At 68.2% G+C, this 54,254-nt stretch carries 60 protein-coding genes and 1 pseudogene; 25 read left to right on the top strand and 36 right to left on the bottom strand.

Translation table 11 applies throughout. The features are described from left to right. The first annotated feature begins 161 nt into the window (after positions 1-161). The gene (locus tag R6U01_RS06365) at positions 162-761 is read left to right on the top strand and encodes an NUDIX hydrolase (RefSeq protein WP_410285623.1); all 600 of its coding nucleotides are present in this window, start codon (positions 162-164) and stop codon (positions 759-761) included. Positions 762-870: 109 nt separating this feature from the next. Here the strand turns inward: R6U01_RS06365 and R6U01_RS06360 are convergent, their stop codons facing one another. The 4 genes from R6U01_RS06360 to R6U01_RS06345 form a co-directional block, all read right to left on the bottom strand. Continuing rightward, positions 871-1,401, bottom strand: a complete 531-nt coding sequence (locus tag R6U01_RS06360; RefSeq protein WP_410285622.1) for a DUF371 domain-containing protein — start codon at positions 1,399-1,401, stop codon at positions 871-873. A gap of 39 nt (positions 1,402-1,440) precedes the next feature. Continuing rightward, complete coding sequence (locus R6U01_RS06355; protein WP_410285621.1) at positions 1,441-2,271, bottom strand: amidohydrolase family protein; 831 nt, start codon at positions 2,269-2,271, stop codon at positions 1,441-1,443. A gap of 86 nt (positions 2,272-2,357) precedes the next feature. After that, positions 2,358-3,545, bottom strand: coding sequence for a redox-regulated ATPase YchF (locus R6U01_RS06350; protein WP_410285620.1), 1,188 nt, complete (start codon positions 3,543-3,545; stop codon positions 2,358-2,360). A gap of 94 nt (positions 3,546-3,639) precedes the next feature. Continuing rightward, positions 3,640-4,230: a hypothetical protein gene (locus R6U01_RS06345; protein ID WP_410285619.1), complete on the bottom strand. Its 591-nt coding sequence runs from the start codon at positions 4,228-4,230 to the stop codon at positions 3,640-3,642. Positions 4,231-4,379: 149 nt separating this feature from the next. Between R6U01_RS06345 and R6U01_RS06340 the strand changes: the two genes are divergently transcribed. After that, a complete protein-coding gene (locus R6U01_RS06340) occupies positions 4,380-4,919 on the top strand; it encodes a halocyanin domain-containing protein (protein WP_410285618.1) in 540 nt (179 codons plus the stop codon). A gap of 91 nt (positions 4,920-5,010) precedes the next feature. Here R6U01_RS06340 and R6U01_RS06335 read toward each other — a convergent pair whose 3' ends face one another. Beyond that, positions 5,011-5,529: a hypothetical protein gene (locus R6U01_RS06335; RefSeq protein ID WP_410285617.1), complete on the bottom strand. Its 519-nt coding sequence runs from the start codon at positions 5,527-5,529 to the stop codon at positions 5,011-5,013. Positions 5,530-5,671: 142 nt separating this feature from the next. Between R6U01_RS06335 and R6U01_RS06330 the strand changes: the two genes are divergently transcribed. Together R6U01_RS06330 and R6U01_RS06325 are read left to right on the top strand one after the other, a co-directional pair. Then, the gene (locus R6U01_RS06330; protein WP_410285616.1) at positions 5,672-5,947 is read left to right on the top strand and encodes a cytochrome C oxidase subunit IV family protein; all 276 of its coding nucleotides are present in this window, start codon (positions 5,672-5,674) and stop codon (positions 5,945-5,947) included. Between the two features lie 235 nt (positions 5,948-6,182). After that, positions 6,183-6,932: a GNAT family N-acetyltransferase gene (locus R6U01_RS06325; protein WP_410285615.1), complete on the top strand. Its 750-nt coding sequence runs from the start codon at positions 6,183-6,185 to the stop codon at positions 6,930-6,932. Positions 6,933-6,971: 39 nt separating this feature from the next. On the opposite strand, the gene R6U01_RS06320 is transcribed toward R6U01_RS06325, so the two are convergent. Both R6U01_RS06320 and R6U01_RS06315 read right to left on the bottom strand, forming a co-directional pair. Then, positions 6,972-7,964, bottom strand: a complete 993-nt coding sequence (locus R6U01_RS06320; protein WP_410285614.1) for an NAD-dependent epimerase/dehydratase family protein — start codon at positions 7,962-7,964, stop codon at positions 6,972-6,974. A 68-nt stretch (positions 7,965-8,032) separates the two neighbouring features. Next, positions 8,033-8,179, bottom strand: coding sequence for a hypothetical protein (locus R6U01_RS06315; RefSeq protein ID WP_410285613.1), 147 nt, complete (start codon positions 8,177-8,179; stop codon positions 8,033-8,035). A 79-nt stretch (positions 8,180-8,258) separates the two neighbouring features. On the opposite strand from R6U01_RS06315, the gene R6U01_RS06310 reads away from it, so the two are divergent. Beyond that, entirely contained in the window at positions 8,259-8,732 is a 474-nt protein-coding gene (locus tag R6U01_RS06310; protein WP_410285612.1) for a zinc ribbon domain-containing protein, read from the top strand. A 128-nt stretch (positions 8,733-8,860) separates the two neighbouring features. Here the strand turns inward: R6U01_RS06310 and R6U01_RS06305 are convergent, their stop codons facing one another. Together R6U01_RS06305 and coxB are read right to left on the bottom strand one after the other, a co-directional pair. Next, entirely contained in the window at positions 8,861-11,359 is a 2,499-nt protein-coding gene (locus tag R6U01_RS06305) for a cbb3-type cytochrome c oxidase subunit I (protein ID WP_410285611.1), read from the bottom strand. After that, positions 11,356-12,132: a cytochrome c oxidase subunit II gene (gene coxB / locus R6U01_RS06300; RefSeq protein WP_410285610.1), complete on the bottom strand. Its 777-nt coding sequence runs from the start codon at positions 12,130-12,132 to the stop codon at positions 11,356-11,358. The genes R6U01_RS06305 and coxB overlap by 4 nt, the downstream gene beginning before the upstream one ends. A 231-nt stretch (positions 12,133-12,363) precedes the next feature. Between coxB and R6U01_RS06295 the strand changes: the two genes are divergently transcribed. Continuing rightward, complete coding sequence (locus R6U01_RS06295; protein ID WP_410285609.1) at positions 12,364-12,819, top strand: hypothetical protein; 456 nt, start codon at positions 12,364-12,366, stop codon at positions 12,817-12,819. 167 nt (positions 12,820-12,986) lie between these two features. Here R6U01_RS06295 and R6U01_RS06290 read toward each other — a convergent pair whose 3' ends face one another. Further along, positions 12,987-13,187, bottom strand: a complete 201-nt coding sequence (locus R6U01_RS06290) for a hypothetical protein (RefSeq protein ID WP_410285608.1) — start codon at positions 13,185-13,187, stop codon at positions 12,987-12,989. Between the two features lie 151 nt (positions 13,188-13,338). Here R6U01_RS06290 and R6U01_RS06285 point away from each other — a divergent pair, with 151 nt between their 5' ends. Continuing rightward, positions 13,339-14,448 carry an OBG GTPase family GTP-binding protein gene (locus R6U01_RS06285; protein WP_410285607.1) on the top strand — a complete coding sequence of 370 codons (1,110 nt, stop codon included), beginning with the start codon at positions 13,339-13,341 and terminating at the stop codon, positions 14,446-14,448. Between the two features lie 37 nt (positions 14,449-14,485). Here the strand turns inward: R6U01_RS06285 and R6U01_RS06280 are convergent, their stop codons facing one another. Continuing rightward, positions 14,486-15,634: an acyl-CoA dehydrogenase family protein gene (locus tag R6U01_RS06280; protein ID WP_410285606.1), complete on the bottom strand. Its 1,149-nt coding sequence runs from the start codon at positions 15,632-15,634 to the stop codon at positions 14,486-14,488. Positions 15,635-15,787: 153 nt separating this feature from the next. On the opposite strand from R6U01_RS06280, the gene R6U01_RS06275 reads away from it, so the two are divergent. Further along, positions 15,788-16,585 (top strand): RIO1 family regulatory kinase/ATPase, encoded by a 798-nt coding sequence (locus R6U01_RS06275; protein ID WP_410285605.1) that lies wholly within the window; start codon positions 15,788-15,790, stop codon positions 16,583-16,585. Between the two features lie 9 nt (positions 16,586-16,594). Here R6U01_RS06275 and R6U01_RS06270 read toward each other — a convergent pair whose 3' ends face one another. The 6 genes from R6U01_RS06270 to R6U01_RS06245 form a co-directional block, all read right to left on the bottom strand. After that, positions 16,595-17,515: a DMT family transporter gene (locus R6U01_RS06270; protein ID WP_410285630.1), complete on the bottom strand. Its 921-nt coding sequence runs from the start codon at positions 17,513-17,515 to the stop codon at positions 16,595-16,597. 106 nt (positions 17,516-17,621) lie between these two features. Then, the gene (locus R6U01_RS06265; RefSeq protein ID WP_410285604.1) at positions 17,622-18,374 is read right to left on the bottom strand and encodes an ABC transporter ATP-binding protein; all 753 of its coding nucleotides are present in this window, start codon (positions 18,372-18,374) and stop codon (positions 17,622-17,624) included. Then, positions 18,371-19,159 (bottom strand): ABC transporter ATP-binding protein, encoded by a 789-nt coding sequence (locus R6U01_RS06260; protein WP_410285603.1) that lies wholly within the window; start codon positions 19,157-19,159, stop codon positions 18,371-18,373. Before R6U01_RS06260 ends, R6U01_RS06265 begins: the two co-directional genes overlap by 4 nt. After that, positions 19,152-20,333, bottom strand: coding sequence for a branched-chain amino acid ABC transporter permease (locus tag R6U01_RS06255; protein WP_410285602.1), 1,182 nt, complete (start codon positions 20,331-20,333; stop codon positions 19,152-19,154). The genes R6U01_RS06260 and R6U01_RS06255 overlap by 8 nt, the downstream gene beginning before the upstream one ends. Further along, a complete protein-coding gene (locus R6U01_RS06250; RefSeq protein WP_410285601.1) occupies positions 20,330-21,289 on the bottom strand; it encodes a branched-chain amino acid ABC transporter permease in 960 nt (319 codons plus the stop codon). The genes R6U01_RS06255 and R6U01_RS06250 overlap by 4 nt, the downstream gene beginning before the upstream one ends. Positions 21,290-21,298: 9 nt before the next feature. After that, positions 21,299-22,633, bottom strand: a complete 1,335-nt coding sequence (locus tag R6U01_RS06245) for an ABC transporter substrate-binding protein (RefSeq protein WP_410285600.1) — start codon at positions 22,631-22,633, stop codon at positions 21,299-21,301. Between the two features lie 183 nt (positions 22,634-22,816). Here R6U01_RS06245 and R6U01_RS06240 point away from each other — a divergent pair, with 183 nt between their 5' ends. Continuing rightward, complete coding sequence (locus R6U01_RS06240; RefSeq protein WP_410285599.1) at positions 22,817-23,683, top strand: proline dehydrogenase family protein; 867 nt, start codon at positions 22,817-22,819, stop codon at positions 23,681-23,683. A 13-nt stretch (positions 23,684-23,696) separates the two neighbouring features. Here R6U01_RS06240 and R6U01_RS06235 read toward each other — a convergent pair whose 3' ends face one another. After that, positions 23,697-24,434, bottom strand: coding sequence for a helix-turn-helix domain-containing protein (locus tag R6U01_RS06235; protein WP_410285598.1), 738 nt, complete (start codon positions 24,432-24,434; stop codon positions 23,697-23,699). 89 nt (positions 24,435-24,523) lie between these two features. Here R6U01_RS06235 and R6U01_RS06230 point away from each other — a divergent pair, with 89 nt between their 5' ends. Next, positions 24,524-26,044 carry an aldehyde dehydrogenase family protein gene (locus R6U01_RS06230; protein ID WP_410285597.1) on the top strand — a complete coding sequence of 507 codons (1,521 nt, stop codon included), beginning with the start codon at positions 24,524-24,526 and terminating at the stop codon, positions 26,042-26,044. A gap of 36 nt (positions 26,045-26,080) precedes the next feature. Here R6U01_RS06230 and R6U01_RS06225 read toward each other — a convergent pair whose 3' ends face one another. Together R6U01_RS06225 and R6U01_RS06220 are read right to left on the bottom strand one after the other, a co-directional pair. Then, positions 26,081-27,082 carry a DUF5821 family protein gene (locus tag R6U01_RS06225; RefSeq protein WP_410285596.1) on the bottom strand — a complete coding sequence of 334 codons (1,002 nt, stop codon included), beginning with the start codon at positions 27,080-27,082 and terminating at the stop codon, positions 26,081-26,083. Between the two features lie 136 nt (positions 27,083-27,218). Then, a pseudogene (locus R6U01_RS06220) lies at positions 27,219-27,401 on the bottom strand (CGCGG family rSAM-modified RiPP protein); the annotation flags it as partial. A 33-nt stretch (positions 27,402-27,434) separates the two neighbouring features. On the opposite strand from R6U01_RS06220, the gene R6U01_RS06215 reads away from it, so the two are divergent. Then, positions 27,435-28,232, top strand: a complete 798-nt coding sequence (locus R6U01_RS06215; protein WP_410285629.1) for an aldo/keto reductase — start codon at positions 27,435-27,437, stop codon at positions 28,230-28,232. 78 nt (positions 28,233-28,310) lie between these two features. Here the strand turns inward: R6U01_RS06215 and R6U01_RS06210 are convergent, their stop codons facing one another. Further along, positions 28,311-29,363, bottom strand: a complete 1,053-nt coding sequence (locus R6U01_RS06210) for a phosphotransferase family protein (RefSeq protein ID WP_410285595.1) — start codon at positions 29,361-29,363, stop codon at positions 28,311-28,313. Between the two features lie 162 nt (positions 29,364-29,525). Between R6U01_RS06210 and R6U01_RS06205 the strand changes: the two genes are divergently transcribed. Beyond that, positions 29,526-31,616 carry a hypothetical protein gene (locus R6U01_RS06205; RefSeq protein WP_410285594.1) on the top strand — a complete coding sequence of 697 codons (2,091 nt, stop codon included), beginning with the start codon at positions 29,526-29,528 and terminating at the stop codon, positions 31,614-31,616. Positions 31,617-31,792: 176 nt separating this feature from the next. On the opposite strand, the gene R6U01_RS06200 is transcribed toward R6U01_RS06205, so the two are convergent. From R6U01_RS06200 to R6U01_RS06190, 3 genes are all read right to left on the bottom strand, one after another. After that, a complete protein-coding gene (locus tag R6U01_RS06200; RefSeq protein WP_410285593.1) occupies positions 31,793-32,698 on the bottom strand; it encodes a glycosyltransferase family 2 protein in 906 nt (301 codons plus the stop codon). 72 nt (positions 32,699-32,770) lie between these two features. After that, positions 32,771-33,628, bottom strand: a complete 858-nt coding sequence (locus R6U01_RS06195; RefSeq protein WP_410285592.1) for a hypothetical protein — start codon at positions 33,626-33,628, stop codon at positions 32,771-32,773. After that, positions 33,625-34,545, bottom strand: a complete 921-nt coding sequence (locus R6U01_RS06190; RefSeq protein WP_410285591.1) for a hypothetical protein — start codon at positions 34,543-34,545, stop codon at positions 33,625-33,627. Before R6U01_RS06190 ends, R6U01_RS06195 begins: the two co-directional genes overlap by 4 nt. A 273-nt stretch (positions 34,546-34,818) precedes the next feature. Between R6U01_RS06190 and R6U01_RS06185 the strand changes: the two genes are divergently transcribed. From R6U01_RS06185 to R6U01_RS06175, 3 genes are all read left to right on the top strand, one after another. Next, on the top strand, positions 34,819-36,645 hold the full coding sequence (locus R6U01_RS06185; RefSeq protein ID WP_410285590.1) for an ABC transporter ATP-binding protein: 1,827 nt from the start codon (positions 34,819-34,821) through the stop codon (positions 36,643-36,645). Between the two features lie 396 nt (positions 36,646-37,041). Then, positions 37,042-37,236 (top strand): hypothetical protein, encoded by a 195-nt coding sequence (locus R6U01_RS06180; RefSeq protein ID WP_410285589.1) that lies wholly within the window; start codon positions 37,042-37,044, stop codon positions 37,234-37,236. Between the two features lie 17 nt (positions 37,237-37,253). Next, positions 37,254-37,403: a hypothetical protein gene (locus tag R6U01_RS06175; protein WP_410285588.1), complete on the top strand. Its 150-nt coding sequence runs from the start codon at positions 37,254-37,256 to the stop codon at positions 37,401-37,403. A 33-nt stretch (positions 37,404-37,436) separates the two neighbouring features. Here the strand turns inward: R6U01_RS06175 and R6U01_RS06170 are convergent, their stop codons facing one another. Beyond that, positions 37,437-37,889 carry a DUF5799 family protein gene (locus R6U01_RS06170; RefSeq protein ID WP_410285587.1) on the bottom strand — a complete coding sequence of 151 codons (453 nt, stop codon included), beginning with the start codon at positions 37,887-37,889 and terminating at the stop codon, positions 37,437-37,439. Between the two features lie 109 nt (positions 37,890-37,998). On the opposite strand from R6U01_RS06170, the gene R6U01_RS06165 reads away from it, so the two are divergent. Then, positions 37,999-38,409, top strand: coding sequence for a halocyanin domain-containing protein (locus R6U01_RS06165; protein ID WP_410285586.1), 411 nt, complete (start codon positions 37,999-38,001; stop codon positions 38,407-38,409). Between the two features lie 23 nt (positions 38,410-38,432). Here R6U01_RS06165 and R6U01_RS06160 read toward each other — a convergent pair whose 3' ends face one another. Both R6U01_RS06160 and R6U01_RS06155 read right to left on the bottom strand, forming a co-directional pair. Next, on the bottom strand, positions 38,433-39,560 hold the full coding sequence (locus R6U01_RS06160) for a mandelate racemase/muconate lactonizing enzyme family protein (RefSeq protein WP_410285585.1): 1,128 nt from the start codon (positions 39,558-39,560) through the stop codon (positions 38,433-38,435). 2 nt (positions 39,561-39,562) lie between these two features. Next, positions 39,563-40,492 (bottom strand): 1,4-dihydroxy-2-naphthoate polyprenyltransferase, encoded by a 930-nt coding sequence (locus R6U01_RS06155; protein WP_410285584.1) that lies wholly within the window; start codon positions 40,490-40,492, stop codon positions 39,563-39,565. Positions 40,493-40,598: 106 nt separating this feature from the next. Here R6U01_RS06155 and R6U01_RS06150 point away from each other — a divergent pair, with 106 nt between their 5' ends. Together R6U01_RS06150 and R6U01_RS06145 are read left to right on the top strand one after the other, a co-directional pair. Beyond that, positions 40,599-41,141 carry a carboxymuconolactone decarboxylase family protein gene (locus tag R6U01_RS06150; protein WP_410285583.1) on the top strand — a complete coding sequence of 181 codons (543 nt, stop codon included), beginning with the start codon at positions 40,599-40,601 and terminating at the stop codon, positions 41,139-41,141. Between the two features lie 85 nt (positions 41,142-41,226). Further along, positions 41,227-41,535: a hypothetical protein gene (locus R6U01_RS06145; protein WP_410285582.1), complete on the top strand. Its 309-nt coding sequence runs from the start codon at positions 41,227-41,229 to the stop codon at positions 41,533-41,535. Between the two features lie 470 nt (positions 41,536-42,005). Here R6U01_RS06145 and R6U01_RS06140 read toward each other — a convergent pair whose 3' ends face one another. Beyond that, entirely contained in the window at positions 42,006-42,512 is a 507-nt protein-coding gene (locus tag R6U01_RS06140) for a DUF5797 family protein (RefSeq protein ID WP_410285581.1), read from the bottom strand. 81 nt (positions 42,513-42,593) lie between these two features. Beyond that, complete coding sequence (locus tag R6U01_RS06135) at positions 42,594-43,334, bottom strand: hypothetical protein (protein ID WP_410285580.1); 741 nt, start codon at positions 43,332-43,334, stop codon at positions 42,594-42,596. 136 nt (positions 43,335-43,470) lie between these two features. Here R6U01_RS06135 and R6U01_RS06130 point away from each other — a divergent pair, with 136 nt between their 5' ends. Next, entirely contained in the window at positions 43,471-44,721 is a 1,251-nt protein-coding gene (locus R6U01_RS06130) for an RNA-guided endonuclease InsQ/TnpB family protein (RefSeq protein ID WP_410285579.1), read from the top strand. Positions 44,722-44,827: 106 nt separating this feature from the next. Here the strand turns inward: R6U01_RS06130 and gatA are convergent, their stop codons facing one another. The 7 genes from gatA to msrA all read right to left on the bottom strand — a co-directional run bounded on the left by gatA (position 44,828) and on the right by msrA (position 50,714). Continuing rightward, positions 44,828-46,135: an Asp-tRNA(Asn)/Glu-tRNA(Gln) amidotransferase subunit GatA gene (gene gatA, locus R6U01_RS06125; protein WP_410285578.1), complete on the bottom strand. Its 1,308-nt coding sequence runs from the start codon at positions 46,133-46,135 to the stop codon at positions 44,828-44,830. Further along, a complete protein-coding gene (gatC, locus tag R6U01_RS06120) occupies positions 46,135-46,485 on the bottom strand; it encodes an Asp-tRNA(Asn)/Glu-tRNA(Gln) amidotransferase subunit GatC (RefSeq protein WP_410285577.1) in 351 nt (116 codons plus the stop codon). Before gatC ends, gatA begins: the two co-directional genes overlap by 1 nt. An 87-nt stretch (positions 46,486-46,572) precedes the next feature. Then, positions 46,573-47,049, bottom strand: coding sequence for a universal stress protein (locus R6U01_RS06115; RefSeq protein ID WP_410285576.1), 477 nt, complete (start codon positions 47,047-47,049; stop codon positions 46,573-46,575). Positions 47,050-47,249: 200 nt separating this feature from the next. Continuing rightward, the gene (locus tag R6U01_RS06110) at positions 47,250-47,762 is read right to left on the bottom strand and encodes a universal stress protein (protein WP_410285575.1); all 513 of its coding nucleotides are present in this window, start codon (positions 47,760-47,762) and stop codon (positions 47,250-47,252) included. A gap of 169 nt (positions 47,763-47,931) precedes the next feature. Continuing rightward, positions 47,932-49,131: a pyridoxal phosphate-dependent aminotransferase gene (locus tag R6U01_RS06105; RefSeq protein ID WP_410285574.1), complete on the bottom strand. Its 1,200-nt coding sequence runs from the start codon at positions 49,129-49,131 to the stop codon at positions 47,932-47,934. Positions 49,132-49,162: 31 nt separating this feature from the next. Next, positions 49,163-49,567, bottom strand: a complete 405-nt coding sequence (ribH, locus tag R6U01_RS06100) for a 6,7-dimethyl-8-ribityllumazine synthase (RefSeq protein WP_410285573.1) — start codon at positions 49,565-49,567, stop codon at positions 49,163-49,165. Positions 49,568-50,177: 610 nt separating this feature from the next. Then, positions 50,178-50,714, bottom strand: coding sequence for a peptide-methionine (S)-S-oxide reductase MsrA (gene msrA, locus R6U01_RS06095; protein WP_410285572.1), 537 nt, complete (start codon positions 50,712-50,714; stop codon positions 50,178-50,180). 422 nt (positions 50,715-51,136) lie between these two features. On the opposite strand from msrA, the gene R6U01_RS06090 reads away from it, so the two are divergent. The 6 genes from R6U01_RS06090 to pfdA form a co-directional block, all read left to right on the top strand. After that, the gene (locus R6U01_RS06090) at positions 51,137-52,252 is read left to right on the top strand and encodes a M20 family metallopeptidase (RefSeq protein WP_410285571.1); all 1,116 of its coding nucleotides are present in this window, start codon (positions 51,137-51,139) and stop codon (positions 52,250-52,252) included. 92 nt (positions 52,253-52,344) lie between these two features. Beyond that, positions 52,345-52,497 carry a 50S ribosomal protein L39e gene (locus R6U01_RS06085; protein WP_023498294.1) on the top strand — a complete coding sequence of 51 codons (153 nt, stop codon included), beginning with the start codon at positions 52,345-52,347 and terminating at the stop codon, positions 52,495-52,497. Further along, entirely contained in the window at positions 52,498-52,776 is a 279-nt protein-coding gene (locus R6U01_RS06080) for a 50S ribosomal protein L31e (RefSeq protein WP_410285570.1), read from the top strand. Between the two features lies 1 nt (position 52,777). Next, positions 52,778-53,443 carry a translation initiation factor IF-6 gene (locus R6U01_RS06075; RefSeq protein WP_410285569.1) on the top strand — a complete coding sequence of 222 codons (666 nt, stop codon included), beginning with the start codon at positions 52,778-52,780 and terminating at the stop codon, positions 53,441-53,443. Positions 53,444-53,725: 282 nt separating this feature from the next. After that, the gene (rpl18a, locus tag R6U01_RS06070) at positions 53,726-53,902 is read left to right on the top strand and encodes a 50S ribosomal protein L18Ae (protein ID WP_410285568.1); all 177 of its coding nucleotides are present in this window, start codon (positions 53,726-53,728) and stop codon (positions 53,900-53,902) included. Further along, the coding region (gene pfdA, locus R6U01_RS06065; RefSeq protein ID WP_410285567.1) for a prefoldin subunit alpha at positions 53,902-54,254 on the top strand (353 nt) is incomplete at its 3' end. The genes rpl18a and pfdA, both read left to right, overlap by 1 nt.

The following is a 54,254-nucleotide window of genomic DNA, read 5'->3' as shown; positions in this document are numbered from 1 at the left end:
GGTCGCGGGCTTAAAACGTCCGAAGCCGTACGAGTCGTTCAGCGGAGTTCGCCCGGTGTCCGAGGCCGGACGCGGTCCGCATCCGATGGGCGACGCCGCGCTCGTTTCAGATCGCCGGAACGCGGAGAAACGTTAACCCCCTCCGGCCGCCTACGGCCGATATGGACCTGTCGGGGCTGCGTCGGCACACGCCCGCGGAGGTGACACGGGCGCGCCGCGAGGCGGCGGTGCTCGCGCCCGTCCTCGAACGCGGCGGCGAGGCCCACCTGCTGTTCACGAAGCGCGCGTCCCACCTCGGGAAACACCCCGGGCAGATGAGCTTCCCGGGGGGCGGCCGCGAGCCGGAGGACCGCACGCTGACCGACACCGCGCTGCGCGAGGCGTGGGAGGAGGTCGGGATGCGCTCCGAGGAGGTGGACGTCCTCGGGCGGCTCGACGACACTCGGACGTCGAGCGACTACCGGATCCGGCCGTTCGTCGGCGTCGCGCCCGACCGCGAGTACGTGCCCGACGAGTCGGAGGTCGCGGAGGTCGCGATCCTCCCGGTGAGCGGGCTGACCGATCCGGCGAATTACGAGTCAGAGCGGCGCGACCACCCGACCTACGGCCTCCACCGGATCCACTTCTTCCACGTCGACGGTTACACCGTCTGGGGCGCGACCGGCCGCATGGTCGTCCAGCTGCTGGAGCGGACGACCGACTGGCGCGCGCCCGAGGAGGTCGACCGCGTGGTGGAGGCGGACGCCGAGCTCCCGGTCTAAATACGACCGCACCGCAGTCGTCGTGGGACATCCGCCTGCGATCACGAGCGGCCGTCACTGCCGGTGAGGGGGGATACATTACAGGCGACGCGCTCGTGGAGCCCCGTTTTCACGCCGTCGTATCGACGTCCAGCCGGAGGGCCACCGGTGCGCCGGCCGCGAGCGCGTCCACGAGGTCGCGGCTTAGGTCGGCGGCCGCTCCGTCGGCGTCAACGAAGATCGTGCGCTCGTCGTCGGTGTAGTCGCTCGTCCGTCCGACCATCGAGCGGTCGTCGAGGAGGGTGAGAGCCGGGTCGCCCCGACCGACTATCCGGTCGACGTGGGCCGGGTCCGCGAGGTCGACCGCCTCGCCGTCCGGCTCCCCGACCGCGATAGTCGCCGTGATCGTCGCCGCCGCGTCTCGACACGCCTCCCGGAACGCCGCCGAGAAATCGCGGGGCGTCCGGTCGGCCTCGACGCCGATGATACAGTCGCCGGCGGGGGTGAGCCAGTCGTCGGTCGTGAGTTCGAACGTGCTCGCGTGCTCGGCGGTGACGTGTTCGTGGCCGGTCGCCCGGACGATCTCGACGAGGTCGTCGCCACCGGCGTCGGTATCGGGCGCGGCCTCGTCTCCGTCCGGGTCGACCTCGGCGTCGCTCATACGTCCCGGTCGGCGGCGCCGCGACAAGTCGGCGTCGGTTCAGGCGTCCGCGCCCTCGGCGAGCGCGGGGATCAGTCGAACCGGGTTCTTCGCGAAGACGCGGCGCATCAGGTCCTCGGAGACGTCGAGCGTGAGCACCTCCATCACGCCGACGTTCGGGTGGACGTCCGGCGCGCCGGAGCCGAAGAGGACGCGGTCGGGGTGTTCCAGGACGCCGCGTTCGAGGATTTCACGGTAGCGCACGGCGCTCGTGTCGACGTAGAGCCGGTCGTGCTCGTCGAGCAGGTCGAGCGTCTCGTTCATCAGGTCGGCGTCGAGGGGGTACCCGCCGAAGCTCGCGAGCACGAGCGGGAGGTCGTACTCGAGCAGTTCGCGCTCGACCGCCGCGGGCGGGAACTCCCTGCCGGCGTGGACGACGAGGGGGAGGTCGGCCGCCTCCAGTCGGGCGAGCACGTCCTCGTTCGGGAGCCCGTCGACGTGCGGGGCGAGCGTGAACCCGTGGAAGCGGTCGTCGTAGGAGTACTGCTCGACGTCGTCCGGCCGCGCGTGGTGGTCGTCGCGCTCGGCGCGCAGGTTCCGCACCGCCGACAGGGGTCCGTCCCCCGCGTCGCGCGGGCCGTTGAGTCGCGCGAACGCGACGAACGGGCGGTCGATCGAGAGCCGCGCGACCGCGTTGTTCGCGCGGAGGTAGCTCCGTCCGGGAGCGCGTCGACCCGGACTCGCGACCGCGCGCACCACGCCCGCCTGCAGCATCTCGCGTTCCAGCCGCTCGGGGGAGATGTCCCGGCCGTGCGTGACGACCGAGGACTCGTCGGGGTCCAGCGTCGCGCGGGTGTCGACGATCCGGAAGTCGTGTTCCAGCCCGAGCATCTACCGGCTCGTCTCGGGGGACCCGCATGTGCCTGTCGGTCGCACACACCTCGCCGGCGGAACTCCGGTCGGGGTCGCCCCGCCGCTCACGGCCCCGCAGTCGAGACGATCTTCACCACGTCGCCCTCGCTCAGCTCGTGGCTCTCGCCGATCCGACGCGATGAGCGCGCGTCGACCGCGTGGAGGTACCCCTCGCCGATGTCGGTGTGGACCGCGTACGCCAGGTCCGGCGGCGTCGCCCCCGACGGGAGGAGGAACGCGTCCGGGAGGACGTTCCCCGTCCCGTCCGTCCACTTGGAGGCGTCCTGCACCGGGTAGACGGTGATGCGGTCGAGCAGGTCGTAGACGGCGGCGTTCAACGCGGTCTGAACGCCCGTTCCGCCGTGTTCCCGCATGACGCCGCGGATCGCGTCGAGCCCCATGCGCTGGCCGTCCGAGACCTCGCCGACGATCTCGAAGTCGCCGTCCCCGGGGTCGTAGTCGACGACGCCCGCCTCCGCCGCGCGTCGGAGGCCGAGTTCGCCGTCGGCCGTCGCCGGGACCACCGGCTTGTCCGTGCCGTCGCGGATCCGGTCGAGCGCGCCGTCGGGCGCGGCGTCGACCTTGTTCGCGACGACGACGATCGGCTTGGTGCGCCGGCGGATCGCCCGCGCGAGCGCCTCGCGGTCGTCGCCGGTCCACGCCTTCGGGTCGTCGGGGTACTCCAGCCCGCGGAGGACCGCGGTCACGTCGTGCTCGGTCGCGCCGAACCCGGTGAGCAGGTCCCTGATCGAGGCCTCGAGGTCGAAGTCGGGCGACCGGGACTTCCGCTCGACGCCCTCCCAGTTCCGGTCGACGATCCCCGCGAGCCACAGGTCCATCTCCTCCTCGACGAAGTCCACGTCGTCGAGGGGGTCGTGCGAGCCGACCGCGACCGGCTCGCCCTCCGCGTTCGTCGCCCCGGAGGCGTCGACGACGTTGAGTACGACGTCGGCGTTCGTCAGCTCGTCGAGGAACTGGTTGCCGAGCCCCTTCCCCTCGTGGGCGCCGGGGACGAGCCCGGCCACGTCGAGGAGCTCGACGGGGACGTACCGCTTCCCGTCGCGACAGTTCTCGTTGCCGCACCGCTCTTCGCGGTCGAGACAGGGGCACTCCGTCCGGACGTGCGTGACCCCCCGGTTCGCGTCGATGGTCGTGAACGGGTAGTTCGCGACGTCGACGTCGGCCATCGTCGCGGCCGTGTACAACGTGGACTTCCCGGCGTTCGGCTTCCCCGCCAACGCGACCGTGATCATGGTCGTGGGTGGCGGCGCGGCGAAAAGCGCCTTTCGGTCGCCCGCGCCGGGATCGGCGTTCGCCGTGGTCTCCGTCGTCCGCCGCCGGGACTCGTCACGGGAACTCGACCAGATCGTCGTCGACGCCGCGGAGGCTCTCCGCGAGTCGAGAGTCGGGCGGCACCGCATCGAGGAACGCCTCGGAGCCGAATCGGGCGTCGGCGTTGACCGAGAGCATCCCGAGATCCGCCGGGTCGCCGTCGAGCCCGGTGAGGAACGCGACCGTGCGGACCGCCGGGACGTCGTCGACGCGGGCCGCGACGTCGACCGAGCCGTACAGCGACCGGTGCGTGGCGACGTGGTGGACGCAGGTCGGCGTGGGCGCGAAAAGCAGCAGGAATCGCGCGCCGGGCTCCGTCCGCCCCAGCTTCGGCCGGATCGCGTGGCGCTCGTCGGCGTGGAAGTACCGCTCCATGCGCCGGTACTGCCGCAGGACCTCGTTCGCGCCGGTCGCGCGGCGCACGGCGGCGTCTCCCTTGAGCTCGATCACGTGGTCGACGCGCTCCGGCGTCCGCAGCCGGACGTAGACGTCGACGACGCCGCGTCGTCCCTCGGCGTCGTACGGCTCCTCCAGCCGGACTTCCGGGTCGTCGTGGACGGCCGCGTAGTGATCGACGACTGCAGTCGCCAGCTCGTCCTCCCGCATACGTCCGGGTCACCGCGCCGCCAGGGAATAAACCCGCCGACGCCGCGGTCGCGATCGGCGCCCCTGGGGAGCCACTTAACCCCTCCGGCCGTTGCGTTGGCCTGGGGAGTATCAAGAGGTTTGTAAGGCTCGAACGACTATCGAATATGATGTCTGATAAGCTGAGTAGACGGCGGTACGTCGCTGGAACTGGAGCCGCACTTACCATCGGGGCGCTCGCCGGCTGTTCGGGCGGTGGGGACGGCGATGACGGCTCCGACGGCGATGACGGCTCCGACGGCGATGACGGCTCCGACGGCGGAGGCGGAGAGCCCAGCGACGACGTTCCCAGCGAGATCGACGAGTACCTCACGGACGCCCGGATGTACGAAGGCACGATCGCCGATTACACCGGACAGGACGAGGTCACGGTCGCCGTCGGCGCCGGCGACGTCGGATTCGCGTTCGACCCCGCCGCGATCCGGATCGACGCCGGGACGACCGTCGTCTGGGAGTGGACCGGCGAGGGCGGCGCCCACAACGTCGCCTCCGTGGACGGCTCGGAGTCCGAGTTCGACAGCGGCGAGGCCGTCGACGGGGAGGGAGAGACCTTCGAGCAGTCCTTCGAGAACGCCGGCATCCAGCTCTACGTGTGTACCCCTCACCAGGGGAACGGGATGCTCGGCGCCATCGAAGTCGTCGAGAGCTAACGCCGGACGCCGCTTCCGAGGGGGACTCGCTTTTTCGAACGTCCGAGCCGTCGCGTCACAGACCTCACGAGCGGCGGCACCGAGGGGCGGCTCACGGGAGGAACGACCAGCGCACGTCGACGATGCGGTCGTGTTCGCTCGTCACGGTCGGCCGGGCGAGGTGGTCGTTCGCGTTGACGCCTACGGCCGCAAGCCCCTCGAGCGCCGCCTCCAGCGACCGGTCCGAGCGCTCGACCGCCGAGTCCCGCTCGTACGGGGCGTCGATCGGCTCCTCGGGCGCGTTCGCGACGTCGACCTCGTCCGCGAGGTCACCGCCGATGGCGCGCGGTGGCTGGTGGAAGTGCCAGTCGCCGACCGTGAGGAACAGCCAGACGTCGCCGTTGATGGCGTGGTACTCGCCGGTGACCGCCGAGTCCTCGTGAGCGACGATCCGCGACAGGACCGCCGATTTCGTTCGGTAGAGAGCGTCTTTGCGAGCGGACCGGACGTTACTCTCGGTGATGTCGCCGCGGTCGTAGGCGGCGGTCGCCTCGTCTGCGAACTGCTTTGCGACCTTGTTGACGACGTACAGCGACTCGAGCAGGTCGTCTGTCGGTTTGAGCGGATCCACGGTGATGCCTCGGCGGTGTACTCTGCGAGAGTTCGGCACGTCGGCGGGATAGGCGTTTCGGGCGCTCGGGCCGCGATCGGCCGGTCGAACGGGGGTCGGATGGTTAATTCTTTAAGCACACGGACGAAGAGGAACGCAAGCAATGTCGGACGACTCGCTCAAACTATACACGGCCATCTACGTCGCGCTTCTGGTCGCGGCGGCGATGAACTTCGTCCTCTTCGAAGCCGAATTCCTCAACTTCACGTACGCGCAGGCGTTCGGTGGGACGATGGTGATCGCGGCGGTCAAGACGGTTCTCATCGTCGCGTATTTCCAGCACCTCCGGTGGGAGAACCGCTCGCTGACCTACGTGATGGCGCTCGCGCTCGCGCTCACGATGCTGCTGATGGCCGCGGCGACGTACTCCATCTCGTAACGTCGCCGGTATTCTGGCGGGTCTTCTCCCGCTCCGATCCCTCGCTTCTCCCGCTCCGATCCCTCGCTTCTCCCGCTCCGATCCCTCTCCTCGTCCGTTCCAGTCCCTCACCTCGACCGTTCTACTCCCCCCACTCACCGCCCCTCCGATCGGTTCTGGAGAGTCCGACGAACCGAGTGCGGCAGTTCTGATACGTTCGATCGTGTTTTTTGTAGTCGTGGGCGAAGGGTAGCGTATGCAACTCCGCGACGCTACCGAAGACGACGTCGACGCGATCCGAGCAGTCGCCCGCGAGTCGCTGCTCGCGTCCTACGGCCACGCGGTCGACGAGTCGCTGCTCGCCGAGGCGGTCGACGAGTGGTACGACCCCGACGACCTCATCGCGGACATCGACGACGAGCGGACGGTCTGTCCCGTCGCCGTCGTCGACGACGACGTGGTCGGGTTCGCTGAGAGCTACGTGGTCGGACGCCGCGAGCGGATCGGCGAGATCGACTGGCTCCACGTCCACCCGGACCACCGCGAGTCCGGGATCGGCTCTGCCCTCCTCGAGCGCCTCGAGGAGGAGCTTCGGGACGCAGAGGTCGATCGCATCGAGGCGCGCGTCCTCGTCGCCAACGAGGCCGGGACCGCCTTCTACGAGAGCGAGGGGTACGAGCTGGTCGACGACCGACGCGTCGAGATCGGCGAGGAGACGTTCGAGGAGCGGGAGTACCGGAAGCAGGTCAGTCGGCTCACAGGCATCTCCGAGGGCACCGTCGAGACGGCCGCCGGCGACACGGTCTACGTCGCGTTCGACGAGAACGAGCGCGGTTCGTTAGGCCCCTTCTACGTCGCGTACGCCGACCCCGACCGCGAGCAGCGGTACGGCTACTTCTGCGGGAACTGCGAGGGGACCGACATCGCCATCGACACGATGGACCGCATGGAGTGCGGCGACTGCGGCAACCGCCGGAGACCGTCGCGCTGGGACGCGGCCTACTGAGTCGCGCCGTCCTCGATTCGACGCACGCCCTCCTCCGACCTACAGCGTTTCCTTCACGCCCAGCACGCGCTCCTCGGCCTCCCGCCCGGGGTCCCACTCGCTCCCGTCGCGCTCGGAGTCCCGGTGGTCGGCGACGCTCCGGGCCATCGCCTCGTCGACGGGCGTCGACTCCCAGCCGAGGTCGGCGAGCGCGCACGTGTCGAGCAGGTGCGGGTACTCCCGGTAGAGGACGAAGTCGTCCGGTTCGAGCCCGCCGGCCGCCAGCGCGTCGGCGCTCGCCGGGACGACCTCGCAGTCGACGCCCGCGGCCTCGGCGATCGTCTCCAGCGTCTCCTCGAGGGTGAGCGCCCGGCGGTCACCGACGTTGTAGGCGGCGCCGGGGTCGCCGCGCTCGGCGGCGATCCGCAGCGCGCTCGCCACGTCCTCGACGTACGCGCGGTGCCAGAGGTTCTGGCCGTCGCCCGGGACGACGACGCGGTCGTGCGAGAGCACGCGGTCGATCCAGTAGTCGAGCCGCTCCGTGTAATCGTACGGCCCGTAGACGATGCAGGGTCGCACCGCGGTCGCGTTGACCCCGTCCTCCGCGGCGTCGAACACGACCCGGTCCCCCTCGGCCTTCCGGTTTCCGTACGTCTCCATGCTCTCGTCGGTCGCCTGTTCGGGCGAACACGGGCGCAGCGGCGTCTCCCCCTCTCGCTTGGGAATCTCCTCGGCCGCGTAGCTGGACCCAGACGAGACGTACACGTAGCCGTCGACGTCGGCGAACACGTCGACCGCGGTCTCCACGTCGTCGGGGTGGTAGGCGACGCAGTCGATCACGATATCGGGCTCCGCGGAGAGCTTCGCCGCTCGGAGGTCGCGCTCGTTCGTCCGGTCGCCCTCGACGTGCGTCACGCGGTCGTCGGCGGCGAAGGGGTTCTCGTGGTTCCCGCGGTTCAGCATCGCCACCTCGTACCCGTTTTCGAGGAGATCCGAGACGGTGTGTCGGCCGATGAACCGCGTGCCGCCGATGACGAGCGCCGTGTCTGTCATACCGCTCTTCGGGCCAGCGTCCTCAAAAGCGTGACCGAACCGGAACGGGACGGGCCGGCCGTTCGGTTTCAGTCGTCCTGCTTCGCGCGCGGCCCGTCGCCGCGCCAGCGCCGGTAGAGCAGGTACGCGATCCCGAGCCCGAGGAACCACGTACCGACTCCGATCACCGCGTATCCGACCCCGATCAGGAACTCTCCGGCGGGGAGTCCGAGCATAGATATCGTCGGCGTCTCGACCACATAAACGCTCCGAGCGAGGGCCAGTTACAGGGGCTTCGGGTTCGTACCCCGCGCTATGCCAGACCACAGTCGCCGTCGACCGTGGCTCGCCGTCCTGTTGGCGCTCGTCGTCTCGGGACTCGGACACGCCTACCTCCGGCGCTGGGGGCGCGCGTTCGGCTGGTACGTCGCGGTGACTGCGACCCTCGTGTTCATCGTCCCCGACGCCGCGGTGGACGGGATCGTCGCCGGCGATCCGCCGCCCGTCGCCGACGTCGCGCCGGCCCTCGTCGTCGTCGCCGCCAGCGTGATCGACGCGTACGTCCTCGCGGTCCGGAACAACCGGGAGCTCGAACGCGAGGAACGGACGGCGTCGGAGAGGGCAGCGCCCGGAGCCCCAACGGAACAGACGGCCCCCGCGACGCAGACGGACGGAACGAGCCTCGAGAGCGAGGCCCGCCCGGACCGGGTGTCGTGTCCGCACTGCGGCCGCCAGACCGACCCGTCGTTCGACTTCTGTCAGTGGTGTGCCGAGCCGGTCTCCGAGTGAGCTCGGCCCGGAAACGACACGCGGGCCGTCGGATCACAGCCGGATTCAAAAGGGGAAACGACGGAGGGATTCAAAAGGGGAAACGACGGCGGCAGCGAGCGAAACGAACCGCGGCGGCGAACGCCGCCTCAGAAGAGGTAGAACAGCGGGAAGATGAACACCCAGACGATGTCGACGAAGTGCCAGTAGAGGCCGAAGTATTCGATCGGCCGCTCGTCGTCCATGTAGTGGCCCTGATACGCCCTGTAGAACAGGAAGCAGGCGATGAGCAGCCCGCCCACGACGTGAATCCCGTGGAGGCCCGTCGTGACGTAGTAGATCGACGCCTGGATCGGGTCGCCGTGCGCGTTCTGCGACAGCGTGACGCCGCGGTCGAAGATCTCGTGCTCCCACTCCCACATCTTGATCGCCAGGAAGGTGAACCCGAGCAGGATCGTCGCGCCGAGCGAGGCCAACAGCCCCTGCCGGCTCTTCCGGTGGGCGGCGACGAGCGCGAGTATCACCGTGAACGAGGAGGTGATGAGCACGAACGTGTTGATGAGGCCCGGCAGCGCCTCCGCCAGCGGCTCCCACGTGCGCCACCCGGCGTTGTACCGGATGAAGATGGCCGCGGAGAGGAACGCGCCGAAGACGATCACGTCGGACGCCAGGAAGAACCACATTCCCAGCTTCACCTTCTCGACGCCGTTGAACGGCCACCGCTCGGCGAACTCACTCGGCGGGGCGTGGAAGTCCTCGAGCCCCCACTTCACGCCCGAGGCGACGAGCCCGACGAGCCCGACGACCACGAGGATCGGGTACAGCGGGTTCGCGACGGTGACGGTCGTCGTGGCGAGGCTCTCACCGATGCCGAACTCGACGGCCTCGTTAAATCCGGAGAGCCCGAACAGGAAGACCCCGGTCATCAGCGAGAGCGTGAGCGGCCAGATGCTGGCGTGGCTCGGGTGCTTGTCCCAGTACGGGTACTTCTTGATGTGATCGGAGTGGCTGTCCCCGCCGTCGGTGGCGACGTTGCCGTCGTCGTCGGTCTTGACTGCCGGTCCGCCGTCGGGCACGTAGTCTTTCACGAACTGGAGCTTGCCGGACGCGTAGGACGGCCGGTTCGGCCAGTTCTCAAGCGGCGGTGGCGAGGAGACCGCCCACTCGGCGGTCCGCGAGTAGTCCCACGGGTTGTCGCCCGCATCCGGCCCTGAGACGAACGATTTTGCCAGATTGTAGAACATAATAAAGAACGAGAGTCCGAGCGCGAACGCTCCGATCGTCCCGATCTGGTGGTAAATCTGGAACGCGGGGTTGTACTCGAACACCCGACGCGGGGTCTCCCACGCGAGGAACATCGAGAAGTACACCGCGTTGAAACCGAGGAAGAACACGACGAAGTGTACCTTCCCGAGGAACTCGTCGTACATCTTTCCGGTCATCTTCGGGAACCAGTAGTACACGCCGCCGATCAGCGCCGTTGCGCCGCCGAACATGACGTAGTGGAAGTGCGCGACGACCCAGTACGTGCCGCGGAACTCGTAGTCCAGCACGATGGCCCCGAGGAACACCCCGGTGATACCGCCGAGGATGAACAGGAGCAGCGCGCCGAACGCGAAGAGGAACGGCGTCGTGAACTGGATGCGCCCCTTGATCAGCGTGTAGATCAGCGAGAACACGAGGAGGTCGAACGGGAGGGAGATTCCGATGGTCGTCGCCATCATCAGCGTCTTGATCTCCAGGTTGATCGTCGTCAGGAACATGTGGTGCATCCACACGAGGAACGACTGCACAGCGATGAGACAGATGGCGATGATCACCCACTTCCGGCCGACGAGCCGGCGGCCGGAGAACGTCTGGAACAGCTCCAGCATGACCCCGAGCGCCGGGAAGAAGACGATGTACACCTCCGGGTGACCGAAGAACCACCAGAGGTGACCCCACAGCAGCGATCCGCCCTCAGTCGCGGAGAAGTACACCGATCCGAGGACGCGGTCGGCGCCGAGGATCATCATCGCGGCGAGCAGCGCCGCGAACGCGAACAGCATCATCCACACGGTCGCCAGGATGGACCAAGTGAACAACGGCATGTCCATGATTCCCATCCCTTCGGCGCGCGAGTGGTGGATCGAGGTGAGGAAGTTCACCGTCGAGGCGGTCACCCCGACGGTGAACATAATAAGTGCGAGGATGGCGCCCGTCGACCCGATGCTCGGCGTGTACATCGGCACGTTGAGCGGCGCGTACATCGTCCAACCCGCGCTCAGCGTGCCGCCCTGGAAGAAGCTCGCTCCGAGTAGGACGCCCGAGAACAGGTACATCCAGTACGAGAGCGCGTTCAACCGCGGGAACGCGAGGTCGTCGGCCCCTATCTGGAGGGGAACGAAGTAGTTCGCGAACGCAAAGGCGAACGGCGAGAGGAACCAGAACACCATGATGAGCCCGTGGGCGGTGACCGCCTCGTTGTACGCGAGCCCGGAGAGGATCTGGCTCGTCGGATCCCACAGCTGTACCCGGATCAGCAGCGCCATCACGCCGCCGAACAGCAGGAAGAACAGCGCCGTGATCAGGTACAGGATCCCGATGTCCTTGTGATTCGTCGTCACGAGCCAGCGCTTGACCGACGTCGTCGGCGGGAGTTCGCTCATGCCGGGACACCCCCGTCGGCGGCGCCACCGATACTGGCCGTGTCGTCGATGCTGGCGGATTCGTCACCCTCAGTCTCTTCGTACCACTCCTCCCACTCGTCCTGCGGGATGACGGTTATCTCGCCCTTCATCGCCGAGTGTCCGGACCCGCACAGCTCGAAGCACTCGACCGTGTACGTCGCCTCGCCGCCCTGCGCTTCGACCTCTTCGGAACTCACGGAGAACCAGTTACTGCTGTTCTCGCCGGGGATGGCGTCGGATTTTATCCGAAGCTCCGAGGAGCCGAAGTTGTGCCACACGTCGCTTGAGGTCACTTCGATGTCGATCCGCTGGTCGGCGGGCACGACCATCTCGTTCGTCTCGGTGTGACCGTTCGGGTACTCGTACTCCCAACCGAACTGGTACCCCTCGACGAGGATCTCGATGTCGCCCTCCTCGTCCGTGTCGGGGCCCTCCTCGACGTAGAGGAGGAGTCCGTACGAGTACACGACGAGACTGATCACGACGATCGCGCTCAGCCCGAACGAGAGGAAGAGCTTCTTCGCTTTCGGACCGCCCTGTCCCGTCGGGAGCTCGCCGACCACCGGCGCGTCGAAGTCCTCTTTCGGTTCGCCCCCGTCGTCGCGGTACTTGTACACGTTCCATAGCGTGTACGCGACGACGATCGTACCGACGAGCGTACCGAGCGCGAGAAAGACGAAGAAGATCTCGTCAAAGACCTCCGCCTGTGCGCGCCAGTCGCTCCCCTGTTGCAGGATAATTAAGTCTTTCATGTTCGTCTCTCTGCTCTTGTATCACACTTGGCGATGGCACACTTAGCTCTTGTGTAGCGAAGTCGGCCGTCCCGCGTCTCGAATGCCGCAGAGGTGGTCCGGGGAGGTCGTGACGCCCGCGAGGCGGGAGACGGCACTCGTGACGCTCGGGAGGTGGGGGGTGGCACTCACGGACGTGTATACGAAGGCTATTTGTACGCGCGAACGGACCGGCTAATAACGAAACCCATCATGGTCTCACTCACGCTCTTGAGCACGGCACTAATGGGGCTGCTCGCCGCGGCCACGTTCCTCGCCGTCGCGAAGATCGGTGCGAAGCGAACGGCGCCAGACGCGGACGGGTCGGGTGACAGATACACCGTGGTCGTCGACGCGTTCCGGGACGTCATCCAGAAACCGGTCGTCTGGGCAGTCGCGTTCGTGGTGATCGCCGTCGGCGTCGGCGGCGTCGCCCTGCTCGCCGTGGGCGACTTCGGGATTTCCGAGGGGCTCTCCGGCAGCCTCCTCGGGGTCGCTTACGCGGCCGTCGGGCTCCTGGTGACCGGCTTCGTCTTCCTCGGCGCCTACTTCGGCGCTCGGGAACGCGGACTCGGCAACGCGCACGGCGTCGCGGCCGGTTCGTTCGCCGCCGGACTCGTGTTCCTCGTTCTCGTCGCCGTCCAGCTCCTCGTCGGCGTCGTCGGGTAGGCGTCCTCCTCTCTGCGGACCCCCTCGTTTCGTTCTCGAATCGCCCTCCACGGTGACGTCGCTCGCCGGTGAACGAAGTGGACCGCGTCTCGCGCGCGGCGAACGAGGAAATATGGACCGTGTCTCGCGAGGGGCGCCCGACGCGCGTCACCTGGTGCGCCCGATGCTTACGCGACTGCGACGCCGTTACGGGCCAGGAAGTCACTCGCCGCCTTGATCTCCACGGGACTCCCGATGATCCGGTAGTAGCCGTCGTCCTCGACGATCGTCACGGTGAACCGCTCTCGAAACCGGTCTCCGAGGCCGTCCAGAGCGTGACACGGGAGGATGATCTGCGTGCTGTCACGGAGGCTCGACGGATCGGGCATTCGACGTACGGATCGATCACGACTCGCAAATATAACCGTGTCGAAGTATCGACACGAGCGTGGACCGTTCGCACGGCGCTCGATCGCCGGTCACGTGCTCCGGCGGACCGAAGGAACACCTTTAACGACGCGAACGGCCGACTGTACGCCAATGGGACTGGAAGAGGAGATCGAGGACCTCCGCGAGGAGATCGCCGACACGCCCTACAACAAGGCCACCGAGGCCCACATCGGGCGGCTGAAGGCGAAGCTCGCGGAAAAAAAGGAGAAGCTGGAGAACCAGTCCTCCGCCGGCGGCGGGCACGGCTACGCCGTCGAGAAGCACGGCGACGCCACGGTCGCGCTCGTCGGGTTCCCGAGCGTCGGGAAGTCCACGCTCATCAACGCCCTCACCAACGCCGACAGCGAGGTCGGCTCCTACGAGTTCACCACGCTCGACGTCAATCCCGGAATGTTACAGTACCGCGGGGCGAACATCCAGATCCTCGACGTGCCGGGGCTGATCGAGGGCGCCGCGGGCGGGCGCGGCGGCGGGAAGGAAGTCCTCTCGGTCGTCCGGACCGCCGACCTCGTGGTGTTCATGCTCTCCGTCTTCGAGATCGAGCAGTACGACCGCCTCCGCGAGGAGCTGTACAACACCAACATCCGACTCGACACGGAACCGCCCAACATCAACGTCCGGAAGACCCACAAAGACGGGATCGGAGTGACGATGAGCGACGACGTGAGCCTGGACGAGGAGACCGTCAAACAGGTGCTCCGCGAGTACGGCTACGTCAACGCCAAGGTGACGATCCCCCACGACCTCACGATCGACGAGCTCGTCGACGCGGTCATGGACAACCGGGTGTACCTCCCGTCGATGGTCACGGTGAACAAGGCCGACCTCATCGACAAGAGCTACCTCCCGACAGTCAAAACGGAGCTCCGAGAGCGCGACCTCGACCCCGACGACGTGCTCTTCATCTCGGCCGAGGAGGAGCTCGGCCTCGACGGGCTCAGAGAGCGGCTCTGGGAGGAGCTCGGGCTGATCCGCATCTACATGGACAAGCCCGGTCGCGGCGTCGACTACGAGGAGCCGTTGATCCTGTTCGAGGGCGACACGGTCGGCGACGCCTGCCAGAAGATCGGCGGCGAGTTCGAGGAGCGGTTCAAGTTCGCCCGCGTGTCCGGCCAGAGCGCGAAACACGACGACCAGCAGGTCGGGAAGGGCCACGAGTTAGCGGACGAGGACGTGCTCCGGATCGTCGCGCGGAAGTGACCCGGCGGCTCGGCCGATCGCTCCCGACGCGGGCGACCTACAGCCCGAGTTCGCGGCCGAGCACGACGTGTTGGATCTCGCTCGTCCCCTCGCCGATCTCCATCAGCTTCGCGTCGCGGTAGAACCGCTGGGGCGCGAAATCCGTGGTGTAGCCGTACCCGCCGAGCGTCTGGACCGCCTCCTCGGCGACCTCGCGGGCCGCCTCGCTGGCGTCGAGCTTCGCCAGCGCCGACTCCCGCGTGACCGGCTCGCCGGCGTCGTACCGCGCGGCGGCCTTGTGCGTGAGCAGCCGCGCGCGCTCGGTCTGTCGGTGCATATGGACCACCTTGTCGCGGATCGCGTCGAACTTCGCGATCGGCTTCCCGAACTGCTCGCGCTCGCCCGCGTACTCCTTGGCGGCCTCGTAGGCCCCCTGCGCGAGCCCGACCGAGAGCGCCGCGATGGAGATCCGGCCGCCGTCGAGCGTCTTCATCGTCTGCGTCCACCCGTCGCCCTCCGCGCCGAGCAGCCGGTCCTCAGGGAGACGAACGTCGTCCAACCGGATCTCGCAGGTCGGCGAGGAGTTGAGCCCCATCTTGTCCCAGACGGTCGTGATCTCGAACCCGTCGTCGTTCTCGGGGTCGACGATGAACGTCGAGATGCCGTCGTAGCCGGCGTCGGGGTCGGTGACGGCCTTCACCAGCACGCTGTTGGCGACGTTGGCGTTCGTGATGAACTGCTTCGTCCCGTTCAGCACGTACTCGCCGGCGTCGGCGTCGTGTTCGGCGGTCGTGTCCATGCCCGAGGCGTCGGAGCCGCTCCCGGGCTCGGTGAGCGCCCACGCGCCGATCTCGCCGCCCTCGGCGAGCGGGCGGAGCCACTCCTCCTTCTGTTCGGGCGTCCCGAACAGCTCGATCGGCTTCGCGCCGAGCGAGGTGTGGGCGGCGTACGACAGCCCGATCCCGCCGGAGACGCGGCCCAGCTCCTCGGTGACGAGGGCGTACATGAGCTGGTCGCCGCCGAGCCCGCCGTACTCCTCGCTCACCGGCACGCCCATCACGTCGAGGTCGTTCAGGTCGGCGAACACCTCGTCGGGGAAGCGGTGCTCGTCCTCGATCTCCTGAGCGATCGGACGGATCTCCTCCTCGCAGAACTCTCGGACGGTGTCGCGTATCATCCGGTGTTCCGCGGGTAGCTCGAAGTCCATGGGCAAGAATTGCGACGCGCCGGCATAAACGATGCGAACGTCCGTGACGGATTCGGCGCGCTCCGGCTTCCTCGCCGCCCGTATCGTCCTCCAGGCTCCCGGGCTATCGGCGGAGGACGCCATTTATGAGTCGTCACCGCGTTCGGTCCCGATATGGAGCTCCGCCGGCTCGTGCGCGGTCGCGTGGACTGGCCCGACATCGAGCGGGTCGTCCGGGAGCTGGCGGACCGGTACGACCGCGACGCGATGCGGGTGCGCTTCCTCGACGCCGACAACTGGCTGTCGACGCCCATGGTCGTCGACGACGACCTGTTCGTGAAGGTGATCACCCGGCAGAACACGCTCGTCCACACGCTGTTCACCACCGGCCGGAACCTCGGCGCCGTCTCCGCGGGCACCGAGGGCTTCTTCGAGCGCTACGAGACCCCCTACGAGATGGCCCGCCACGAGCTGGAGGCGACCCGGCGGGTGCGGGAGCTCGGCGTCAACGCCCCCGAGCCGGTCGAGGCGCTCGAGGTCGGGGACCTCGGCGTCGTCGTCTTGGAGTACCTGCCCGAGTTCCGGACGCTCGACGAACTCGACCGCGCCGCGGTCGCCGAGCTGGCGCCGGCGCTGTTCGACATCCTCCGGACCGTCCACGACGCCGGGCTCGCCCACGGCGACCTCCGGGCGGAGAACGTCCTCGTGCGGGACGGGGACCTGTACGTCATCGACGCGACCAGCGTGAGCGACGATGGCCGCGAGTCGGCGCGGTCGTACGACCTCGCGAGCGCGCTCGCCGCGCTGGAACCCCTGATCGGCGCGGCGGACACAGTCGACGCCGCCCTGTCGAGCTACGCGGCCGACGAGTTGCTCGCCGCCCGGCAGTTCCTCGACTTCGTCGCGATCCGGCCGGACCACGACTTCGAGGCCGCGGAGCTGAAAGGGGAGCTGGAGAAGCGCACCACCTAGGACGCGGTCTCACCCGGTCGGGTCGGGCGCGTCCGCGCGCTCGACGCTGACGATCCAGATCCCGGCAGCCATCAGCGCGCCGCCGACGAGGAAGCCCGGACCGAGCGCCTCCCCGAGCAGCCCCGCGCCGAGCGCCGCCCCGACGGCGGGCTGTGCGAAAAAGAACGCGGCGACGGTGCCCGCGGGGACGTACTCCAACCCCTTATACCAGAGGTACCAGGCGGCCGCCGTCGCCGCGAGTCCGAGGTACAGCACGGCGCTCACCGACTCGACGGTCAGCGGGAGCTCGGCCGGCGACCGGCCGAGGTACCACAGCTCGCCGACGGCGAGCGCGCCCAACATCGGGACGCTCGCCAGCGAGGAGTACGTCGCCGCGCGGAGCGCCCCGTACCGCCTGACGGCGCGGAGTCCCCAGACGGTGTAGGCCGCCCACGCCGCGCTGCCGACGAGCAGCAGCGTCACGCCGAGCAGGTTACCGCCGGCGACCGACGCGAGGTCGTACTGGCCGGCGAGAACGACAGCGGTGCCGACGCCGGCGACGGCCATCCCGGCGGCCTTCGTCGCGGTGACGCGCTCGCCGAGCACGAGCGCGCCGAGCGCGACGGTGAACACCGGCGTCAACACGGTCAGGAGCGACCCCTGACTGGCGTTCGTCAGCCCGGTACCGACGAACTGGGTCGCGACCGTCAGCGTCACCCAGCCGCCGAGCGCCACGAACGTCGGCCACTCCGCGCGCGTCGGTGCCGCGCCGCCGCGGCCGGCGACGACGAGCCAGAGCGCCGCCGCCCCGAGCGCGACCCGGAGAAATCCGAGCGTCACCGGCGGGATCAGCGCGAACCCCCACTTGCTGACGACGTACATCCCGCCCCACAGCGCCGCGGCTGCGAGCGGGGCGAGCGCGAAGACGTAGCGGTCAAGGCCGGTCGACATGACGTGGCGGAACGGCTTCACTGCGGTCGACACACCGGAGGTGAGTTCACGAGCGGTCTGGGACGCGAGTCGGAGTCGACACCGCGGGCCGAAGCTGACGGAAGCGTCAGCCGCCCAGGTACAGCTGCGAGACCTCCTCGTCGTTCAGCAGCTCCTCGGGCGTCCCCTCGAAGCGGACGGTCCCCTGGTCGAGGACGTAGCCGCGGTCGGAGATGCCGAGCCCCTTCGTCACGTTCTGCTCGACCATGAGGATCGCCGTGTCCATGTCGTTGACCTCCTGTACGTCCTCGAACACGTCGTCGGCGGTGTTCGGCGCGAGCCCCGCGGAGGGCTCGTCGATGAGAAGCACGTCGGGCTCCATCACCAGGGCCCGGGCGAACGCCAGCACCTGTCGCTGGCCGCCGGAGAGCGTCCGCGCCTTCGCGGTGCGCTTCCGGTCGATGATCGGGAACCGGTCGTACAGCGTCTGGATCACCTCTTCGAGGCCGCCGTCGCGGGCGACGCCGCCCATCCGGAGGTTCTCGTCGATGGTGAGCGAGCCGAACACGTTGTCGGTCTGCGGGACGTAGCCGATCCCCTCGCGAACGATCTCCTCGGGCGCCATCCCGCCGATGTCGCGCCCGTGGTACTCGACGGTCCCCGTCCACGGGGTCAACATCCCGAACGCCGTCTTGAGCACCGTCGACTTACCGGCCCCGTTCGGACCGACCAGACAGACGATCTCGCCAGGATCGAGCCGGATCGAGCAGTCGTCGAGCACCTGCACTTCGCCGTACCCGCTGTCGACCCCCGACAGCGAGAGCACGGGCTCGGTTCCGCCGTGACCCCCGTCCGCGGGGCCGGTGGTGTCGTCGCTCATGTGCCGCCTCCGAGGTACGCCTCGATGACGCGGTCGTCGCCGCGGACCCCATCCGGCGTCCCCTCGGTCAGGACGTGTCCCTGATCGAGGACGACGATCGGGTCCGCCAAGTCCATCACGAACTCCATGTCGTGCTCGATGAGCAGGAACGTCGTCCCCTGCTCGTTGAGCCGCCGGATCTGGTCTTTGAGCTTCTTCGCCAGCGTCGGGTTCACCCCCGCCACCGGCTCGTCGAGCAGTAGGACCTCCGGCTCGGCGAGCATCGCTCGCGCGAGCTCGACGAGCTTCATCTGGCCGCCGGAGATGTCGGTCGCCGGCTGCGTCGCGAGGTGGTCGATCTCGAACTCCTCCAGTATCCGCTCCGCCTCGGCCAGGTTCGCGGACTCGCTCTCGTCGACGGCCCCGGGAGAAGTGAACAGCGTGATAAAGGACTCGCCGGGCTGTTTCCGGGGCCCGACGAGCATCGCCTCGCGGACAGTCATCCCCTCCAGCTTCCGCGGGGTCTGGAACGTCCGGATGAGCCCGTGGTCGGCGACCTGGTACGGCTCCATGCCGGTCACGTCGGTCCCGTTCACTTCCACGGTGCCGCCGTCCGGCTCGTAGAAGCCGGAGATGAGGTTGAACAGCGTCGACTTCCCGGCGCCGTTCGGGCCGATGAGCCCCGTGATCGTGCCCCGCTCGACCGCGAAAGTCGCGTGGTCGGTCGCCGCGAGCCCGCCGAACGACTTCTGGAGGTCGTCGACGCGGAGGACGACGTCGTCTTTCGGGAGCGCGCCCTCACTCACCGTCACCACCCCCCTTCTGATCGCGGACGCCGCTGTCCGGCGTCTCGGGCGTTCCGCCCCCGTCGACGGCGCTCGGCCAGATCAGCTCCCGCTGCGGCGGGAGGACCCCCTGCGGCCGGTAGCGCATGACGGCGACGATCACGATCCCGATCAACAGCAGCCGCAGCGGTGCGGGGTCGATCGGGATCGCCACGTCGTTCAGGAAGCGGGTTCCCTCGCGGATCGTGACGATGACGATCCCGCCGAACAGCGCCCCGCGGTTGGAGCCGCTGCCGCCCAGGATCACCGCGACCCAGGCGTAGAACGTCGTGATCGGGTCGAGATCGCCCGGCCCGACGTAGAGGTTCAGGTGCGTGTAGAACACGCCGGCGAGCGCCATGATCAGGCTGCCGAGGATGAACGACTGCATCTTGTACGAGTAGGTGTTCTTCCCCAGCGCCCGCGCGAGGTCCTCGTCCGACCGGATCGTGCGCAGCACCCGGCCCCATGGGGACTGGTGTGCCCGCCGCAGGACGAAGAACGTCGCGCCGGCGAACGCGAGCACGAGCAGGACGTTCAGCAGCGACTGCCAGAACGACGTCCCGAGGATGATCGGCGAGCCGGGGATCACCACCAGCCGGAGTCCCGGCATCGCCTCCGGGAAGGTCGAGAGCACCGGCCACCCCTTGAAGAAGCTCGGAATCCCCCGCACGCCCGCGCTCCCGTTCGTCAGCCAGCGCTCGTTGAGCACGACCAGCCGGACGACCTCCGCCAGCCCCAGCGAGGCGATGGCGAGGTAGTCGGCCCGGAGCCGGAGCGTCGGGATGCCGATAAGCAGCGCTAGCACGAGCGCGACGACGAGCGCGACGACGAGCCCGACGAGCGGGTTGAACCCGCCCGCGATCGGCGAGCTCTCGGCGGTCATCAGCGCGGTGCCGTACGCCCCGATGCCGAAGAACGCGGCGACGCTGAAGTTGATCAGTCCCGTGAACCCCCACTGGGCGTTCAGCCCGAAGGACAACAGCGCGTACATCCCCGCCAGTCCGACGAGGAACAGGAAGTACGTCGGGCCGAGCGCCCCGGTGAGCATCGCGACGAGGAGGAACAGCACGAACGCGACGCTGACGCCGAGTACCCACGCCTCGGGGCGGCTCAGGTCCGTGAACGCGGCCTTCGGATCGGAGAGCAGGCTCATGTGGCCCCCTCCCCGGCGATCCCGTTGGGACGGATCAACAGCACGACGACCATGATCACGAACGCGATCGCGTTCGCGTACTCGATGGTTATCAGATTCTCGAGCAGGGTCGCAAGCCACCCCGGCCCGATCGGTAGCGCCTCGACCACGTTGGAGAAGAACGGCGTTAACTGGGTTATCATGCCGATGAGGAAGCCGCCCGCCATCGCGCCGTAGACGGACCCGATCCCGCCGAGGATCACCGCCGCGAAAATGACCAGCAGGAGGTTGAATCCCATCCGCGGCGAGAGCTGGTTGAACAGCCCGAGGAACACGCCGCCGGCGCCGGCGAGCCCGGCGCCGATGACCCACGTCCACAGCTTGACCCGTTTCGTTCGGATCCCGCTGACTCGCGCGAGGTCCGGGTTGTCGGCCATCGCGCGCATCTTCCGGCCGAGGTCGGTGTACTGCAACAGGACGTGCAGTCCGGCGACGAGGACGACCGCCGAGGCGACGATCGCCACGTCGTGGAGCGTCACTCGGACACCGTACGGGACGAGCGCCTCGATCGGGCGCAGCGACTGGATCCCGAACCGGGTGAAGTCGGAGCCGAACCGGATCTGGATCACCGCGCGGTAAATGAACGCGATCCCGATCGACGTGATCAACAGGCCGATCGAGTCGACGTCGAGCGGCTCGTAAATGAGCTTCTCGGTGCCGATCGCGACGACCGCCGCGACGGCGATCCCCACGATCAAGGCGAGGAAGAAGCCGTACGGCAGCCCCAACACTGCGCCGCCGAGCCCGCCGACGGCGCCGAACGTCACGAGCGCCGTGTACGCGCCGATGGTCATCGTGTCGCCGTGGGCGAAGTTCGCGAAGTCGGCGATGCTGTACACGAGCGACAGCCCGATGCTGCCGAGGACGATGATGCTACTGAAGACGAGCCCGTTCGCGAGGTATCCGAGGACGCTCATCTGTCGGGATCAGCCTTCGATGAAGTCGATGCCTTCGTAGTCGTGATCTTGGACCTCTTGTACCTGAAGGAACCCGATCGGGTCCCCGTTCTCGTCGAAGTCGATGGGACCGCTGACGCCCTGGTAGTCGACGTCGTCCGGGCCGCCGCCGTCCGCGAGGATCTCGCTGGCGGCCTCGAAGGAGGTCACCTCCTCGCCGTCGGGACCGGAGACGCGCCGTACGGTGTCTTGGAGCGCCTCGCCGGTGAACTCGTCTGCCGCCTGAATCGCGAGCGCGGCGTTGACGACACAGTCGTAGGCGTACGCCGCCCACGAGGTCGGCGTCCGGTCGTACTCCTCCTCGAAGGCGTCCGCGAACGACTGGTAGTTCTCCTCCTCGACCGGCGCGGACGGCACGACGATCTTCATGCCGTCCATGCTCCCCTCGGGGGTGTTCTCGAGGACGTCGTCGCCCGAGACGGAGTCCGCGCCGTAGAACTGCGCCTCGTACCCGGACGAGTACACCTCGTTGACCATCGTCGCGAACTCCGCCTGGTAGGTGATGAACAGCCACGCCTCCGCGTCGGAGCTGTCCATCTCCGAGATGACGCCGGAGTACGACGACTGGTCCCCGTCGTGTGAGTTCTCGTACGCGAGTTCGCCGTCCCACGCGTCGATGAACGCGTCCGCGAGGCTCTGGCCGTAGTCGTTGTTGACGTAGGTCAGCGCCACCTCGTCGTAGCCGTCGTCGGCGATGAGGTCCGCGAGCGCGTTCGCCTGGCTGAGCCCGGACGGCGACATCCGGAGCAGTCCCGGGAACTCCGTGAGCTCGAGCCCCGTGGAGTTCTGACTGAGCTGGACGACGTCGGTGCCCTCGACGACGCTCTCGTAGATGGCCAGCGAGACGCCCGAGCCGACCGCGCCGATGAGGAACGGGACGCCGTCCTGATTGACGAGCTTCTGGGCGGCGGCGATGCCGCCCTGGTTCTCGCTCTCCGAGTCCTCCACGGAGATCTCGAGCTCGCGACCGTCGATCCCGATCTCGTTGACGTGTTGTAGGGCGAGCTCGACGCCGCGCTGGTTGCGCTCGCCGAACGAGGACAGCGACCCCGTCTGTGAGTCGACCATCCCGATCTCGTAGACGTCGCTTCCGTCGTCCCCGTCATCGCCGTCGCTTCCGTCGTCCCCGTCATCGCCGTCGTCCCCGTCGTCGCCGTCGCTTCCGTCGTCCCCGTCGTCGGTCGTGCTGAGACAGCCGGACAGGGCGACGAGCCCCGTACCGCCGGTCAGTTTCAGCAGCGTTCGCCGGTCTGTCAGGTCCGGTACAGCGAGGGAATCCGTCTCGTCCGTGGTATCTCGTGGCATATGTGACCTGTAGTCGGAGTGGACGTAGGACTATCTCAAACCCTGCCCGTCCATGGTCGGTTTCGTCGTCTCTCCCTCCGCCGTCTGCGCAATATTTGCCTCTCAGAATTTAGTTCACCATCGGTTCAACAGCAATAATTGGTCGGGTGTCCTTATATCACGACACGGATCCGCAGTGTTCACATGCTACCGCCCATCGCGAGCAATTTCGTCGCGGGGGAGACCCCCGACGCCGCGCTCGCTCACGTCGGAGCGCTCAACGACCGCGGCGTCGCGGGCATCCTCAACCTCCTCGGCGAGCACTACGAGGAACGGCCCCCCGCCGACGCCGACGCCGACGCGTACGTCGACCTCGTCGAGGCGATCGCGGATCGCGACCTCGACGCCTGCGTCTCCGTGAAATCGAGCCAGATCGGCCTCGACGTCGGCGACGAGGCCTTCCGGGAGAACCTGGCCCGCATCGTCGAGGCGGCCAACGGCCCGGCGGCGACCGGCCCGGACGGGACCGGCACGTTCGTCTGGATCGACATGGAAGACCACGAGACCACGGACGTGACGCTCGACGCCTTCGAGCGGCACGCGGTCGAGACGGACGGCAACGTCGGCGTCTGCGTGCAGGCGAACCTGAAGCGGACCCGCGAGGACCTCGAACGGCTCGCCGACCTGCCGGGGAAGGTCCGACTCGTCAAGGGCGCGTACGACGAGCCCGCCGAGCTGTCGTACAAAAAGAAGGCCCGCGTCGACGAGTCGTACCGGGAGTGCCTCGCGTACATGTTCGAGGCGTTCGACGACGGCGTCGCGGTCGGGAGCCACGACCCCGCGATGATAGAGTACGCGGCGGAGCTGCACGCCGAACACGGAACCCCATACGAGGTCCAGATGCTGACCGGCGTCCGGGAGTCGGCGCAGTTCGAGCTCGCCGGCGAGGACGACGTGGCGGTCTACCAGTACATCCCGTACGGCTCCAAGTGGTTCTCCTACTTCTATCGCCGCATCCGGGAGCGCAAGTCAAACGCCCTGTTCGCGCTGCGGGCGATCGTCGGGAACTAATCTAAGACAGCGGTCACGGGTCCAGCAGCTTCGCCTCCGCCTTCCGCAGGTGTTCCAGCATCGTCGTCTTCGAGACGTCCAGGTCGTCGGCGAGCTCGCGCGTCGACGCCTCGCGGGGCCACTCGTAGTACCCCGCGTTGCGGGCGTGCTCGTACACCTCCCGCTGGGTCGTCGTCAGCGTGTCGAGCCGCTGCTCGCGGGGGGTCCGCCCGGCGTGTCCCGACGACGACATCGACTCCACGGTCACCTCGGCGCCGGAGTCCGCCTGAACCGCGTCGAGAGACTCCCGGATCCCGGTCCGCTCGCCGACGAAACACACCTGCCACTCCTCGCGACCGTCCTCGATCCGCACCGGCGCGCTGTGGACGAAGCCGTGTTGGAGCAGCGTCGGGCACACCATGTCCGCCGGGTCGTACTCCAAAAAGAACTCGCGGACGACGTTGCCCGGCGCGTCCCGCGCGCGTCCGAACCGCTCCTGCAGTTCGAGGAGGTTCCCCGCTCGGTCGGACTCGCGGATCACGTCGAGCAGCGCCTCGACCTCTTCGTTCGTGTCGGCGAACGCCGTGAACAGGCCGTTCACGGAGTTCGGCGCGTTCCGGTCGGTCCGCGGCGAGTTGTAGATCGCGTGGGCGAGGACGCCGCCGGCGGTCCGCCTCGTCGCCTCGATCGCCCAGCAGTTCGGATGCCACAGGTCGAGCGTGAGTCGCGTTCCCTCCCACCCCTCCAGCCCGGTCGCGTCGGTCGTTGCCATCGTAGTCGAGTCTATGACACCGCATCACAAAGACTCTGCCGACCATGGTCGGGAGGGATATTTGTACGGGCGGGCGGCAATCGCCGTCCATGTCGGAGCCGTACCAACACTACATCGACGGCGAGTGGGTCTCGGGCGCGGGCTCGGAGACCTTCGAGAGCGAGAACCCGGCGACCGGGGAGTCCCTCGGCGAGTTCCAACGCGGGACCCCTGCGGACGTCGAGCGGGCGGTCGACGCGGCGGACGAGGCGTTCGACGAGTGGCGCGAGCTCTCCCGGATCCAACGCGCGGAGTACCTCTGGGACGTGTACCACGAGCTGCGCGAGCGCACCGACGAGCTCGGACGAGTCGTCACCAAGGAGTGCGGGAAGGAGATCAGCGAGGGCAAAGCCGACGTGGTCGAGGCCGCTCACATGGTCGAGTGGGCCGCGGGCGACGCCCGTCACCCGGCGGGCGACATCGTCCCCTCGGAGATCCCGGCGAAGGACGCGTACATGCGCCGGAATCCCCGCGGCGTCACCGGCTGTATCACCCCGTGGAACTTCCCCGTCGCGATCCCCTACTGGCACATGGCCATCGCGCTGGTGGAGGGGAACACGGTCGTGTTCAAGCCGGCCGAGCAGACCCCGTGGTGCGCGCAGATCATCGCGGAGATGTTCGACGACGCCGGGATCCCGGACGGCGTGTTCAACATGGTACAGGGGTTCGGCGACGCCGGCAACGCGATCGTCGAGCACGAGGACGTCGAGACGGTCATCTTCACCGGCTCGGCCGAGGTCGGCCACCTGATCCAGGACAAGCTCGGCGGCGTCGCCGGCAAGCGCGTCGCCTGCGAGATGGGCGGCAAGAACGCGATCGTGGTCACCGAAGCGGCGGACCTCGATGTCGCCGTCCACTCGGCGGTGATGTCCTCGTTCAAGACGACCGGCCAGCGCTGCGTCTCCTCCGAGCGCCTGATCGTCCACACCGACGTGTACGACGAGTTCAAAGAGCGGTTCGTCGAGATCGCCGAGGACGTCGCCGTCGGCGACCCGCTTCAGGAGGACACGTTCATGGGGCCGCTCATCGAGGCGGAACACCACGAGAAGGTCGCGCAGTACAACGAGCTCGCCCGCAGCGAGGGCGTGAACGTCCTCGTCGACCGCACCGACCTCGACGCCGACGAGATCCCCGACGGTCACGAGGCCGGCCACTGGATCGGTCCGTTCGTCTACGAGGCCGATCCCGACGAGGACCTCCGGTGCACCCACGAGGAGGTGTTCGGGCCGCACGTCGCCCTCCTGGAGTACGACGGCGACATCGAGCGCGCGGTCGATATCCAGAACGACACCGACTACGGGCTCGCCGGCGCGATCGTCTCGGAGGACTACCGGCAGATCAACTACTACCGCGACCACGCCGAGCTCGGGCTCGCGTACGGGAACCTCCCGTGTATCGGCGCCGAGGTTCAGCTCCCCTTCGGCGGCGTGAAGAAGTCCGGTAACGGCTACCCCTCCGCCCGAGAGGCCATCGAGGCGGTCACCGACCGCACCGCGTGGACCCTGAACAACTCGAAGGAGATCGAGATGGCACAGGGGCTCTCGGCCGACATCAAGACGAAAGAGGACTGAGTCCTCGCCCCTCACCGGGGGTTTCCCACACGCCCGTCAGGTCACGTTCAGCGCCGCGGCGACCGCCTCGACCGGTCCGTCGGCCTCGGCGAGCGCGCCGCGAGCGACGAGCCGCTCCCGCGGTCGGCCGACCGGCTGCGGGACCGACTCCGTCCCCAGCAGGCCCGCCTCTCGAAGCTCTCGTTTTATCCGCGTGAACGTCGCCGAGCTCCCGAGCCCGGCGTCTTCGCAGGCGCGGCGCAGGTCGCGGTCGAAGGCGCCGCGGGACGCGCCGACGACGTAGGCGCGGCGCCGCGCGCCGGCCAGGTCAAGCGGAGCGCTCGGGCCGCCCCCGGAGCCGTCGGCGGCGACGTCGACGCTCGTGTCGGCGACGAGATCGGCGTCGAGCGCTCGGATCACGTCGTCCGCGACGGCGACGCCGCAGCGCCCTCGGACCCCCGCGTACACCCGGCGGCGGCTCGGCGTCCGCAGGCGGCGGGCGTCGGCCGCCTCGACCAGCGGGGCGTAGCGGTCTCGGAGCGTCGGATCGTCGCCGACGCGACACCACTCCGCCGTCGGTTCGACGCCGACGCGACACCACTCCGCCGTCGGTTCGACGCCGGAATCGGCGCGGCCGGCTCGGTTCCCGGTCGGGACGAGCACGCACCCCGTGGACCGCCCGACGAGGGCCGGGTTCGGCTGCGGCTCCCGCAGCGTCAGGAGATCGAAAACGCCCGTCTCGGTGAGCGCCGCGAGCCGGCTCGCTGGGTGGAAGCGATCCGCGACGGCGTCGACCGCGCGGTCGCTCGCGAGGACGGTGAGCGCGGGGAGGTCCGAAGCGCGTGGGTCCGTCGGCGGCGATGCCGGCGTCGACGAGTCCGCCGCCGTCGCGGCTCGAAGCCCCGACAGAGCGGGGTCGACCACCGCGGGCGCCGCCTCGCGGTACGCCTCGACGACGGCCGCGAGAAGCGACGGCGACGGGTCCACGAGCGTCGGGTCGTCGAGGGCGCCGATCGCTCCCGGGCCGTCGGCGAACGGCAGCGTCGGGTCGCGGGACACACTCCCGGTAGGAGGCGGGGGATTAAGAATGGCGACGGCGCGATGACGCCCGGCGACGTCGGTCGGCTCGCGAGGGAGGCGGAGCGTCCGTCTCCCAGAGGAGGCGGAGCGTCCGTCTCGCGGAGGGGGAGGGCTGTCAGGGGACGTCCACGTGGGTGACGTGGCCGCCGCAGCCGCACCGCTCGACGTACTCGGGGTCGAGGCCGTCGCGCTCCGCGCGGAGCGCGTCGTAGAGGAACTCCGTCGGGTGGCCGAGGTCGCCGTGGGTGACGAGGTTGACGTGGTTCCCCGACGCGGTGTGGTCGACGGCCGCGAGCGCACTGTTTTACTTCGGGGGCCGGAACCAAGTGGCATGCCGCCACTGGAACTGCCGCTGGGACTCGGCACGTCCGGCCTCGACGACGACGCCGAGTGCACCGCCACCGTGACCGCCGCGCTGGAGGCGGGCTACCGCCACGTCGACACCGCGCAGATGTACGCCAACGAGGCCGCGGTCGGGGAGGGGCTCGCCGCCGCGAACGTCGACCGCGACGACGTGGTCGTCGCCACGAAGGTCCACCCGGAGAACCTCGCGCCCGAGGACGTCCGCGAGACGGCCCGCGAGAGCCTCGACCGACTCGGGCTCGACCGCGTCGACCTGCTGTACGTCCACTGGCCGACCCGCGCGTACGACGCCGAGGCGACCCTGCCGATATTCGACGAGCTGCGCGACGCGGGGCTCACCGACCACGTCGGCGTCTCGAACTTCACCCCGGAGCTGCTCCGGGAGGCCCGCGAGACGCTCGACGCGCCCGTCGCCGCCCACCAGGTGGAGTGTCACCCGCGGTTCCCGCAGCCCGAGCTCCGCGACCTCGCCGCGGAGTTCGACCACCGGCTCGTCGGCTACTCGCCGCTGGCCCGCGGGGACCTGTTCGACGACGACGAGTTCCTCGCGATCGCGGAGCGGGCCGGTCGCTCGCCGGCCGTCCTCGCGCTCGCGTGGGCGCTCGCCCGCGACGTCACGCCGATCCCGAAGGCGACAGGCGACCACGTCGTCGAGAACCTCCGCGCCGTCGACGCCGAGATCGATCCGTCGATCCTCGAGTCGGTCGACGCGCTGCGGCCCGGCGACCGGCGGATCGACCCCGACGACGCGGCGTGGAACCGCTGACGGGCGGTCGATCGTCTCGCGTCGACGCTCTCGGACCGTTTCCGACCGGCCTCCTCACACCGCCTCCGATCGGCCACCTCACACCGCCTCCAGTCGCACCCGCAGCTCCGCCTCCGCGCGGTCGACGAGGTCGGCCATCGGCTCGTCGAGGTAGGTCGTCCACTGGTCGATGAACCCCGACCGGCCGAGCATTCGGACGACCTCGTAAATCGGGCGTCGGGCCGCGAACCCCTCGGGCAGTCCACCGGCGCGCTCGCGGTATCCGTCGCGGAGCGCCGTCGCGTATCGCTCGGGCCCTCGCTCGTCGAACCCGTTGAGGAGCTGGTCCTCCGCCCTGACGAGGTCGCGGGCGGGGTCGCCGACGTGGGAGAGCTCCCAGTCGATCGGGGCGATCCCGTCGCTCCCTCCCGCCCTGCCGTCGCGCCCCGCTCCGGCGTGCCCTTCCGTCCCGGCGTCGCGTCCCACCCACGAGTCGACGACGAACAGGTTCGGCATCGCGACGTCGCCGTGGAGGAGCGCGGCGGGGGCGTCGCGGAGGCGGTCGCGGTTCGCCTCCACGCAGTCGACGACGGCGTCGTAGTGGTGAGCGAGCCGCTCCGACGTGCCGATCTCGCGGGTGCGCTCGATCGTTTGTACGAGCACGTCGGGCCACGGAGCGCGGTCGAGGGCGAGCCCGCCCCGAGGGTCGCTCCCGACGATCTCGCCGTGCGTCTCGAACCGCTCGGCGTGGAGGGTCGCGAGCGTCGCGCCGACGCGCCGCAGGAGCGCCTCGCGTTCGGCGTCCCGCTCCCCCCGCGTCCCGTCGCCGAGGTCCGTCCACACGTCGAGGAGCTCGCGGCCGGGCGCGGGCCCCGTGAAGAGATAGGGGGGGTCCGAGTCCGGGTCGCCCGCGAGCACCTCCGGGACGGCGAGGGGTCGCTCGGCGGCCACGTACCGCAGCACCGCCAGCTCGCGGGCGATCCGAGTGCCGTCGCCGTCGACCGCCACCTTACAGAACGCCCGGCTCCCGTCCGCGAACACCACGCCGACGGTCTCGTTGGCGCCGTTCCACGAGGGACCGACGTCGGTCAGGCGCTCGACCGACCGCTCCGGAAACGCCGCGCCGAGGGCGGCCGCCACGGCCTCGTCCATACCGTCGTGTCGCGTTCGATCGGTCTAAAGTCTGCTGCCGTCGCCGGGGAGACCGCCGTCATCGCCGGGAAGAGAGCGGGCTACCGACGGCACTGTCGGGCGGATCCCGCGATCGACGAAACACCGACACTCTCATACTTGTCGTGGAGCTATCAGCTACAAGTGAGAGCCGACGTCTCGAACGAACGAGTCGGATTTACGGTCGACGGCGAGACCCTTCGCGTCCGCGACGCGCTCGAGGGCGAGGACCTCCGACTCGTGCTGGACCGCGAGCCCGATCCGCAGCCCGCGCTCCCGGAGCTGTTCCCGCTTCCGGTGGACGAGGCGATCAGCGTCGAGGCGGCGTCGCTCTCGGTCCCGCAGTACTCCTCGGTGGCCGTCCGGGCGGGCGACGGCGACTTCATCGCCAGGCTCGACGATCCCATGGACCTCCCGCGGGGGTCGTACTGCTTCGAGATCAACGGAGCGACCAAAGTGCTCGTCCGCGCCGACGACGTCGAGCCCTCGACGACCGGTGCGACCGATTCCGGACCGATCGCGATCGAGTTCGACCGACCGACAACACTCACGGTCGGCGCGCGGTCGCTCCACACTCGCCCGGAGGCGACGATCACGGTCCCCGACGACCCGGCCGCGCTGGCCGAGGCGGTCTCGGTGCTCGGCTCGTCGATCAAGGAGTTCTCCCCCGAACGCTCGTGGCCGACGCTCCGCGGGTATCCGCCGCGGATCGAGCGAGGCGACGAACTCGACGTCCCGAGCCCGTTGGTCCCCCCCGACACCGGCGTCGAGGTCGTCGTCCGCCCCGAGTACGCGGACGTCTACCGGCTCTCAACGCTCTCGTACTACCTCGGCGCGCGGATGGTGGTCGGCGACGCGCCCGCGATCCGGCTCGACACCGGCTACGTGGAGTCGCTGCCGACCGAGGGCGTCGCGCTCGAAGCGCGCGCCGAGGAGCTGCTCCGGACGTGGTTCTTCCTCGACACGCTCGCGCGCACCGAGGGATACGTCCCGTCCGACCGGTACGAGTACGAGCGGATCGGCGCGGAGCTTCCCTTCTACCCGCCGAAGCTCGCCGACCGGTCGATGAGCGAGCGACTGATGGAGTACCTCGAGGTCGACCCGGCGACGGTCGCGCCCTATACCCCCGACTGGCCGACCGAGGCGGTGCTCCGGCCGGGGCCCGCCGGCGCAGCGCTCCTCCCCCACCTCGCGCACGTGCTAGCGCCGGTGCGGGTGCGCGGCGCGGCGGAGCCGGCCGATCCCGAGGCGCCGGCGGCGCTCGCGACCTCGCCGTGGCTCGCGCCCGAGAACGTGGTCCCGCACCCGGACGACGACCCGCTGCCCGCCGGCACGTCGGTGTTGACGCCCGCGAGCTACGAGAACCCGCTCCGCCGGGAGACCACCGCGCGCGGCGCGGTCCGCGTCGTCGCGCTGGTCGAGTCGGCGGAGCGCGCGGATGCGGTCCGTGCCGCCTTCTCCGAACCGGCGGTGCCCGAAGGCGTCGGCGAGTGGGAAGTGATCGAACGCCCGGACGTCGAGGCCGTTTTTGCAGTGCTCTCGGACCCCGAAGTGGACGTCGCGTACTGCGGGCTTCCGGTCGGAGGCGGGGAAATCGCCGCGGCCGACGGCGCGGTGGCGATCGCCGACCTTGACGGCGCGCCGGCGCTGACGGTGTTCGAGTGGACCGACCACGTGACCGACGGCGTGCTCGCCGCCGAAAACGGCGGACTCGGGGCGATAGTCGCCGAGAAACCGCTGACGCCGACGCGAATTCGAAAGCTGACCGGACTCCTGGCCACCGGCATCCCGATCGCCCCGAGCGTTCGATTCTCGTCGAATCCGACCGTGGAGCGCGATCGGATCATCGGCGATCCCGCGGTTCAGATAGCGTCGAATCAGGGACGTTCGATAGTCGATCTGTCGATAGAAGCCGTGGGCGAAGACGGGCTCCGAACGGTCCGATCCACCGTGGTCACGATGTCTGGCCGACTCGGTACGGAGGCGTTCATGATCTACGATACATTCTCCGAGCAAACCGAACTCGCCGGATTACGAGAGAGAGAGACGAGATCGGTGCCAGCGACGGTGCTCTTCGATCTGCTTCGCGAGCCGGACGCGCTCCTCCGAGTCGACGGCGAGGTCATCCTCCCGTGCGAGGAACTCACGGAGAAGGGGCTTGAGGAACGCGCCCGCCGTGCTCTTCGGCAATCGAGCGAAGCCGGCAGACGCACCGAGCGGAGCCGTCAGCAATAGACGTGTCGTCGACTTTCACCGGAGGACCCGGTACCTAGAGGGTCGAGGGGGTGGGGTCGCGTCGACGCGAGCCGGTCGGGAACGGCCTATCTTTCTACGAGGAGAGAACCCCGGCGTTTACGCCGGGAGTGAATCCGACAACGCTGACACAATCCATCAGGAGTTCGTCAGTGTGATCAACTGAGTATCCCATTGACGAGCCGGCGCGCCTCCTTTATGCGTCGGTAGTTACCGGGACCGGCCATCCCTGCGAGTGCGGCTGCGACCGAAACAACACTGCAGTCGTTACGTAACGCTCGCAAGAAGTAGAGGCGCCCCCGCAGATGCCGTCCGTCTCGGAGATAGTGATATCCCAGCTGCCGCTGGTGCTGGGCGAGTCGGCCGGTCCGGGCCTGGAACTTTGCCTGGTATTCACTGAGGATGAGTTCCATCGCGTCGATGAACGCGGCCGTGTCGGAGCGGATGCTCACCTCATCCTGTCGCATGTGTTTCTCTATCAGTGGTTTGTTGATGAATTCGAACGTATACCGTTCGGAAAGCCGGAGCCACATCTCCCAGTCCTGCAGCCGTTGTAGTCGCTCGTCGAAGAGACCCACCGTCTCAAAGCAGGTTTGCCGAACTGCCGTGACCGCTGTCGGGATGAACCAGCCGTTGCCCTTGAGCAATTCGTCGTGGATATCACCGGCGAGTGTTTCCTTCCCCCGTGGCCCGTACTTTTTTCTCCCATCGTAGACTCGGTAGTAACCTGTGTACACGACACCGACAGACTCTCCGGCCTGGTCGAGGGCCGCAACCTGCAACTCGAGCTTACTGGGCCGCCAGATATCGTCGCTATCCTGAAACGCGATGTATTCACCGTCCGCCTCGCGAATGCCGGCGTTCCGTGCGACGTTTGCGCCCCTGTTTTCGGGAAACCGCAGAGACTGCACCCTGTCGTCGGAGACCGAGTTGAGGACCGCAGGTGTGTCGTCGGTTGAGCCGTCGTCGACGACGATGAGTTCGAAATCCTCGTAGCTCTGTGAGAGCACGCTGTCGATAGCCCTCCGAACAGTGTGAGCGCGGTTGTACGTGGGTAAGACCACGCTGACTGTCGGGTCAGTTGGAGCGCTCAAGATTAGCTGTCCCTCCGGCGATCGCGCGGATACCGTTCGGTGTCATTCATCGGCCACGAGCCATGGAACTTTGATCAGTTCGGGCGTCCGGACCCCTTCCGGATGGCCATACAGTCGGATCGGAAACGGAGTTGCGAACTCACCGAGGTGGTTCCCGTGGTCGGACGTGACGACTGTTGTTCCGTCGAACTCCGCCAGCAACTCTCGGACATGTGGGAGTGTCAGTCGGAGGTTCTCCTCGTACGCCGCGCGGACCTGTTCGATTGCGAGGTCCCCTTCGCGGGCCGCCGTCCAGACGGTCCGTTCGTCCGTTGCGTCACTGCCCTGTTCGGCCCGGTCCTTACCATTAAGTCCGCTGTGATCGATATCCTGGCCAGTCGGGCCGATAAACGGGTAGTGTGGCTGGATGAAATGGGCAATCACTCGCCGCTCCGGATAGCGCTCGTAAACGCGTCGGGTCGCCTCGACCATGTCCTCTGGTGTGACGGTACCGAACTCGTCGTCCCACTTGTCCGCCCAGACGTCGACGACCTCGTGGAAGACAGTGTCGAGTTCGACGTTGCACCACTCCGTGACCCTGTGAATCGGGTTCGCGGTCACGTACACCGTGTCGGGGAAGCTGGCACCTGAAAAGTTCCGGTGGAGGAAGTCCGGCGTCTGGGCGCCGTGAGAGATGCGGGTCGACAGCGCTCCCTCGAGCGTGTTGTACTCCCTGAAGGTGTCGTATCGGCAGCCGTCCAGAATCACGAGTTGGTCCCACTTCTCGTGCATGATACTGTCGCCGTCGGGACTCGTCAGTGAAAAGTAACTTCGCATGAGCGACCCGAAACTGCTTGTCGCCCTGTCTCTGACGGTGTCTTTAACACCGGAACCGATTTGATGGGCGGCGCTGCCGATCACGCGGCGACCACCTCATTGGCTGACGTCTCGCTCTGGGCGGCCAGGAGATCTCGGAGGTCCGGGTGCGCGGGGTCTCGGACGCTCTCGCCGTCAGCGACCGCTCGCCGGGTTGCTATCCAGTCACCGTGTCGAACGAGGAAGGCGACCGGAACTGTCGGCAGTTCGAGGAGCCGTGAGAGGCACAGCCGGTGTTTTCCGCTCACGAGCAATAACTCCCCGTCGCGGCCGATGTCGACGATAATTTCATTTTCTAAGACATCGAGAAAGCCCCGTTCGCGTTCGGCCACGTCGATGCGCTCTGCCTGGCTCTCGCACCCGTCACGGGACAGAGTTCGGTAGTACGCGTCTAGGCGCCGACAGCGCCGGTAGACATCGGACTCACTCTCGCAGTCGTGCCAGACGTGCTCTCGGCCGGCTGCGAGGTAGTTCAGCACTTCCTGCACGAACTTCGTCTCCGCCCACGGTATCCCGTCGTTGAAGTGGCTGTCGAGCGAGCGAAACAGGAGCGTGTCTTCGATGGTGCCAGCAACGAAGAGCCGCCTCGGTGGCCCACCGTCTGTCGGCGCGTCGGCGTGGGGGCGACGGTCCCAGTCACCGGACCGGACTGTTCCAAAGAGCTGTCGGCGGTTACGCCACGGCGGATACACGCGCCGCGTGAACCGCTCGACCCGAGCCGGGTCGACCCGCTCGCGTTTGAAGGGGTCTGGCGCCACTGGTCCCTCAATATCCGTTTGATACCGCCGGCGGTAGTATCGCGGGGCGAGTGCCGAGTACAGTTCGCGCGAGTGTGGCGAGGCAACCGGGCTTCGGAGCATCGCGTCCGTGGCCGCAGTGCGTGCCATTCGTTCGAGTTCGCGAGCGTCTCTGTTCCATACGGCCGTTGCGACGTCTCGGCAGATCCCCGTGACGGAAGTCATCTTCGTGTTTTCTAGGCGATTTGGGAACTGCCAGTGGATTAGTTATAAGCGCATTAGAGCCGCCTGCCGGGATTAGACACACGTGTGAGCAAATACGGTAATACGCGGCCAGAGTAGCTGTTCGAGCCGTTTGTTTTTTGACTACCGGGGTAATTTCGGGTTGTGGCGTCTCTGGACGTTACGTGGCCAAATCCGAGCCGGTATTCCCATCATAACAACCTGTCCAGTCGGCGTTGGTCCGCCCACAGCAGCGACTGGACGACGCAAATATAAATGTCAGAATCAGATCCCCCAAGTTCCGGCGAAATTTCTCTCAGGAGAAAGGTACAGTCGATTCGCCGGATTCTGGAGTTCAGACCGCTATTTACAGTGCTAATCGTCATTTTCGGCGTCTTGGCTGCGTTGCTCGAAGGCGTCGGACTGGGATTTTTGGCGCCGATCATACAGATAGCTCAGTCCGATTCGCCGTCTGCAGCTGATGGGGGCCTCGCTGGCGCCTTCGTCCGTGTGTATGACACGCTCGGCATCCCGTTCTCGCTCGAGTGGGTAATCGTGGGGGTGGCGCTTGCGATGAGCGCCAGATTCACCGCTAGCTTCGGCGTGGCCTGGCTCCGCGAGAAACTCCGGCGCGAGTACGTGGGCTCGCTCCGGCGTCGCGCCTTCGACGCCGCACTCGACGCTCGAATTGAGTATTTCGACGAGCACGGCTCTGACGAGATGCTGAACGCGGTTATCACCCAGACTGACGTGGCAAGTAAGACGATCAAATATCTGGTCAAGCTGTTCGAGAAGATACTGCTCGTCTCGATGTATCTGCTGATAGCGCTGTATTTCGCGCCGTTGCTGACTGTCTTGACTGTGGTGCTGTTAGCCATCGTCTTCGCCGTGGTTCGGTACGGCGTCGAACCAGCGTTCGTCGTCGGCGACCGCGTTGCCGCAGTCAACGAGGAGATACAGACCACCGCACAGGAGGGCCTGCGCGGAATCCGAGCGGTCAAGCTGTTCGGCATGAACGCGGATTTCTCCCGCCGGTTCAGTTCGCTTATCGACCGCTTCGTGACCGCGAAAGTGACCCTCCGTCGGAACGACGCCGCTGTCCAGAGCGGCCAGCAGCTGTTGAGCGCGCTGGTCATTTTCACGCTCATTTACGCCGCGATTCGAGCGACATCGCTGTCACTCGGCGAACTCGGTGTCTTTCTGTTTGCGATGTTTCGGCTCGCACCGCTTGTCAGCAACGGCAGTCAGTTGTTCTACCAGCTTGAGGGTGATCTGCCACACGTCGTCCGGACGGAGGCGTTCATCGAAGAACTCGACCGGAACGCGAAGCCGGACCCGGGGACAGCGTCCCCATCAGCCGTAATTGACAGCGTCCAGTTCGACGGGGTCTCGTTCAGCTACGGAGACAGCCGGGTACTGCATGATGTCTCCTTCGACATCGACCGGGGGGAATTCGCCGTCTTTACGGGGCCATCGGGTGCCGGGAAGTCGACGATTGTCTCACTTGTCGCCCGGCTATACGACCCAGAAAGCGGGCGCATAATGGTAAACGGGCGGTCAATCGACGAGTTCAGTCTCGACGCGTGGCGGTCCCGTATCGCCGTTGTCCGACAGGATCCGTTCGTGTTTAGCGACACGCTTCGGTACAATCTCACGCTCGGAGATACATCGATTACCGACGGGGAACTCCAGTCGGCTTGCGAGGCGGCACAGCTGTCAGAGCTTCTCGGTGAACTGCCGGACGGATATGACACTCAACTCGGTGAGGACGGGGTACAGCTCTCCGGCGGGCAACGGCAGCGAGTCGCTCTCGCGCGCGCGCTGCTTCGCGACGTGGAACTGCTCGTTCTGGACGAGGCGACGAGCGATTTGGACGCCACACTTGAATCCAAGGTCCATGAGGCAATCCAGCAACAGACCGAGGAGCTAACGGTCATCATGGTCAGTCACCGACTGTCTCCGGCGACCGATGCTGACCACATTTACACGATGCGGGACGGCAGAATTGTAGAGCGTGGAGTGCATACCGAGTTGCTCCAGCAAAACGGGACTTATGCCGAGCTGTACGCGCTTCAGTCGACTGAACCCGCCTTGGACGACTGAGGAAGTGAGACGCTGCAGTCCGAGCGAACCGTGACCGGATGACGGGAGAGCGTGCGCGCAAACGGTTAACCAACCAGACGTACAGTGCGGGCACCAACTGTACGGTGCGGGCCACGAATCGCAACCGGCGAGAGGAGTGGCCGTGGGTGGTTACACCGTCTGTCCTCAGCGTGGTAGAGGTTCGCTTCTCGACTGGCTCGACCGGAAACTATTCGTACGGCTCCCGGTCTGGCCAGTTCTGTGGGGACAGAGCGACCTGAACTGCGTCACGAGACCTCTCTGTTCAAACGAAACTCAGTCGATCACATCGAGTCGCACGACCCGTCTATGTCCAGCGGCGACAATTGAACCCGCTGTAGGCGGTGGAATTGGGCCGATGCTGACAGGTATGTCGGTATGCCCGATCCCCAGTACGACATCCCCGACGATCCCGATGTTACCCCGGAAGAGAATGAGCCAGACGCCGACCGCAGAGGGACGACCCCCGGATATGCCGACTTCACCGAGGCGGACCTTTTTGATGCCGACCTCACCGTTGCAAACCGTACAAGACCAATCTGGTGGGACCCACCGGGGATTTTTATTACCTAGCCGACGAATCGCCGCGTATGCCCCAGATCCACCTCGACGAGGAGACGGTCGAGCGGCTCGACGCGCTCCGTGTCGACGACGAGGAGTACGACGAGATCGTCAGCGAGCTGATCAGCATCTACGAGGCCGAGGAGCTGACGCTGTTCCGCGGCAGCGACGGGGAGTAGCGACGGGAGCGCCGCCGACCGCGTCCGCCCCTTCTACTCTTGGTACGCGAGCCTGACCTGCTCCCACCTGCCGGTGTCTTGGAGATGCGCCTGCAGCTCGTCGGCGTACTCCTGGACCAGCCGCTCGGCGGCCGCGAGCTCGTCGGGGTCGACGCCCCCGTCGTCGGAGCCGCCGAGTCCGAGCACGCCCTTGATCGAGTCGAAGAGGCCGCCGGAGCTCCCGCCGTCCCGCCCGCCCTGCGCGCCGCCCATCGCGGCGACCTGCGACCGGACGTTCTCGAGCTCCGGCATGATCGCCGGGAGGCTGGAGGTGTCGGCGACGAGGCGGGCGTCGTCGGGGTCGGCGGCGTCCTCGATCTCGAACTCCGTCGCCGTCATGATCAGGCCCCACTCCTGGCTGGAGAACCGCGAGGCCGCCACCCGGTCCGTGAACTGGTTGTCGACGGTCATGCGCTCGCCGACGATCGCGTCTGTCCACTCGCTCATACCGTTCCGTTCGGCGGCCGCCGTACAAGCCCCTTTCCCTCGCCCCGTCGATCGCCGTTCTCTGCCGTCGTCTCGGGACGTTTTATACCGTCCGGAACCTCCCTCCGATATGAACGCGCGAACGCGACGGGAGCTGCTCGCGGCCGTCGGCACCGCCTCGGCCGTCGGGCTCGCGGGCTGTACCGGGATGCTCCTTCCGGGGGGCGACGGCGACGACGCGGAGACGGTCGACCGGACCGGCGAGGAGACCGCCTCGGTAACGGTCGGCGCGGACGGCGGCCTCGCGTTCGCGCCGGCGGCCCTCCGGGTGGACGTCGGGACGACGGTGGTCTGGGAGTGGACCGGCGTGGGCGGGAGCCACAACGTCGTCGACAGGGACGGGGCGTTCGAGTCCGACCTGGCTGCCGAGGAGGGATTCACCTTCGAACACGAGTTCGCGACGCCGGGCACCTACGAGTACGTCTGCACCCCCCACCAGACGCAGGGGATGGCGGGGACCGTCGAGGTCGTCGAGCGGTAGCCGCTCCGGGGGCGGCCCGGTGGTCACGGCAGCCCGTCGAACGCGCCGCCGGCGAGGCCGGGATCGTCCGGCACCGCTATCGACCCGTTCGCGACCGGACACGGGTCCGGCGCGAGGTCGTCGGCGAGCAGCGAGGCCGTGGCGATCCCGCAGGGGGCGACGTCGGGGACCGCGGCCGCGACGTGGACCGCGGCGGTCCGCGCGACGACGGCGTCGATCGTGGTGGTGATCACGGGCTCGACGCCCGCCGCCAGCGCGGCCGTCGTCGCCGCCAGCGCGCGGTCCGGCCCGCCGAGCGCCATCGGCTTCAGGACCACGACGTCGGCCGCTCCGGCGTCGAGGACGGCGTCGAGGTCGTGGCGCGCGAGCGACTCGTCCAGGGCGATCGGCACCGGGGGGTCGCCGTCGGCGCGCTCCCCGTCCTCCCGATCGCTCCTGAGGGCCGCCGCGCCGTCCAGGTCGTCCGCGGGGAGCGGCTGCTCGACGTACGCCAGATCCAGCGGCGCGAGGCGGTCGAGCGCCGCCCGCGCGGTCGACCGGTCCCAGGCCCCGTTCGCGTCGGCCCGGAGACAGACGTCGTCCCCCACCGCGTCGCGGACCGCGCGGAGGCGCTCGGCGTCGGCGTCGAGGGGCCGCGCGCCGACCTTCACTTTCACGCAGCCGAACCCCTCGGCGACGGCTCGCCGCGCCGCCGTCGCGGTCGTTTCGGGGTCGCCGTCGCCGATCGTCGCGTTGACCGGGACCGACTCGGCCGGCGTCGGGAGACCCCGCCCGTCCGCGAGGTGCGCGGCCAGCGGGCGTCCCTCGTCGCGCGCCGCGGCGTCCGCGAGCGCCAGCGCGAGGCCGTGGCGCGCCGCGGGCGTCTCGACCGGGTCGAGGCGGTCGCGCGCGTCGTCGACGAGCGTGCCCTCCTCGGTTCGAGCGCCTCGGAGGGCCGACTCGCACGCCGACCGCGACTCGGTCCAGCCGGGGAGGGGGGTGGCCTCGCCCAGCCCCGAGGCGGGCGTCTCGTCACCGGAGGCGCCGTCGTCGCCGGCGGCGGTGCCGTCGTCGGGACCCACGCCGACGAGGAACCCCTCGCGCTCTGTGATGTCGCCGCGGGCGGTGGCCAGCGGGGTCGTCAGGCCGAGCGAGAAGGGACGGAGCCGCATCGTCAGAGCGCGAGGCCGACCGCGAACGCGACCGCGTAGGCCGCGAGGAGCTTGCCGGTCGACTCCAGCGCGGGGTTGAGCGCGTCGCCGGCGGTCTCGGTCACGACGGTACGCGCGACGGCGGCCGCGAGCGGGAGCGTGACGAGTGGGAGCAGCACCGCGAGGTCGTCCCCGCGGGCGAGAAACCAGAAGGGAGCGAGGTACGCGAGCGCGAGCAGCGCGACGTACTGGGCGCGCGAGAAGCCGTAGCCGAACCGGACCGCGAGGGTGCGTTTGCCGGTCGCCGCGTCCTCCTGGAGGTCGCGGACGTTGTTAACCACGAGGATGTTCGTCGAGAGCGCGGCGATCGGGAGGCTGGCGACGACCGCCGCGAGCGTGACGGTCCCGTCGGGGAGCCACAGCGGGAAGGGGTCGCCGACCAGGGCGGCCGCCTGCACGTAGTAGGTGCCGGTGACGGCGATCACGCCGAAGAAGACGAACACGAACAGGTCGCCGAGCCCGTGGTAGCCGAGGGGGTACGGCCCGCCGGTGTAGGCGATCCCCGCGGCGACGGACGCGAGGCCGACCAGGAGGATCGGGACGCCGCCGACGTACACGAGGTAGGTGCCGACGAGGATCGCGGCCGCGAACGTCAGCCACATCGCCCGCTTCACCTCGGCCGGCTCGATGAGGCCGCTGGCGACGACCCGGGTGAACCCCTCGCGGTCGTCCGTGTCGGCCCCCTGAATCGCGTCGTAGTAGTCGTTCGCGAAGTTGGTGCCGATCTGGATCAGCGCCGCCCCGACGAACGCGGCGAGCGCCGGCAGCGGGGCGAACGCGCCCGTCCGGAGCGCGAGGCCGACGCCGACGATCACGGGCGCGGCCGCCGCGGGCAGCGTCTGGGGCCGCGCGGCGATGACCCACGCCCGCCGCCGCGACACCTCGGTGCTCATTACCAGCGATACGGTCGTCGCGTCCCTTAAGCTTACCATCCCGGCTCGATCCGGTGGGGCCGTCCGCGACACCCACAGCTATGCCGGTGGGCGGTCTGGCCGACACATGGCCCGCGTTCCCTACGTCGACGCGTCGGACGTGCCCGAGGAGTACGAGGAGCTGCTGGAGTCGTCGTTACAGGGGAAACCCCTCCACGTCTACCGGTCGCTCGGCAACAACCCGGCGGTGCTCGCCGGGCTGCGCTCGTTCCTCGGCTCGCTGTGGACCGACAGCGGGCTCTCGGACCGCGACCGCGAGCTCGTGATCCTCGCCGCGGCCCGCGAGACGCGGAACCGCTACGAGTGGCACCAGCACGCCACCATCGCCCGCGGCGTCGGGATCGACGAGGACGTCATCGCGGGGATCGGCACCGGGGACCTGGCGCCGCTCGACGCCGACGAGACGACCCTGGTCGAGTACGCGCTCGCGGTCGTCCGCCGCGAGGTCGACGCGGTGATCCACGAGGAGATCGCCGGCCGCTACGACGACGGGACGATCGTCGGGATCGCCGCGCTCGCGCAGGGGTACGCCGGGCTCGGCGGGATGATCGAGGCGTTCGACCTCGAACTGGAGTCGGGGAGCCAGTTCCACGGCTGGGACCCGCGCTAGGTCGCGCCGGGGGCCCGAGACATCGACCCCTCCGACCGACCCCACCGACCGACAGATACGACTGGGGTCGGTCCGTACCGATCTCATGAGCGACACGACGGCCGAAGAGGGAGCCGAGACGCGGTCGACCGACGCCGAAGCGAACGGGATCGTCGCGCGCTACGAGGAAGCCGACGGCGAGCGGCTGCTCACGTTCTCCGCCGACGGCGCCGAGGCGACCGTCGCGCAGAACGTCGAGGGCTACGCGATGCTGAAGGTCCGGGGGGGACCGTCCGGCGACGAACTGGAGCGGTACTACGGGTTCGACATGGCGCTCGACCACGCCGCGGAGCTGCTGGGCGTCGCGGTCAACGACCTCCCCGTCCCCGGCGCCGCCGCCGACATGGGGATGTGAGGCGGGGAAGCCGACTAAGATCATCAGCCCTTAATAAACCAGAGACGGGGCGTGCGCCTGCGAGCGTCCGACAGGACGCGAGCAGACCGCACGAGGGAGTCGGTCGTCCGGAGCAACGCGGAGGACGACCGACGAGGCTGGGGAGGTGTGAGGTGCGGTGCTGTGCGGGGCGGGACTCAAAGGGGCAGTCGCGAGGACGGCGCAGGCGACGGAAGCACCGCAACGAGGGAGCGAACGAAGTGAGCGACCGAGTGAGGAGCGCAGCGAGCGTGCGCCGTCCTCGCGGCTGGGGCTTTGGAGGTGTTCACCGTCGCTCCGTCAGCAACGAGGTATCGCCGAGCGGCTGGGGCTTTGGAGGTGTTGACCGTCGCTACGTCAGCAACGAGGTATCGCCGAGCGGCTGGGGCTTTGGAGGGCTTTACCGTCGATCCGCTGTCGACTGTTTATAAACGTACACTGCAGACGAACGTTTATTCGCTCACTTCGACCGTGATCTCGTCGCGCTCGACGGCGAGCTTGAACGTCGGCACGGTCCGGTAGACGACCTCGACGACGTTCTTGCGCTCGAGAGTCCGCAGCGCGCGCCGGACCTCCTCGACCTCGGGGTCGACGTCGAACGCCTCCCGAACCGCGTTGAGCACGCTGACGACCGACTGCGAGCGCTCGTCCGGGCCGGCCAAGACCTCGAACACCTGCGCCACCAGCTCGGGGACGCGGATCGTCTCCGGCGCGCCGCCCTTCGCGACCGCGTCGGCCTCGATCCCGGGCTCGACGTCGACGAGGTCGTTCGCCTCGGCCGTCGACCGGATCAGGCTGTCGTCGTCGCGGTAGTAGTACTCCTTGAGGTGGTTCTCCAGATACTGGTGGACCTCACTGCCGCTGTCGAGGTCCCACGCGTCCTGTAGCTCGCCGTTCTTCGTCGGTTGGAGGCGAACGATGTCGGCGAGCCGGCTCAGCTCCTCGTCGGTCAGCGCCATACGAGTCCGTCCACCGGGGCAGGTATGGACGTTCCGGATCGCGATCCGGGCGGCGGGCCGACCCGACCGGGTCGCCCCGCCTCAGGAGCGCGTCGACCCGTCGTCGGTCGCGGCCGCGTTGTGGTCGGTCGCGGCCGCCTCGTCGTCGGGGACGTCCGCCTCCCCGACGCCCCACCGCTCCGCGGCCGAGTGTCCGTGCGAGCCGGTCGCGTCGATCTCGGTCGGAGTCGCCGCGGCGCCGCCGTCGTCGCCGGGAGCCGTGGTCGACCCCGACTCGCTCGCGTCGGCGTCCGCCGGGGGCTCGCCCGCCGAAACGCGATCGGCGACGAGCTCAGAGAGGGGATCGACGGTCACCGTCAGCCGCGCCACGACGAAGACGAGCGGGACGAACGAGGCGGTCAGGAACGCCGCGTCGTACGCCCACGCGAACCCGTCGAGCAGGGGGACGATCGCGCCGGCCAGTCCGCGGTGCGCGACCAACAGCGACGCGAGCACGACGAGCCAGTACGCCATCGCGCCGCCGTTCTCCGCGATCCGCTCGACGTGAGCCGCCGCGTCGGTCCGGTGGAGGGCGGCGCGCGTCAGCGCGGCGACCTTCGGCGCCGCGTACAGGAGGAGGGCGACCACGGCCACCGTCACCACGGCGCTGGCGACCGCGGCGAGCGTGACCGGCGTCAGCGGAACCAGGCGGCCGACGCCCGGGAGCAGCGTGAACAGGTACGACACGCCCACCAGCGCGAGCGCCGCGATGGCGACCCGACTGGCGGAGCGAACTGATTCGCGATCGAACGCGTCCGTCGCCGTCGATTCGGTGTCGGTCATAGAAATTCAAGGCGGAGACCCACCCCTTTAGGGGTGGGAGGAAGCCGACAATAGATGACATATCCGGCAGCGATAGCCGATCCAACTCCCCGCTCCAGAACCGAGTTTTAAGTAATACTCTATCGACATATGATGTGTGACGGCCGTTCGGAACATCCAATTAAAACTCGCCGTTGACGAAGAGGATCACGACCTTCTCGATGAGACGTTCGAGCAGTTTCGGTTCGCCGCGCAATACGTCGCAGACGTTGGATGGGACGACGACCCGATCGGGATCGTCACCAATCAGGGCGATCTCAACGCGGCAACGTATCACGAAGTGCGCGACCAGACCGATCTCACAGCGAACCACGTCCAATCCGCCCGAAGTTTAGCCTCAGACGCGCTCTCAAACTGCAAAGAGCGTATTTTCGACGGCAGGAGAGCGAGCAAGCCTGAGTTCCGTGGGACGGCCGTGGTCTATGGCGCTCGCACCGTCACGTACAACGACGACTATTGCACGCTCTCGACAGTCGATGGGCGTGTGAAAACCGAATACGTCCTCCCCGCCGATCCGGCGGGAACCGTCTTTGAGGACTACTGGTTCGATGATGATTGGGAGCCTCGTGAAGCGACCCTTCACAAGCGGGATGGTGACTACTTCCTTCACGTCGCCGTGCAGAAAGACATCGATGTCGATGCGTCGACGATCAAGAACGGAGCGGTTCTTGGCGTCGATTGCAACGTCGATGGCTCTCTCGCGGTAACTTCGACTGGCATGTTCCTCGGAAACGCCGACTACCTCAACCACCGACGTGACGAGTTTGAGCGCCGACGTGGAAAGCTTCAACAGACGGGGACGCGCTCGGCACACCTCACGATCCAGTCCATCGGCAATCGGTTTTCTCGGTGGAGTGAAGACTACCTCCATCGGGTCTCAAAAGAAGTCGTTCGGGAAGCGCGTGAACACGACTGTTCGGCAATCGCCTTCGAGAAACTGGAGGGAATTCGTGAACGGATCTCGAACGGCTCAAAGTTTCAGCAGTGGGCGTTTCGCGAACTTCGGCGGCACGTCGAATATAAGGCCGAAGCATACGGCATCACGGTTACGGCGGTGAACCCGGCGTACACCAGCCAGCGATGCAGTCACGGCGAGTGTGGGTTCACCCACCGAACCAACCGAAACGGCGACGAGTTCGTGTGCCAGAAGTGCGGCAGAGAGCTGCATGCAGACTACAACGCCGCGCGGAACGTTGCGTGGCGTCTTGTCCAGAACTGGCTCAAGTCTGGCTCTGGACGGGCCAACTGTCAGGTGGCCCTGAAGTCGGGAACAGTGAACGCGAGTGGCGATTTCACGCCCGCCAGCGATGGCCAGAGCGGGAGTTCACCGACAAGCCCACGGCTTTAGCCGTGGGTTCCTGACGATGCGCTCGGACCCAGGGGCGGGAGGAACATAACCGGCCGAGACGCTCAACGCGGTTTAAATCGGACTAAGAACGGGCATCGGCGGCGACTCAGTTGGCGTCCTCGACCGCGCTCGCGGCGCGGATCACCCTCTCCTCACCGAACTTCGGGCCGACGAGCTGGAGCCCGACCGGGAGCCCGTCGGCCTCGCCGGCCGGCACCGAGATCGCCGGGAGGTTCGCGAGGTTGACGGGCGTCGTGTTCGCGTCCGCGAGGTACATCCGCAGTGGGTCGTCGAGGCTCTCGCCGAGCTCGAAGGGGAGCACCGGCATCGTCGGCGACGCGATCACGTCGACGTCGGCGAAGGCGTCCTCGAAGTCCCGCCGGACCCACGCGCGGGCGTCCTGCGCCTTCTCGTAGTACTTGTCGTGGTAGCCCGCCGAGAGCGCGTACGTCCCCAGCAGGATCCGGCGTTTGACCTCCGCGCCGAACCCCTCCTCGCGCGTCTCCGCGAACGACTCGTTCCAGTTGCCGTCAGAGTCGGCGCGGTTGCCGTAGCGCACGCCGTCGAAGCGCGCGAGGTTCGAGGAGGCCTCCGCCATCGCGATCACGTAGTACGCCTGCACCGCGTGCTCCACGGAGGGAAGCGAGATCTCCGCTGTCTCCGCCCCTCGCGCCTCCAGGTCCGCGATCGCGGCCTCGACCGTCTCGACGACGCGCTCGTCGGCGCCCTCGAACAGCTCGGTCGGGATCCCGACCGCGAGCCCGTCGACGTCGCCGTCGGCGGCCGCGGCGTAGCTCGCGTCGGGGTCGGCGCCCTCCGCGTCGGCGGGGTCGCGGGTCGTGCCGTCGCGCGGGTCCGGGCCCGCGATGACGTCGAGCGCGGCCGCCGCCTCCTCGACGGTGCCCGCGATCGGCCCGATCTGTTCGAGCGAGTTCGCGTACGCGACCAGGCCGTACCGCGAGACGAGCCCGTAGGTCGGCTTGATCCCGACGACGCCGCAGAACGCGGCCGGACAGCGCACCGACCCGCCCGTGTCGGAGCCCAGCGCGAGGTCGGCCTCGCCCGCGGCGACCGCGGCCGCCGACCCGCCGGAGGAGCCGCCGGGAACGCGCTGGGGGTCGGCGGGGTTCCGGGTGGGACCGAACGCCGAGGTCTCGGTCGTCGTCCCCATCCCGAACTCGTCCATGTTCGCCTTTCCGACGACCGTCGCGCCCGCGTCCGTCAGCCGGTCGACGACCGTGGCGGAGTACGGCGGGACGTAGTCGGCGAGCAGCTCGGAGCCGCAGGTCGTCCTGACGCCTTCCGTGGAGATGTTGTCCTTGACCGCGACGGTCGCGTCCGCGAGCGGTCCCTCGGCGTCCGCGTCGCCCTCGATCGTCTCCTCGGTGATGAACAGGTTGAGATCGACCGCCATTACGACACCTTCGGCCCGACGAAGTAGCCGTCTTCCGTCTCCTCGGCGTTCGACAGCGCCTCCGACTGGGTGAGCCCCGACTCGACCTCGTCGGCTCGCATCACGTTGACGAGCTCCTCCTCGCGCTCGGTCTCCGGGACCTCGTCGAGGGCCGCGAAGTAGTCGAGAATGTCGCCGAACTGGGCGGCGAACGTCTCCACCTCGTCGGCGGCGAGGCGCACCCGGGCCAGCTCCGCGACGTGACGGACCTCCTCGGCGTCGACGGCGGGCGCGTCGGAACCCGCGGACGCGTCGGCGTCGGCCGCCGCGTCCTCCCCCGCGTCATCCGTCGACTCGGACGTATCGCTCATACGTCGAGGTGTCCCGGACCGGGAGTAAGAGTTTCGGAACGGCGGACGGTTCGGGACCCGCCGGTGCCTAGCGTCGGCTGCCGGACGTCACTCCTCCTCTGCCTCGGCCCGGACCGTCACCACCGGCGCGTCCGAGAGCCGCACGACCCGCTCGGAGACGCTGCCGAGCAGGTAGCGTTCGACGCCGGTGCGACCCTCCGCGCCCATCACGACGAGGTCGATGTCGTTCTCGTCGACGTACTCGAGGATGACCTTGTGGGGGTTCCCCTCCCGGACCACGGACACCGCGTCGATCCCCGCGAAACCGGCCGCGACCTCCTCGACGAACGGTCTGGCGCGCTCCTCGAGTTTGTGTTTCTGGTCCTCCCTGGACGGTCGGTCTCCCGTGTAGCCCATCGGCCCGGTGAGGTAGTTTCCATCGGTCCCGATCGTGAACTGACGCGTGTCGACGACGTGTAACACGTGAACCGTCGCGTCGAACGCCTCGGCCATCTCTCGTACGTGTGCTATCGCGGCCTCGGAACCGTCGCTTCCGTCCGTTGGATACAGTATCTGTTCGTACATGTCGTCACCAAGACAACCATCCACACAGTTATATAAAACCCCACCGGCGGAGCGCCGGAGGAGGGACACGTTGGTGCGTCTCACACCGGGAGTACGGATATCGGCACGTCGCGTCAGCGGCGACGAGAGCGTGAACGAGTCAGCGGCGACGGAAGCGCGAACGCGTCGGCGGCGACGGAAGCGCGAACGCGTCGGCGGCGTCACTCGCTCTCGTCAGCTCGGACCGTCACCACCGGCGCGTCCGAGAGCCGAACCACCTTCTCGGTGACGCTCCCGAGCAGGTAGCGCTCGACGCCGGTCCGCCCGTGCGTTCCCATCACGATGAGGTCAACGTCGTTCTCGTCGGCGTATCCGAGGATAGCCGAATGGGGAGCCCCCTTCCTGACGGCGGTCCGCAGGTGAATCTCGTCGAGCGATTCGGACGAGTCTCCCATGAGGTCCGTCACGTGCGTGGTGAGCCTGTCGTCGATCTTGTCGACGTCGGGCCGTTCCTCGTGTCCGCCGAGGTAGCCCCCCTCGGCCGACTCCCCGCTCATTCCCTTCCCCTCCCCGTGTAAGAACGCCCCGCTCACACCCAGTCCGCCCTCGCGCGTGTCGACGACGTGCAGCACGTGCACGGTCGCGTCGAACGCGGACGCGAGTTCTCGAACGTGCGCTGCCGCCGCCTCCGATCCGGCACTCCCGTCCGTCGGGTACAGGATGTTGTCGTACATTGTCAAATCGAGTTGAAACTTCGAGGAGCAGCGATAAAAACGCACCGCAGATTCGCGCTATCGACCGATCCGGTCTCTCGGCCGCGGAACTGCCTCGGAGATCGCTCGGATATCGGCGGGGTGATCGAGTGAACGATCGACGGACGGAGCGACCGCGAGTCCGTCCGCCTTATAAGAGGTCGTTCGACACGAGTCGGGTGACCGCCTCGCGCAGGCGCTCCTCGCTCGCGGCGTAGGAGATGCGCGCGTACCCCGGCGCGTTGAACGCGCTGCCCGGGACGCACGCGACGGACGCCTCCTCGATGGCGGCCTCGCACCACGCCTGGTCGTCTTCGTCCACGGGGATCATCATGTAGAAGGCGCCGTCACCGACGTCGACGTCGACGCCGTGCTCGTCGAAGAGGTCGACGAGGAGGTCGCGACGGTCGGCGAACGCCCGGCGCATCTCCTCGACGGACTCGTCGGTGTTCGCCAGCGCCTCAACGCCAGCGCGCTGGACGAAGTTCGTCGCACAGGAGACGGAGTGGGAGTGGAGCTTCCCGGCCTGCCCGACGAACTCCTCGGTCGCGTGGAGGTACCCGAGCCGCCAGCCGGTCATCGAGAACGCCTTCGAAAAGCCGTTGATCGTTATCGTGCGGTCGGCCATTCCGTCGAGACTCGCGAGCGAGACGTGCTCGGCGTCGTAGACGATGCGCTCGTAGATCTCGTCGGAGATGACGGCGATGTCGTGTTCGACCGCGAGGTCGCGGACGCCCTCCAGCGCGGCCTCGGAGAAGACCGCGCCCGTCGGGTTCGAGGGGGAGTTGACCACGAGCAGCTCGGTGTCGTCCGAGACCGTCTCGGCGAGGTCGTCGAGCGCGGGCTCCAGCTGGAAGCCGTGGGGCGCGAGGTCGACGCGGGAGAGCTCGCCGCCGGCGAGCTTGGCCATCGCCTCGTAGGAGACCCACGCCGGGTCGAGGAGGACGACCTCGTCGCCAGAGTGGGACGAAGTCCCACTGGGTGACGGGTGTGACCCGTCACCGCCGTCGATCAGCGTCTGGAACGTCTCGTACAGCGCCTGCTTGCCGCCGGGGGTGACGATCACCTCGTCGGCGTCGGCGTCGATGCCGGTGCCGCGGAGCTTCTCAGCAATGGCCTCCTTCAGTTCCGGGATCCCGTTCGAGGAGGTGTAGCCGGTGTGACCCGCGTCGAGGGCCTCCTTGCCGGCCTCGACGACGTTCGCGGGAGTGTCGAAGTCGGGCTCGCCGACCGAGAGGTCGACGATGTCGGCGCCCTCGGCCTCCTTCTCCGCCGCCAGGTTCGATATCGCCAGCGTCGCGCTGGGCTCTACGCGTCCGATCCGGTCCGAGAATTCGTATGCGTCGCTCATTGTCGTGTGTTCCGTGTGTCGTCTCCGGTGCTCATTCGAGCTCCGTCGCGAGGTCGATCGCGGCGTCGGCCGCCTCCGCGCCCTTGTCGATCCGCTCGCGCGCCTCCGCGCCGGACATCCCCGGGCCGCTCACGCCGAACGTGACGGGGGTGTCGCGGTCGAGGCTCACCCGCGTAAGCCCCTCGGCGGTCGCGCTCGCGATGACGTGGTCGTGGTCGGTGTCGCCGGTGACGATGGCGCCGACGACCGCGACCGCGTCAACGTCGTCGCGGCGCGCAAGCCGGTCGGCGGCCAGCGGGCTGTCGTACGCCCCCGGCACGCTCACTTCGTCGACGACGACGGCGTCGCGGTCGGCGGCCGCCTCGCGGGCGGCCTCGGCCATCGGCTCCGTGACGGAGTCGTTGAACCGCGCCACCACCAGTCCCAGCGAGACCATACGACCGCTCGCACCGGCGACGGCAAAGGTCTACCGTTCCGGAGCGGGTCGCCGGCCGAACGAATTCGGGACGAGTGGCAGACTGGGTGAGTGTTGCTTATAAATGGCCGAGGCGGTGGCGCGTGCCTGCGAGCGGCCGACAGGCCGCGAGTCAGCACGCGCGAGGGACGCCGCGAGCGTAGCGAGCGGCAGCGAGGCGCGAAGCGCCTCCCGCAGCCGGCGGCTCCGCCGCCGGCGACGAGGCTGGGGAGGAGTGAGGCTGCGTTCCCGCGAGCAACGCGAGCGGGAGCACGGAAGTCGCAGCGCCGAGCGAAGCGAGGCGACCGTCTTCCGGTGGTCGCTGTGCGGTTGGGTGGGGCTCAAAGGGGCAGCCGCGAGGGCGACGCTTGACGACGCACGCACCGCAGGGAGCGAACGAAGTGAGCGACCGAGGAGCGCAGCGAGTCACGCGAGCCGTCGCGGCTGGGGCTTTGGAGGCGTTCACCGGAGGGCCATCGATCACGTACCGCCGAGCGGCTGAGGCTTGGGAGGTAGTCGCTGTCGCTCTGTTGTCGCTTAGCTCTGTACGAGCGGCCGATGATCGAGAAGGGGTTACGGCGACCCAGACGGCTTATTTCGCGACCTTCGCCTCGAACTTCTCGCGCACCTTCTCCATCTTCGGCTTGGCGTGGAAGGTGCAGTACGCGTCGTTCGGGTTCTTCGCGAAGTAGTCCTGGTGGTGCTCCTCGGCCCGGTAGAACGTTTCCAGTCGGTCGAGCTCCGTCACCACGTCGTCGTCGTACTCCTCGTCGAGCGCCTCGATGTAGGCCGCGGCGTCTGCGCGCTGGTCCTCGTCGTGGTAGAGGACGATCGAGCGGTACTGGCTCCCGACGTCGGGTCCCTGCCGGTTGAGCTGGGTGGGGTCGTGGACCTCGAAGAACGCCTCCAGCACCTCGTCGTAGGCGATCACGTCGGGGTCGAACTCGACCTGGACGACCTCGGCGTGACCGGTGTTGCCGGAGCACACCTGTTTGTACGTGGGGTCGTCGACGTGACCGCCCGCGTAGCCGGACGTGACCGACTCGACGCCGGCGAGCAGTTCCAGCGCCGCCTCGGTACACCAGAAGCACCCGCCGCCGAGCGTCGCGGTTTCGAGCTGATCGGACATATACTCGCTCTAAGGGCTCGGAGACGTATTAATGACGCGCGCTTACGAGTGGGGGACGATCGGTACCGCGACTTCGTATTTATAAATCAATAACGACGGATCGACGGTGACTACCTCCAAAGCCCCAGGCGGGAGGCGGACACACGCTCGTTGCGCTCCTCGGTCGCTCGTTCCACTCGCTCCCTGCGGTGCTTACGTCGCCTGTGCCCGCCTCCCGCCTGCCCCTTTGAGTCCCGCCCCGCACGGCACCGCGACCTCACGCCTCCCCAGCCTCGCGGTTCGCGCTCTGCGAGCGCTCACCGCGTCCCTCGCACGCGCTGCTCGGCCGCGAGTGCAGCCTCGCAGGCGCGCGCCACCGCGACTCGTATATGACTCCACTCGCCAGACTCAGTCTTTAAATCGCCGAGCGCCGACCCGCCCGTATGGACGAACTCGCGGACCTGACCGAGGAGCTGGTCGCGATCCCCTCCCACGAGGACGAGACCGCCGCCGGCGACGCGATCGAGGCGTGGCTCCGCGCGGAGACCGACGCGCGGGTCGAGCGCGACGCCGTCGGCAACGCCATCGCTTATAAAGGCGCGACGGGAGACCCCGACGCCGACACGCTCGCGCTGGTCGGCCACCACGACGTCGTGCCGCCGGCCGAGCGCCAGACGACCGGCGACGGGAACGCCGGGGAGTACCTCGTCGAGCGCCGCGACGGCCGGATATACGGGCGCGGCGCGGCCGACATGAAGGGCGCGGTGGCGGCCTGCATGCTCGCGTTCCGGGACGCCGAGCCGCCGGCGGGCCGCGAGCTGGCGGTCGCCTCGTTCGTCGGCGAGGAGGTCGGCGGGACCGGCGCGCGCCACGCGATCGACGAGGGGTTCGTCCCCGACCGCGCGGTCGTCGCCGAGGGGTCGACGGACTACTCGAAGCCGGGCGTCACAGACGTGGTCGTCGCGCACAAGGGCCGGCGCGCCTCGACGCTCGTCGCGCGCGGGACCGCGGCGCACGCCTCCGAGCCCGAGCACGGCGAGAACGCGATCTACCGGGCGAGCGACGCGATCGACGTGGTCCGCGGGCTCGACGCCCCGGAAGCGACCGTCTTCGGCGAGTCCGTCACGGGATCGCTCGCGGTCACGACCGTCGAGGGCGGCGAGACGTGGAACGTGATCCCGGAGCGCTGCGAGGTGACGATCGACGAGCGAACGGTCCCGGGCGACCGGGCCGACCTCGCCCGCGCCGCCGAGGTCCCGGGCGTCGAGTGGGAGATCGAGCAGGACCTCCCGCCGATGGCGTGCGGCGACGACGCGTTCGCGACGGCGACGCTCGCGGTGGCCCGCGAGGTCCACGAGGAGCTGGGGCTCGACGAGCCCGAACACGTCGTCAAGCCCCACGCGACCGACGCGGGGTGGCTGGCGGAGGTCGGGACCGAGCCCCTCGTGTGCGGGGCCTCCGAGCCCGGCGAGGCGCACACCGACACGGAGAGCGTCGGGACCGACGTGCTGGACCGGTGTTACCGGATCTACCGCGACCTCGCAGAGCGACCGTTCTGACCCGCTGTGACGCCCCGGAGTCCGTCCCTCGACGCCGCGAGCGACCCCGTATGGAAGGGGTTTTATGCGCCCCGCGGAAACTGTGGGCTACTATGGGAGACAAATCGAAGGCCAAGAAGAAGCGTCTGGCGAAGGCGGAGCGCCAGAACACCCGCGTCCCCGCGTGGGTCATGATGAAGACGGACATGAACGTGACGCGAAACCCCAAGCGGCGCAACTGGCGCCGGAACGACCTGGACGAATAAATGAGCACCAGCGACTTCGAGGAGCGCGTCGTCACCGTCCCGCTCCGCGACGCCAAGGACAAGCCCGTACAGGAGCGCGCCGACTTCGCGATGCGGATCGTCCGCGATCACCTCGCGCAGCACTTCTCCGTCGACGAGGCGGACGTCGTCATCGACACCTCGGTCAACGAGGCCGTCTGGGCGAACGGGCGTCAGCACCCGCCGAGCAAGATCCGCGTCCGCGCGGCCCGGTTCGTCGAGGACGGCGAGCCCGTCGTCGAAGCCGAGTACGCCGAGTAACGTGTTACGGGCGACTTTCACCGGCTCGTCGTACGTGGGCGTGTTCGCCCGCGCGATCGACGACCTCCTGTTGGTCCGTCCGGACGTCGACGAGGAGCTCGCCGAGGCGCTCGGCGAGGAGCTGGGCGCCGAGCCCCTCCTCACGACGGTCGGCGGCGCCAACACCGTCGGCTCCCTCGCGACGGGCAACGAGAACGGCGTGCTCGTCTCCGCGCGAGCGACCGAACGGGAGCAGACGCGGATCGCCGAGGCCGCCGACCGCGAGGTGGGCGAGCTCCCCGGCGAGATCAACGCGGCCGGCAACGTCGTCCTCGCGAACGACTACGGCGCGTACGTCCACCCGGACCTCCCGCGCGAGTCGATCGTGACGATCAGGGAGACCCTCGGCGTCCCCGTGGAGCGCGGCGACCTCGGCGACGTCCGCACGGTCGGTTCGGCGGCGGTCGCCAACAACACGGGCGTGCTCTGTCACCCCAAGTCGACCGAGGCGGAGCTGCAGGCGGTCGAGGAGGCGCTCGACGTCCGCGCCGACCTCGGCACGGTCAACTACGGCGCGCCGCTCGTCGGCTCCGGGCTCGTCGCCACCGACGAGGGCTACGTCGTCGGCGAGGACACCACCGGCCCCGAGCTGGGCCGGATCGAAGAGACGCTCGGATTCATCGACTGACTCCGGACTCATCGACTGACTCCGGGTTCACCGACCGACTCCGCGGTCGTCGCGACCGAATCGACTCCCGGTCCGGGCTTCTCCCGCTTCTCTCCCGACCGGTGCCACGTCGGCGGCGGTCGGCCCGCCGCCGGATGCGCGTCGTTCCCGTGCTCCCTCCATGTCGTTCCCTCTATCCGTCCCGAATTCGGCCCGTCAAGCCCGAACGAGGCGGATCCGGTCCGGGTTCGGAGTCCTCAGTTTTTAGGAAGATACTTCCCTGTCCCTGCCGGATCGATGAACATGACTACCTACACGGTGAGTGGACGGTTCCAGAGCCGAGGCGACTACCAGCCGTTCACGAAGGAAATCGAGGCGGAGAACGAGGACCTCGCCCGCGAGCGCATCTACACCACGGTCGGGAGCCAGCATAACCGGAAGCGCACCCAGATCGAGATCGAGGAGGTGACCGCGGCATGATGGGCGGCGGCCAACAGCAGCTCCAGCAGCTCTCCCAGGAGCTGCAGGCGCTCGACGAGGAGATCGAGGCGCTGGAAGCGGAGGTCGCCGGCTACCGCGAGGAGCAGTCCGACATCGACGACGCGGTCGAGGCGATCGAGACCCTCGACACGGGCGCGACGGTGCAGGTCCCGCTCGGCGGCGGCGCCTACGTCCGCGCCGAGGTCCAGGACATCGACGAGATCATCGTCTCGCTCGGCGGGAACTACTCCGCGGAGCAGAGCGAGGGCGACGCCGTCGACGTGCTCCGGCGCAAGCAGGAGGCGCTCGACGACCGCATCGAGGAGACGCAGGAGGAGGTCGACGAGCTCGA

The sequence above is a fragment of the Halorubrum sp. genome (assembly GCF_046498025.1).
GTDB lineage: Archaea > Halobacteriota > Halobacteria > Halobacteriales > Haloferacaceae > Halorubrum.
Note: the sequence above shows the minus strand (reverse complement) of the source record. Positions and strands in the feature narration are given on the sequence as shown.

Coding starts and splice junctions, on each gene's coding strand:
- R6U01_RS06365 (WP_410285623.1), top strand. CDS start 162: ATGGACCTGTCGGGGCTGCGTCGGCACACGCCCGCGGAGGTGACACGG.
- R6U01_RS06360 (WP_410285622.1), bottom strand. CDS start 1,401: ATGAGCGACGCCGAGGTCGACCCGGACGGAGACGAGGCCGCGCCCGAT.
- R6U01_RS06355 (WP_410285621.1), bottom strand. CDS start 2,271: ATGCTCGGGCTGGAACACGACTTCCGGATCGTCGACACCCGCGCGACG.
- R6U01_RS06350 (WP_410285620.1), bottom strand. CDS start 3,545: ATGATCACGGTCGCGTTGGCGGGGAAGCCGAACGCCGGGAAGTCCACG.
- R6U01_RS06345 (WP_410285619.1), bottom strand. CDS start 4,230: ATGCGGGAGGACGAGCTGGCGACTGCAGTCGTCGATCACTACGCGGCC.
- R6U01_RS06340 (WP_410285618.1), top strand. CDS start 4,380: ATGTCTGATAAGCTGAGTAGACGGCGGTACGTCGCTGGAACTGGAGCC.
- R6U01_RS06330 (WP_410285616.1), top strand. CDS start 5,672: ATGTCGGACGACTCGCTCAAACTATACACGGCCATCTACGTCGCGCTT.
- R6U01_RS06325 (WP_410285615.1), top strand. CDS start 6,183: ATGCAACTCCGCGACGCTACCGAAGACGACGTCGACGCGATCCGAGCA.
- R6U01_RS06320 (WP_410285614.1), bottom strand. CDS start 7,964: ATGACAGACACGGCGCTCGTCATCGGCGGCACGCGGTTCATCGGCCGA.
- R6U01_RS06315 (WP_410285613.1), bottom strand. CDS start 8,179: ATGCTCGGACTCCCCGCCGGAGAGTTCCTGATCGGGGTCGGATACGCG.
- R6U01_RS06310 (WP_410285612.1), top strand. CDS start 8,259: ATGCCAGACCACAGTCGCCGTCGACCGTGGCTCGCCGTCCTGTTGGCG.
- R6U01_RS06305 (WP_410285611.1), bottom strand. CDS start 11,359: ATGAGCGAACTCCCGCCGACGACGTCGGTCAAGCGCTGGCTCGTGACG.
- coxB (WP_410285610.1), bottom strand. CDS start 12,132: ATGAAAGACTTAATTATCCTGCAACAGGGGAGCGACTGGCGCGCACAG.
- R6U01_RS06295 (WP_410285609.1), top strand. CDS start 12,364: ATGGTCTCACTCACGCTCTTGAGCACGGCACTAATGGGGCTGCTCGCC.
- R6U01_RS06290 (WP_410285608.1), bottom strand. CDS start 13,187: ATGCCCGATCCGTCGAGCCTCCGTGACAGCACGCAGATCATCCTCCCG.
- R6U01_RS06285 (WP_410285607.1), top strand. CDS start 13,339: ATGGGACTGGAAGAGGAGATCGAGGACCTCCGCGAGGAGATCGCCGAC.
- R6U01_RS06280 (WP_410285606.1), bottom strand. CDS start 15,634: ATGGACTTCGAGCTACCCGCGGAACACCGGATGATACGCGACACCGTC.
- R6U01_RS06275 (WP_410285605.1), top strand. CDS start 15,788: ATGGAGCTCCGCCGGCTCGTGCGCGGTCGCGTGGACTGGCCCGACATC.
- R6U01_RS06270 (WP_410285630.1), bottom strand. CDS start 17,515: ATGTCGACCGGCCTTGACCGCTACGTCTTCGCGCTCGCCCCGCTCGCA.
- R6U01_RS06265 (WP_410285604.1), bottom strand. CDS start 18,374: ATGAGCGACGACACCACCGGCCCCGCGGACGGGGGTCACGGCGGAACC.
- R6U01_RS06255 (WP_410285602.1), bottom strand. CDS start 20,333: ATGAGCCTGCTCTCCGATCCGAAGGCCGCGTTCACGGACCTGAGCCGC.
- R6U01_RS06250 (WP_410285601.1), bottom strand. CDS start 21,289: ATGAGCGTCCTCGGATACCTCGCGAACGGGCTCGTCTTCAGTAGCATC.
- R6U01_RS06245 (WP_410285600.1), bottom strand. CDS start 22,633: ATGCCACGAGATACCACGGACGAGACGGATTCCCTCGCTGTACCGGAC.
- R6U01_RS06240 (WP_410285599.1), top strand. CDS start 22,817: ATGCTACCGCCCATCGCGAGCAATTTCGTCGCGGGGGAGACCCCCGAC.
- R6U01_RS06235 (WP_410285598.1), bottom strand. CDS start 24,434: ATGGCAACGACCGACGCGACCGGGCTGGAGGGGTGGGAGGGAACGCGA.
- R6U01_RS06230 (WP_410285597.1), top strand. CDS start 24,524: ATGTCGGAGCCGTACCAACACTACATCGACGGCGAGTGGGTCTCGGGC.
- R6U01_RS06215 (WP_410285629.1), top strand. CDS start 27,435: ATGCCGCCACTGGAACTGCCGCTGGGACTCGGCACGTCCGGCCTCGAC.
- R6U01_RS06210 (WP_410285595.1), bottom strand. CDS start 29,363: ATGGACGAGGCCGTGGCGGCCGCCCTCGGCGCGGCGTTTCCGGAGCGG.
- R6U01_RS06190 (WP_410285591.1), bottom strand. CDS start 34,545: ATGACTTCCGTCACGGGGATCTGCCGAGACGTCGCAACGGCCGTATGG.
- R6U01_RS06185 (WP_410285590.1), top strand. CDS start 34,819: ATGTCAGAATCAGATCCCCCAAGTTCCGGCGAAATTTCTCTCAGGAGA.
- R6U01_RS06180 (WP_410285589.1), top strand. CDS start 37,042: ATGCCCGATCCCCAGTACGACATCCCCGACGATCCCGATGTTACCCCG.
- R6U01_RS06175 (WP_410285588.1), top strand. CDS start 37,254: ATGCCCCAGATCCACCTCGACGAGGAGACGGTCGAGCGGCTCGACGCG.
- R6U01_RS06170 (WP_410285587.1), bottom strand. CDS start 37,889: ATGAGCGAGTGGACAGACGCGATCGTCGGCGAGCGCATGACCGTCGAC.
- R6U01_RS06165 (WP_410285586.1), top strand. CDS start 37,999: ATGAACGCGCGAACGCGACGGGAGCTGCTCGCGGCCGTCGGCACCGCC.
- R6U01_RS06160 (WP_410285585.1), bottom strand. CDS start 39,560: ATGCGGCTCCGTCCCTTCTCGCTCGGCCTGACGACCCCGCTGGCCACC.
- R6U01_RS06155 (WP_410285584.1), bottom strand. CDS start 40,492: ATGAGCACCGAGGTGTCGCGGCGGCGGGCGTGGGTCATCGCCGCGCGG.
- R6U01_RS06150 (WP_410285583.1), top strand. CDS start 40,599: ATGGCCCGCGTTCCCTACGTCGACGCGTCGGACGTGCCCGAGGAGTAC.
- R6U01_RS06145 (WP_410285582.1), top strand. CDS start 41,227: ATGAGCGACACGACGGCCGAAGAGGGAGCCGAGACGCGGTCGACCGAC.
- R6U01_RS06140 (WP_410285581.1), bottom strand. CDS start 42,512: ATGGCGCTGACCGACGAGGAGCTGAGCCGGCTCGCCGACATCGTTCGC.
- R6U01_RS06135 (WP_410285580.1), bottom strand. CDS start 43,334: ATGACCGACACCGAATCGACGGCGACGGACGCGTTCGATCGCGAATCA.
- gatA (WP_410285578.1), bottom strand. CDS start 46,135: ATGGCGGTCGATCTCAACCTGTTCATCACCGAGGAGACGATCGAGGGC.
- gatC (WP_410285577.1), bottom strand. CDS start 46,485: ATGAGCGATACGTCCGAGTCGACGGATGACGCGGGGGAGGACGCGGCG.
- R6U01_RS06115 (WP_410285576.1), bottom strand. CDS start 47,049: ATGTACGAACAGATACTGTATCCAACGGACGGAAGCGACGGTTCCGAG.
- R6U01_RS06110 (WP_410285575.1), bottom strand. CDS start 47,762: ATGTACGACAACATCCTGTACCCGACGGACGGGAGTGCCGGATCGGAG.
- R6U01_RS06105 (WP_410285574.1), bottom strand. CDS start 49,131: ATGAGCGACGCATACGAATTCTCGGACCGGATCGGACGCGTAGAGCCC.
- ribH (WP_410285573.1), bottom strand. CDS start 49,567: ATGGTCTCGCTGGGACTGGTGGTGGCGCGGTTCAACGACTCCGTCACG.
- msrA (WP_410285572.1), bottom strand. CDS start 50,714: ATGTCCGATCAGCTCGAAACCGCGACGCTCGGCGGCGGGTGCTTCTGG.
- R6U01_RS06090 (WP_410285571.1), top strand. CDS start 51,137: ATGGACGAACTCGCGGACCTGACCGAGGAGCTGGTCGCGATCCCCTCC.
- R6U01_RS06085 (WP_023498294.1), top strand. CDS start 52,345: ATGGGAGACAAATCGAAGGCCAAGAAGAAGCGTCTGGCGAAGGCGGAG.
- R6U01_RS06080 (WP_410285570.1), top strand. CDS start 52,498: ATGAGCACCAGCGACTTCGAGGAGCGCGTCGTCACCGTCCCGCTCCGC.
- rpl18a (WP_410285568.1), top strand. CDS start 53,726: ATGACTACCTACACGGTGAGTGGACGGTTCCAGAGCCGAGGCGACTAC.